The organism is Cognatiluteimonas telluris (assembly GCF_011320095.1).
Taxonomy (GTDB): domain Bacteria; phylum Pseudomonadota; class Gammaproteobacteria; order Xanthomonadales; family Xanthomonadaceae; genus Cognatiluteimonas; species Cognatiluteimonas telluris.
Window position 1 is genome coordinate 1 of the sequence record NZ_JAANOY010000007.1, and the last position, 57,456, is coordinate 57,456.

The 57,456-nt window shown below is 67.9% G+C and carries 47 protein-coding genes; 33 read left to right on the top strand and 14 right to left on the bottom strand.

Annotation, left to right across the window (positions count from 1 at the left end):
- Window positions 1-552: 552 nt before the first annotated feature.
- The 15 genes from mraZ to lpxC all read left to right on the top strand — a co-directional run bounded on the left by mraZ (window position 553) and on the right by lpxC (window position 17,658).
- Window positions 553-999 (top strand): division/cell wall cluster transcriptional repressor MraZ, encoded by a 447-nt coding sequence (gene mraZ / locus G7B67_RS05960; protein ID WP_166209429.1) that lies wholly within the window; start codon window positions 553-555, stop codon window positions 997-999.
- Window positions 996-1,952 carry a 16S rRNA (cytosine(1402)-N(4))-methyltransferase RsmH gene (gene rsmH / locus G7B67_RS05965; RefSeq protein ID WP_166209432.1) on the top strand — a complete coding sequence of 319 codons (957 nt, stop codon included), beginning with the start codon at window positions 996-998 and terminating at the stop codon, window positions 1,950-1,952. Before mraZ ends, rsmH begins: the two co-directional genes overlap by 4 nt.
- Complete coding sequence (gene ftsL, locus G7B67_RS05970; RefSeq protein ID WP_166209435.1) at window positions 1,949-2,215, top strand: cell division protein FtsL; 267 nt, start codon at window positions 1,949-1,951, stop codon at window positions 2,213-2,215. Before rsmH ends, ftsL begins: the two co-directional genes overlap by 4 nt.
- The gene (locus tag G7B67_RS05975; protein WP_425482412.1) at window positions 2,212-4,095 is read left to right on the top strand and encodes a peptidoglycan D,D-transpeptidase FtsI family protein; all 1,884 of its coding nucleotides are present in this window, start codon (window positions 2,212-2,214) and stop codon (window positions 4,093-4,095) included. Before ftsL ends, G7B67_RS05975 begins: the two co-directional genes overlap by 4 nt.
- Window positions 4,092-5,585, top strand: a complete 1,494-nt coding sequence (locus tag G7B67_RS05980) for a UDP-N-acetylmuramoyl-L-alanyl-D-glutamate--2,6-diaminopimelate ligase (RefSeq protein ID WP_166209438.1) — start codon at window positions 4,092-4,094, stop codon at window positions 5,583-5,585. Before G7B67_RS05975 ends, G7B67_RS05980 begins: the two co-directional genes overlap by 4 nt.
- Complete coding sequence (locus tag G7B67_RS05985; protein WP_166209441.1) at window positions 5,582-6,973, top strand: UDP-N-acetylmuramoyl-tripeptide--D-alanyl-D-alanine ligase; 1,392 nt, start codon at window positions 5,582-5,584, stop codon at window positions 6,971-6,973. The genes G7B67_RS05980 and G7B67_RS05985 overlap by 4 nt, the downstream gene beginning before the upstream one ends.
- Window positions 6,963-8,048 carry a phospho-N-acetylmuramoyl-pentapeptide-transferase gene (gene mraY / locus G7B67_RS05990; protein ID WP_166209444.1) on the top strand — a complete coding sequence of 362 codons (1,086 nt, stop codon included), beginning with the start codon at window positions 6,963-6,965 and terminating at the stop codon, window positions 8,046-8,048. Before G7B67_RS05985 ends, mraY begins: the two co-directional genes overlap by 11 nt.
- A complete protein-coding gene (ftsW, locus tag G7B67_RS05995) occupies window positions 8,048-9,346 on the top strand; it encodes a putative lipid II flippase FtsW (protein WP_166209447.1) in 1,299 nt (432 codons plus the stop codon). Before mraY ends, ftsW begins: the two co-directional genes overlap by 1 nt.
- A complete protein-coding gene (gene murG, locus G7B67_RS06000) occupies window positions 9,343-10,485 on the top strand; it encodes an undecaprenyldiphospho-muramoylpentapeptide beta-N-acetylglucosaminyltransferase (RefSeq protein WP_425482413.1) in 1,143 nt (380 codons plus the stop codon). The genes ftsW and murG overlap by 4 nt, the downstream gene beginning before the upstream one ends.
- A complete protein-coding gene (gene murC / locus G7B67_RS06005; RefSeq protein ID WP_166209450.1) occupies window positions 10,482-11,948 on the top strand; it encodes a UDP-N-acetylmuramate--L-alanine ligase in 1,467 nt (488 codons plus the stop codon). The genes murG and murC overlap by 4 nt, the downstream gene beginning before the upstream one ends.
- Complete coding sequence (locus G7B67_RS06010; RefSeq protein WP_425482414.1) at window positions 11,945-12,916, top strand: D-alanine--D-alanine ligase; 972 nt, start codon at window positions 11,945-11,947, stop codon at window positions 12,914-12,916. Before murC ends, G7B67_RS06010 begins: the two co-directional genes overlap by 4 nt.
- Window positions 12,913-13,752, top strand: a complete 840-nt coding sequence (locus G7B67_RS06015; RefSeq protein ID WP_166209453.1) for a cell division protein FtsQ/DivIB — start codon at window positions 12,913-12,915, stop codon at window positions 13,750-13,752. The genes G7B67_RS06010 and G7B67_RS06015 overlap by 4 nt, the downstream gene beginning before the upstream one ends.
- Window positions 13,749-14,984 carry a cell division protein FtsA gene (gene ftsA, locus G7B67_RS06020; protein ID WP_166209456.1) on the top strand — a complete coding sequence of 412 codons (1,236 nt, stop codon included), beginning with the start codon at window positions 13,749-13,751 and terminating at the stop codon, window positions 14,982-14,984. Before G7B67_RS06015 ends, ftsA begins: the two co-directional genes overlap by 4 nt.
- A gap of 204 nt (window positions 14,985-15,188) precedes the next feature.
- Window positions 15,189-16,427: a cell division protein FtsZ gene (ftsZ, locus tag G7B67_RS06025; protein ID WP_166209459.1), complete on the top strand. Its 1,239-nt coding sequence runs from the start codon at window positions 15,189-15,191 to the stop codon at window positions 16,425-16,427.
- 322 nt (window positions 16,428-16,749) lie between these two features.
- Entirely contained in the window at window positions 16,750-17,658 is a 909-nt protein-coding gene (lpxC, locus tag G7B67_RS06030) for a UDP-3-O-acyl-N-acetylglucosamine deacetylase (protein WP_166209462.1), read from the top strand.
- A gap of 213 nt (window positions 17,659-17,871) precedes the next feature.
- On the opposite strand, the gene G7B67_RS06035 is transcribed toward lpxC, so the two are convergent.
- Entirely contained in the window at window positions 17,872-18,339 is a 468-nt protein-coding gene (locus tag G7B67_RS06035; protein WP_166209465.1) for a DciA family protein, read from the bottom strand.
- 3 nt (window positions 18,340-18,342) lie between these two features.
- Here G7B67_RS06035 and G7B67_RS06040 point away from each other — a divergent pair, with 3 nt between their 5' ends.
- The 4 genes from G7B67_RS06040 to G7B67_RS06055 all read left to right on the top strand — a co-directional run bounded on the left by G7B67_RS06040 (window position 18,343) and on the right by G7B67_RS06055 (window position 24,599).
- Window positions 18,343-19,281 carry a M23 family metallopeptidase gene (locus G7B67_RS06040; RefSeq protein WP_166209468.1) on the top strand — a complete coding sequence of 313 codons (939 nt, stop codon included), beginning with the start codon at window positions 18,343-18,345 and terminating at the stop codon, window positions 19,279-19,281.
- A 239-nt stretch (window positions 19,282-19,520) separates the two neighbouring features.
- On the top strand, window positions 19,521-22,259 hold the full coding sequence (secA, locus tag G7B67_RS06045) for a preprotein translocase subunit SecA (RefSeq protein ID WP_166209471.1): 2,739 nt from the start codon (window positions 19,521-19,523) through the stop codon (window positions 22,257-22,259).
- A gap of 224 nt (window positions 22,260-22,483) precedes the next feature.
- Window positions 22,484-23,467 (top strand): Nudix family hydrolase, encoded by a 984-nt coding sequence (locus G7B67_RS06050; protein ID WP_166209474.1) that lies wholly within the window; start codon window positions 22,484-22,486, stop codon window positions 23,465-23,467.
- 532 nt (window positions 23,468-23,999) lie between these two features.
- Window positions 24,000-24,599 carry a hypothetical protein gene (locus tag G7B67_RS06055; RefSeq protein ID WP_166209477.1) on the top strand — a complete coding sequence of 200 codons (600 nt, stop codon included), beginning with the start codon at window positions 24,000-24,002 and terminating at the stop codon, window positions 24,597-24,599.
- 775 nt (window positions 24,600-25,374) lie between these two features.
- Here the strand turns inward: G7B67_RS06055 and coaE are convergent.
- From coaE to pilB, 4 genes are all read right to left on the bottom strand, one after another.
- Window positions 25,375-25,998 (bottom strand): dephospho-CoA kinase, encoded by a 624-nt coding sequence (gene coaE / locus G7B67_RS06060; RefSeq protein WP_166209480.1) that lies wholly within the window; start codon window positions 25,996-25,998, stop codon window positions 25,375-25,377.
- 60 nt (window positions 25,999-26,058) lie between these two features.
- Complete coding sequence (locus tag G7B67_RS06065; protein ID WP_166209483.1) at window positions 26,059-26,922, bottom strand: prepilin peptidase; 864 nt, start codon at window positions 26,920-26,922, stop codon at window positions 26,059-26,061.
- Window positions 26,923-27,089: 167 nt separating this feature from the next.
- Window positions 27,090-28,340: a type II secretion system F family protein gene (locus tag G7B67_RS06070; protein WP_166209485.1), complete on the bottom strand. Its 1,251-nt coding sequence runs from the start codon at window positions 28,338-28,340 to the stop codon at window positions 27,090-27,092.
- Window positions 28,341-28,344: 4 nt separating this feature from the next.
- Window positions 28,345-30,063 carry a type IV-A pilus assembly ATPase PilB gene (pilB, locus tag G7B67_RS06075; RefSeq protein ID WP_166209488.1) on the bottom strand — a complete coding sequence of 573 codons (1,719 nt, stop codon included), beginning with the start codon at window positions 30,061-30,063 and terminating at the stop codon, window positions 28,345-28,347.
- 155 nt (window positions 30,064-30,218) lie between these two features.
- Here pilB and G7B67_RS06080 point away from each other — a divergent pair, with 155 nt between their 5' ends.
- From G7B67_RS06080 to G7B67_RS06110, 7 genes are read left to right on the top strand one after another with little or no spacing between them, the layout of a single operon-like run.
- Window positions 30,219-31,073, top strand: a complete 855-nt coding sequence (locus G7B67_RS06080) for a glycosyltransferase family 2 protein (RefSeq protein ID WP_166209491.1) — start codon at window positions 30,219-30,221, stop codon at window positions 31,071-31,073.
- A gap of 6 nt (window positions 31,074-31,079) precedes the next feature.
- Complete coding sequence (locus G7B67_RS06085) at window positions 31,080-32,252, top strand: aminotransferase class I/II-fold pyridoxal phosphate-dependent enzyme (protein ID WP_166209494.1); 1,173 nt, start codon at window positions 31,080-31,082, stop codon at window positions 32,250-32,252.
- Window positions 32,253-32,279: 27 nt separating this feature from the next.
- Window positions 32,280-33,326, top strand: coding sequence for a Gfo/Idh/MocA family protein (locus G7B67_RS06090; protein WP_166209497.1), 1,047 nt, complete (start codon window positions 32,280-32,282; stop codon window positions 33,324-33,326).
- A gap of 9 nt (window positions 33,327-33,335) precedes the next feature.
- Window positions 33,336-34,505 (top strand): ATP-grasp domain-containing protein, encoded by a 1,170-nt coding sequence (locus tag G7B67_RS06095; RefSeq protein WP_166209499.1) that lies wholly within the window; start codon window positions 33,336-33,338, stop codon window positions 34,503-34,505.
- Window positions 34,506-34,550: 45 nt separating this feature from the next.
- Window positions 34,551-36,116, top strand: a complete 1,566-nt coding sequence (locus tag G7B67_RS06100; protein WP_166209502.1) for a lipopolysaccharide biosynthesis protein — start codon at window positions 34,551-34,553, stop codon at window positions 36,114-36,116.
- The gene (locus G7B67_RS06105) at window positions 36,113-37,132 is read left to right on the top strand and encodes a glycosyltransferase (protein WP_166209505.1); all 1,020 of its coding nucleotides are present in this window, start codon (window positions 36,113-36,115) and stop codon (window positions 37,130-37,132) included. The genes G7B67_RS06100 and G7B67_RS06105 overlap by 4 nt, the downstream gene beginning before the upstream one ends.
- Window positions 37,133-37,150: 18 nt before the next feature.
- Window positions 37,151-37,918 carry a class I SAM-dependent methyltransferase gene (locus tag G7B67_RS06110; RefSeq protein ID WP_166209508.1) on the top strand — a complete coding sequence of 256 codons (768 nt, stop codon included), beginning with the start codon at window positions 37,151-37,153 and terminating at the stop codon, window positions 37,916-37,918.
- 13 nt (window positions 37,919-37,931) lie between these two features.
- Here G7B67_RS06110 and G7B67_RS06115 read toward each other — a convergent pair whose 3' ends face one another.
- From G7B67_RS06115 to G7B67_RS06140, 6 genes are all read right to left on the bottom strand, one after another.
- Window positions 37,932-38,954 (bottom strand): glycosyltransferase family 2 protein, encoded by a 1,023-nt coding sequence (locus G7B67_RS06115; protein WP_166209511.1) that lies wholly within the window; start codon window positions 38,952-38,954, stop codon window positions 37,932-37,934.
- Window positions 38,951-39,865, bottom strand: a complete 915-nt coding sequence (locus tag G7B67_RS06120; protein WP_166209514.1) for an NAD-dependent epimerase/dehydratase family protein — start codon at window positions 39,863-39,865, stop codon at window positions 38,951-38,953. Before G7B67_RS06120 ends, G7B67_RS06115 begins: the two co-directional genes overlap by 4 nt.
- Window positions 39,862-40,983: a glycosyltransferase family 4 protein gene (locus tag G7B67_RS06125; protein ID WP_243412269.1), complete on the bottom strand. Its 1,122-nt coding sequence runs from the start codon at window positions 40,981-40,983 to the stop codon at window positions 39,862-39,864. The genes G7B67_RS06120 and G7B67_RS06125 overlap by 4 nt, the downstream gene beginning before the upstream one ends.
- Window positions 40,980-42,878 carry a hypothetical protein gene (locus G7B67_RS06130; protein ID WP_207780878.1) on the bottom strand — a complete coding sequence of 633 codons (1,899 nt, stop codon included), beginning with the start codon at window positions 42,876-42,878 and terminating at the stop codon, window positions 40,980-40,982. Before G7B67_RS06130 ends, G7B67_RS06125 begins: the two co-directional genes overlap by 4 nt.
- Window positions 42,879-42,889: 11 nt before the next feature.
- Complete coding sequence (locus tag G7B67_RS13295) at window positions 42,890-44,965, bottom strand: tetratricopeptide repeat protein (RefSeq protein ID WP_207780879.1); 2,076 nt, start codon at window positions 44,963-44,965, stop codon at window positions 42,890-42,892.
- 61 nt (window positions 44,966-45,026) lie between these two features.
- A complete protein-coding gene (locus tag G7B67_RS06140) occupies window positions 45,027-45,464 on the bottom strand; it encodes a pilin (RefSeq protein ID WP_166209520.1) in 438 nt (145 codons plus the stop codon).
- 283 nt (window positions 45,465-45,747) lie between these two features.
- Between G7B67_RS06140 and G7B67_RS06145 the strand changes: the two genes are divergently transcribed.
- The gene (locus tag G7B67_RS06145) at window positions 45,748-46,521 is read left to right on the top strand and encodes a polysaccharide deacetylase family protein (protein ID WP_166209523.1); all 774 of its coding nucleotides are present in this window, start codon (window positions 45,748-45,750) and stop codon (window positions 46,519-46,521) included.
- A 24-nt stretch (window positions 46,522-46,545) separates the two neighbouring features.
- On the opposite strand, the gene G7B67_RS06150 is transcribed toward G7B67_RS06145, so the two are convergent.
- Both G7B67_RS06150 and G7B67_RS06155 read right to left on the bottom strand, forming a co-directional pair.
- Entirely contained in the window at window positions 46,546-47,958 is a 1,413-nt protein-coding gene (locus G7B67_RS06150; protein WP_425482415.1) for a sigma-54-dependent transcriptional regulator, read from the bottom strand.
- Between the two features lie 53 nt (window positions 47,959-48,011).
- On the bottom strand, window positions 48,012-49,628 hold the full coding sequence (locus tag G7B67_RS06155; protein WP_243412270.1) for a sensor histidine kinase: 1,617 nt from the start codon (window positions 49,626-49,628) through the stop codon (window positions 48,012-48,014).
- Window positions 49,629-49,790: 162 nt separating this feature from the next.
- On the opposite strand from G7B67_RS06155, the gene sucC reads away from it, so the two are divergent.
- The 4 genes from sucC (at window position 49,791) to G7B67_RS06175 (ending at window position 54,395) form a co-directional block, all read left to right on the top strand.
- Window positions 49,791-50,957 (top strand): ADP-forming succinate--CoA ligase subunit beta, encoded by a 1,167-nt coding sequence (sucC, locus tag G7B67_RS06160; protein ID WP_166209529.1) that lies wholly within the window; start codon window positions 49,791-49,793, stop codon window positions 50,955-50,957.
- Window positions 50,958-51,102: 145 nt separating this feature from the next.
- Complete coding sequence (gene sucD, locus G7B67_RS06165) at window positions 51,103-51,978, top strand: succinate--CoA ligase subunit alpha (RefSeq protein ID WP_166209532.1); 876 nt, start codon at window positions 51,103-51,105, stop codon at window positions 51,976-51,978.
- Between the two features lie 362 nt (window positions 51,979-52,340).
- Window positions 52,341-52,727 carry an endonuclease domain-containing protein gene (locus G7B67_RS06170; RefSeq protein WP_166209535.1) on the top strand — a complete coding sequence of 129 codons (387 nt, stop codon included), beginning with the start codon at window positions 52,341-52,343 and terminating at the stop codon, window positions 52,725-52,727.
- 12 nt (window positions 52,728-52,739) lie between these two features.
- Window positions 52,740-54,395, top strand: a complete 1,656-nt coding sequence (locus tag G7B67_RS06175) for an NAD+ synthase (RefSeq protein WP_166209537.1) — start codon at window positions 52,740-52,742, stop codon at window positions 54,393-54,395.
- Window positions 54,396-54,641: 246 nt separating this feature from the next.
- Here G7B67_RS06175 and G7B67_RS06180 read toward each other — a convergent pair whose 3' ends face one another.
- Window positions 54,642-55,505: an outer membrane protein assembly factor BamD gene (locus G7B67_RS06180; protein WP_166209540.1), complete on the bottom strand. Its 864-nt coding sequence runs from the start codon at window positions 55,503-55,505 to the stop codon at window positions 54,642-54,644.
- Window positions 55,506-55,605: 100 nt separating this feature from the next.
- On the opposite strand from G7B67_RS06180, the gene rluD reads away from it, so the two are divergent.
- Entirely contained in the window at window positions 55,606-56,592 is a 987-nt protein-coding gene (gene rluD, locus G7B67_RS06185) for a 23S rRNA pseudouridine(1911/1915/1917) synthase RluD (protein WP_166209543.1), read from the top strand.
- A gap of 59 nt (window positions 56,593-56,651) precedes the next feature.
- The gene (pgeF, locus tag G7B67_RS06190; RefSeq protein WP_166209633.1) at window positions 56,652-57,410 is read left to right on the top strand and encodes a peptidoglycan editing factor PgeF; all 759 of its coding nucleotides are present in this window, start codon (window positions 56,652-56,654) and stop codon (window positions 57,408-57,410) included.
- Window positions 57,411-57,456: the final 46 nt, after the last annotated feature.

Below are 57,456 nucleotides of genomic sequence, written 5' to 3' on the forward strand. Positions count from 1 at the left end.
AGCGAATGGAGGACGATGCGCCTAGAGGAATGACTGTCCACGACAGAACCCGGCTTATCGGCCGGCTCCGCCCCTTCTTCGCGCAGCGAAGAAGGGGCGCCCACGCGAGCCGACTTGTGGCTGCGCCAAAAGTCCGCCCGCGCGGGTCCCCGCTGTGCCACCAGATCCCCGCCCCTGTCGGGGCGCCCCCTTGACTCAAGGGGGCTGACGCCGGCGCCCCCCGGCGGTCGACTCCTTCGCGCGGCTCGTGCCCTGGGTTGTGCACTGCAGCAGCGCCCGGCGGGGTGGCGTGAGCGCTATGTGAAGCGGGTGAGTCGCGCTTTCCGGGAAGGCGAATCTTAAAATTTGAGACGAAACAGCGGCTTGTGGATAAAGCTTGAACAATTCTCTCAAGTTGCCCGCAAGTCCTTGACAGCATTGGTGAAATTGGTCGGGAAACTTGTTGACAACCCTGTGGGCCACTCCTAAGGTGGCGACTTGTGGGGAAACCGGGAATTTCGTGGTTTTCCATGGTCGCACAGCCCGCGCAGACGGGCGCCAACGGGTAGGGCCATGTTCCAGGGCGAGACCGCCATCACCATCGACGACAAGGGCCGGCTGGCGATTCCCACCAGCTACCGGGATCTTGTCGCGCGCGAATGCGGCAACCGGCTGGTCATCACGTACAACCCGTTCGAGCCCGGATCGCTCTACCTCTATCCGCAGCCGGTCTGGGAAAAGGTCCGCGACCAGGTCAATGCCCTGCCCCGTACCCGCAGTGTCAGCCGCAACCTGCAGCTGAAGCTGGTCGGTGCGGCCACGTTCGTCGAGCCCGACGGCAGTGGCCGGATCGGCATCCCGGCCAGCCACCGCAATGCGGTCGGCATCGACAAGAAAGCCGTGCTGCTGGGCATGGGCGACAAGTTCGAGCTTTGGAGCGAGCAGGCGCACCACGCCCAGATCCGGCAGACGTTGACGGATGCCGACCTGGGCGAGGGCCTGCTCGACCTGCAGCTATGACGGGCGGTGGCGCGGATCCCCGATCCGCCCACCTTCCGGTGCTCTTCGCGCAGGTCATGGAAGGACTGCGCGTGCGTCCGGATGGAACCTACCTGGATGGCACCTTCGGGCGCGGTGGGCATGCGCGCGGGGTGCTCGACAAGCTCGGTCCCGGAGGCCGGCTGCTGCTGATGGACAAGGACCCCGAGGCGATCGACGTGGCCGGACGCGAGTTCGCCGGCGACGCGCGCGTGGCGATCCGGCGCGGCAGCTTCGCCGACCTCGCGCAGTGGGATGCGACCGCCAGCGGCCTGGACGGCGTGCTGTTCGACCTGGGCGTGTCCTCGCCGCAGCTCGACGTCGCCGCGCGCGGCTTCAGCTTCGGCAAGGACGGCCCGCTGGACATGCGCATGGACCCGGACAGCGGCGAGAGCGCGGCGCAGTGGCTGGCGCAGGCGAGCGAGATCCAGATCGCCGACGTGCTGTGGACCTACGGCGAGGAGAAGATGTCGCGCCGGATCGCGCGCGTGCTGGTCGCCCGCCGCGCGGAAACGCCGATTACCCGCACCGCGCAGCTGGCCGAGCTCATCGCTTCGGCGGTGCCGCGCCGCGACCAGAAGATCCATCCGGCCACCCGCAGCTTCCAGGCGATCCGCATCTTCATCAACCGCGAACTGGCCGATCTCGAACGCGGCCTGGACGCCGCCTTCGATCGCCTGAACGTGCACGGGCGGCTGGCGGTGATCAGCTTCCATTCGCTGGAAGACCGCATCGTCAAGCGCTTCATCGCCACGCGCGCGAAGCCGCCGGCAGGCAACCGGCGGCTGCCGGTGGAGCAGGCGTTCACGCCGACGCTGCTGGCGATCGGCGACGCGCAGAAAGCCGATTCGGCGGAGCTGGCGGCCAACCCGCGCGCGCGCAGCGCGGTGCTGCGGGTGGCGGAAAAACTTCCGGCCGCCGGAGCGCCGGCATGAGCGCGCGCATCCTGCTGGCCGTGCTGGTGCTCGCCAACGTGGTCAGCGCGATCGGCGTGGTGTTCGCACGCCACGAGCACCGCCAGCTGTTCATCCGGCTCACCGCGCTGGAGAAGGCGCGCGACGAGCTCAACATCGAATTCGGCCGCCTGCAGCTGGAGCAGGCGACCTGGGCCGAGAGCAACCGCATCGACCAGATCGCGCGCGAGCGGCTGGGGATGAAGTTCCCGGAAGCGGGTGACATCGTGGTGGTGCGCCCGTGATCGGCCGCAGCACCAAGCCCGGCAAGCAGCGTGGACGCGCGCAGTTCGACCTGCGCAAGCGGCTGTGGGTGGTGTCCGGGACGCTGCTGGCGTGCTCGCTGGCGCTGGTCGGGCGCGCGGTCGACCTGCAGATCGTCGACAACGCCTTCTATCGCGAGCAGGGCAACGAGCGCTTCCTGCGCGAGATCGCGATCCCGACCTCGCGCGGGATGATCACCGACCGCAACGGTGAACCGCTGGCGGTGTCCTCGCCGGTGGAATCGGTGTGGGGCAATCCGCAGGAACTGCTGAAGGTCCCCGATCGCCTGCCGGAGCTGGCCGGCCTGCTCGACGTGCCGCTGGAGCAGCTGACGCTCCGCCTGGGCCAGAAGAGCGACAAGGAATTCATGTACCTCAAGCGCCGGATCAATCCGGATGAGGCACAGGCCATCCTCGGGCATCACATCCCCGGCGTGTTTTCGCAACGCGAATTCCGCCGCTTCTACCCGCAGGGCGAAGCGCTGGCGCACGTGCTGGGCTTCACCAACATCGACGATCGCGGCCAGGAAGGCGTCGAGCTCGCCTTCGACGACTGGCTGCGTGGCACCCCGGGCGCGAAGAAGGTCATCCGCGACCGCCGTGGCCGGATCGTCGAGAACGTCGACCTGGTGCGTGCGGCGCAGCCGGGCAAGGACCTCACGCTCAGCATCGACCGTCGCATCCAGTACCTGACCTACCGCGAACTCAAGCGCACGCTGCTGGAGACCGGCGCCAGCAGTGCATCGGCGGTGGTGCTCGACATCAACACCGGCGAAGTGCTGGCGATGGCCAACCTGCCGTCGTTCAACCCCAATGCGGTCGACGGCAGCCTGCGCGACGCGCACCGAAACCGCGCGGTCACCGACGTGGTCGAGCCCGGCTCGACGATGAAGCCGATCACCGTCGCCGCCGCGCTCACCGCCGGCGTGGTCACGCCCGACACGCTGATCGACACCAACCCCGGCTGGATGCCCAACGGCCGCTATCGCACCACCGACACCCACAACCATGGTGTGCTGACGGTGACGGGCGTGATCACCAAGAGTTCCAATGTCGGCGCGGCCAAGATCGCGGCGCGGTTGCAGGACCAGCAGTTCTACGACTTCATCCGCGGCTTCGGCTATGGCAGTGCACCGCACAGCGGGTTCCCGGGCGAGTCGGCGGGCGTGCTGCCGTCGCCGTCGCGCTGGAGCGGCACCAGCAAGCAGACGATCTCCTACGGCTACGGCCTGTCGGCGACGCCGCTGCAGATTGCCGAAGCCTACGCGGCGATGGCCAACGGCGGACGGCTGATCGCGCCGACCTTCGTCAAGGGCCAGCGCAACGAAGCGCAGCAGGCGCTGGAGCCCAAGATCGCGCATGAAGTGATGAAGATGATGCAGACGGTGACCGAGCCCGGCGGCACCGCGACCACCGCGGCGATCCTGGGCTACCACGTCGCCGGCAAGACCGGCACCGCGCGCAAGGCCAGCGGCGGCAGTTATTCGCGCCGCTACATCTCGATCTTCGCCGGCGTGGTACCGGTGGACAACCCGCGCTTCTCGATGGTGGTGGTGGTCAACGAACCCGATCCCAGCCGTCGCGGTTACTACGGCGGATCGGTGTCCGGGCCGGTGTTCCACAACGTCATGGAAGGCGCGCTGCGGCTGATGGACGTGCCGCCGGACGACATCGACACCTGGCTCGCGGTGCAGGCGCAAAAGCGCGCAGCAGGCGCGGCGGGTGCGGCAGGCGGGGACGCCGTGCCCACGCCTGCCGGGCCCGTGACACAGGGTGGCGATCCCATCCCCGCCGCGCCGACGGCTTCGCGCATCCCGGGTTCCGACGCGCGCGTCCCGGCCGCCGCGGGAGGGCAGCGATGACCCGCGCGATGCTGCTGGCCGAACTGCTGCCCGATGTCGCCGGCGTCCCGGCGGATCTGGCGATCACCGGCCTGGTGCAGGACAGCCGCGCCGTGCGTGCGGGTGATGCGTTCGTCGCGATCGGGCCGGTCGCCAACGACATGGCTTCGCACGGGCTGCGTTTCGCGACGCAGGCGCGCCAGGCCGGCGCCGCGATCGTATTGTTCGAGCCGCCCGCACCGGCGGAATGGCCGGCGCCGGCCGATGCGCTGCCGGTGCCCGGGTTGCAGGCGCGCATCGGCGCGATCGCCGATCGTTTCCACGGCAGTCCATCGCAGGCGATGACCGTCGTCGGCGTCACCGGCACCAACGGCAAGACCTCGACGGTGCAGTTGCTGTCGCAGGCCTGGGCCTTGCGCGGCGTCACCGGCGGCAGCATCGGCACGCTCGGCGCCGGCCTGTACGGCCAGGTCGTGCCGACCGGCTTCACCACCCCGCTGGTGTTGCAGTTGCACGAACTGCTGGCGCGGATGCATGAAGCCGGCGCGACCGCGGTCGCGATGGAAGTCAGCTCGCACGCGCTCGACCAGGGACGCGTGGATGGCGTGCATTTCGACGTCGCCGTGTTCACCAACCTCACCCGCGACCATCTGGATTATCACGGCGACATGGATGCCTACGGCCAGGCCAAGGCGCGGCTGTTCCAGTGGCCGGGACTGCGCGCGGCGGTGCTCAACCTCGACGACGGCTTCGGCCGCGAACTGCGCGCCTCGCTTCCGGCCGGCACCCGCGGCATCGGCGTCAGCTCGCGCGGCGCGCAGGCCGACGTGCGCGCGGAAAACATCGCCCTCGATGCCGGCGGGATCGCGTTCGACCTGGTGATCGGCGACGTGCGCTCGGACGTGCGCTCACCGCTGCTTGGGCGCTTCAACGTCGACAACCTGCTGGCGGTCGCGGGCGCGCTGCATGCGCTCGGCGACGCGCCGGACACGATTGCCGGGACGCTTGAGCAGCTGCAGCCGGTGGCCGGGCGCATGACCCGCATCGGCGGGCAGGGTGGCATGCCGCTGGTGGTGGTGGACTACGCACACACGCCCGATGCGCTGGAGCAGGCGTTGGCCTCGCTGCGCGAACACGCGCACGGCCGGCTGGTGTGCGTGTTCGGCTGCGGGGGCGAGCGCGATCGCGGCAAGCGCCCGCAGATGGCCGCGATCGCCGAACGTAGCGCCGATGCGGTCATCGTCACCGACGACAATCCGCGCGACGAGGAAGGCGATGCGATCGTCGCCGACATCCTCGCCGGTTTCGCCAGGCCGGCGGTGGTCACCGTCGAGCGCGATCGCGCGGCGGCGATCGGACGTGCCATCGGCGAGGCCGGCGCCGGCGACATCGTGCTGGTCGCTGGCAAGGGCCACGAGCCCTACCAGGAAATCGCCGGCGTGCGCCATCCCTTCGACGACGTGCAGGTCGCCACGCGCGCCCTGGCGCAGGCACGGGAGGCGCGCGCATGAAGCCGGTGCCGCTGAGCCGCGTCGCGCAATGGACCGGGGGCCGCCTCGACGGACCCGACGTGCTGATCGACGCGATCGCCACCGACACCCGCACGCTGGATGCCAGCGACGGTCGCGCGGCGCTGTTCATCGCGCTCAAGGGCGAGCGCTTCGACGGTCACGCGCACGTGCGCGACGCGATCGATGCCGGCGCGCGCGCCGCGCTGGTCGCGCATCCGGTGGACGCCGCGATCCCCCAGGTCGTGGTCGCCGATACCGAGCGCGCGCTGGCCGCGTTCGCCGCGGCGATGCAGCACGCGCGCAACGGCAAGGTGGTTGCTATCACCGGCAGCAACGGCAAGACCAGCGTCAAGACGCTGCTGCTGTCGATCCTGCAGCGCGCCGCGGCCGAGGCCGGCGGCGTGGCCTACGCCAATCCCGGCAACCGCAACAACGAGATCGGCTTGCCGCTGGCGGTGCTGGATGCGCCGGAAGATGCGCTGTATTCGATCTACGAGATGGGCGCCGGCAAGCCGGGCGACATCGCCTATCTCACCGCGATCGCGCGTCCCGATGTCGCGCTGGTGAACAACATCGCACCGGCGCACCTGGAGCGCATGGGCAGCCTGCTCGGCGTGGCAGACACCAAGGGCGCGATCTACGACGCCCTGCCGGCCGGCGGGGTGGCGGTGATCAACGCCGACGATGCCTTCGCGCCGTATTTCGCCGAGCGCGCGCATGGACGTCGCCTGCTTCGATTCGGCCTCGACGCCAGCGCCGACATCACCGCGCGCGACGTCGTCGCCACCGACGGCGGCACCCGCTTCGTGCTGGCGACACCGGTGGGCGAAATCGCCGTCGCGCTGGCGTTGCCCGGCCGCCACAACCTGCTCAACGCGCTCGCCGCAGCGTCGCTCGCGCGCGGCGTGGGGGCACCGTTGCCGGCGATCGCGGCCGGGCTGGATGCCGCGCGCGCAGTCGCCGGCCGCCTGGTCACCCACCGCCTTGCCAATGGCGCAACCCTGATCGACGACAGTTACAACGCCAATCCGGGTTCGTTGAACGCCGCGATCGATACCCTCGCCGGGCTGTCCGGCGAGAGCTGGCTGGTGCTGGGCGACATGCGTGAGTTGGGCGTCGACGCCGAAGCGCTGCACGCCGAAGCCGGGCGCCGTGCCAAGGCCGCGGGCATCGCGCGGCTGTACACGCTTGGCCCGCTGAGCGCCGCCGCGGCCAAGGCCTTCGGCGACGGCGCGCGACACTTCGAAAACCACGCCGCGCTCGCCGATGCGCTGTGTCCGGAACTCGCCGACAACGTGCGCGTGCTGGTCAAGGGCTCGCGCGGCAGCGCGATGGACAGGATCGTGCGCGCCCTGCTGCCGCACGCGGAGGACACCCATGCTTCTTGAGCTCACCCGCTGGCTCGAGCAGCTGCAGGCGCACTTCGGCCTGTTCGCCTACCTCACCTTCCGCGGCATCCTCAGCGCATTGACCGCATTGGCGCTGTCGCTGTGGTGGGGGCCGGCGACGATCCGCCGGCTGGCCCTGTTCAAGGGCGGCCAGCCGATCCGCAGCGACGGCCCGCAGACGCATTTCTCCAAGGCCGGCACGCCGACCATGGGCGGCGCGCTGATCCTGATCACGGTGCTGGCGTCGGTGCTGCTGTGGGGCGACCTGCGCAACAAGTACGTGTGGCTGGTGTTGGCGGTGATGGTGGCCTTCGGCGCGATCGGCTGGTACGACGACTGGCTGAAGATCGTCAAGCGCGATCCCAACGGCATGAAGTCGCGCTGGAAATACCTGCTGCAGTCGCTGCTGGGACTCGCGGTCGGCTTGTTCCTGTACTACACCGCGGACGTGCCGGCCGCGACCACGTTCTACATCCCGTTCTTCAAGGCGGTCGCGCTGCCACTGGTGAGCGTGAGCTTCGTCGCCATCGCCTACCTGTGGGTCGTGGGGTTCTCCAACGCGGTCAACCTCACCGATGGCCTCGACGGCCTGGCGATCATGCCGACGGTGCTGGTCGCCTGCGCGCTGGGCGTGTTCGCCTACGCATCGGGCAACGCGGTGTTCTCGGCCTACCTGCAGATCCCGCAGGTGCCGGGCGCCGGCGAACTGGTGATCATCTGCGCCGCGATTGCCGGCGCGGGGCTGGGCTTTTTGTGGTTCAACACCTACCCGGCGATGGTGTTCATGGGCGACATCGGCGCGCTCGCGCTGGGCGCGGTGCTGGGCACGATCGCGGTGATCGTGCGCCAGGAACTAGTGCTGGTGATCATGGGCGGCGTGTTCGTGGTCGAAACGCTGTCGGTGATGATCCAGGTCGGCTCGTTCAAGCTCACCGGCAAGCGCGTATTCCGGATGGCGCCGATCCACCACCACTTCGAGCTCAAGGGCTGGCCGGAGCCGCGGGTGATCGTGCGCTTCTGGATCATCTCGGTGGTGCTGGTGCTCGTGGGCCTCGCCACGTTGAAGGTGCGCTGATGCACGACGCGCCCTACGTCCGCCAGGCGACCCGGCTCGACGCGATCCCCGGGCGCTTCGACCCGTGGCTGCTCGGGGCATCCGTCGCGCTCGCCGCGCTGGGCGTGGTGATGGTCGCGTCGAGCTCGATCGCGATGAATTCCGATCCGTTCTACTACCTCACCCGCCACGTCGTGTTCCTCGTTGGCGGCATCGCGCTCGCGGGCTGGGCGATGCGGACCGAGTTGAAGACGGTCGAGAAGCACAACCAGTGGCTGCTGCTGGCCTGCTTCGTGCTGCTGGCGCTGGTGTTCGTGCCCGTGCTTGGCAGCAGCGTCAACGGCGCGCGGCGCTGGATCAACCTCGGCGTGGCGCGCTTCCAGACGGTGGAAGCGGTGAAGGTGCTGTACATCGTGTGGCTGTCCAGCTACCTCGTGCGTTTCCGCGACGAGGTCAATGCGACCTGGCCGGCGATGCTCAAGCCGCTCGGCGTCGCCGGCGGGTTGGTGCTGTTGCTGCTGCTGCAGCCGGACTTCGGTTCCTCGACGCTGCTGCTGGCGATCACCGCCGGCATGCTCGTGCTCGGCGGCGTCAACCTGCCGCGGATGTCGGCGCCGGTGGTGGTGGGCCTGCCGCTGTTCGCCTTCATCGCGATCCTGGAGCCTTACCGGCTGCGCCGGATCACCTCGTTCATGGATCCGTGGAAGGACCAGCTCGGCTCGGGCTACCAGCTGTCCAATGCGCTGATGGCGGTCGGCCGCGGCGAATGGTTCGGCGTCGGCCTCGGCGCCTCGGTGCAGAAGCTCAACTACCTGCCCGAAGCGCATACGGATTTCATTTTCTCGGTCATCGCCGAGGAGCTCGGCTTCGTCGGCGTGTGCCTGGTGATCGGCTTGTATGCGCTGCTGGTCGGGCGCGCGTTCTGGCTGGGCTACCGCTGCGTGGAGATGCGCCGCTACTTCGCCGGCTATTGCGCGTTCGGCATCGCGTTGTCGGTCGCGCTGCAGAGCTTCGTCTCGATCGGCGTCAACCTCGGGCTGCTGCCGACCAAGGGCCTGACGCTGCCGCTGATTTCTTCCGGCGGCTCGAGCGTGCTGATGACCTGCGTGGCGCTGGGCCTGCTGCTGCGCGTGTCCTACGAGCTCGATCGCGCCGAACGCCAGGTCGCCAAGCTGCGCGGAGATGCCGTCCAGCCGACCCGTGGCACCGTGCCTTCAACCACCCAGCCACCGGTGCAAGCACCGGCGCGTACGGGGCCGCGCCCGCGCCGGGTGGAACCGGTGCCGGGCATCGCCGCCGCGCTGAGGAAGGGCGCATGAATGCCGTGAACGCCAACGTGACGACGGCGGCCGATACGCCGCACACGAATGCACCGGTGATGATCCTGGCCGGGGGCACCGGCGGGCACATCTTCCCGGGCCTCGCCGTCGCGTCGGTGCTGCAGGCGCGCGGCGTGCCGGTGGTCTGGCTGGGCGCGGACGGTGGCATGGAAACCCGGCTGGTGCCGGCGCGTGGGATCGCGATCGATACCATCCCGGTCCGCGGCCTGCGCGGCAAGGGACTGTCCACGCTGATGGTCGCGCCGCTGCGCGTCTACGCCGCCACCCGCGCTGCGACCCGCGTGCTGCGCACGCGCCGGCCACGCGCGGTGGTGAGTTTCGGTGGTTATGCCGCAGGGCCCGGCGGCATCGCGGCGCGACTGCAACGCACGCCGCTGATCGTGCACGAGCAGAACCGCGCGCCGGGCATGACCAACCGCGTGCTGGCGCGCTTCGCACGACGGGTGCTGACCGGCTTCCCGCAGACCTTCAAGCGCGTGCGCGAGGAAGTCGTCGGCAATCCGGTGCGCCCCGAAATCGCCTCGCTGCCGCCGCCCGATGAGCGCCTGCCGCTGCGCAATGGCGCGCTGCGCGTGCTCGTTCTGGGCGGCAGCCAGGGTGCGCGCGCGCTCAACAGCGCCGTGCCGCGCGCGCTCGCGGGTTTCGGCGGCGCGGTCGACGTGCGCCACCAGTGCGGCGAGAAGCTGCGCGACGAGGCCACGCGCGCCTATGCCGACGCCAGGGTCGTCGCCTCGGTCGAGCCCTTCATCGCCGACATGGCCGCCGCCTACGCCTGGGCCGACCTCGTCGTCTGCCGCGCCGGCGCGTTGACGCTCGCCGAAGTCTGCGCCGCGGGCATCGGCAGCCTGCTGGTGCCGTTCCCGCAGGCGGTCGACGACCACCAGACTCGCAATGCCGAATACCTGGTCGAACGCGGTGCGGCGCGCCTGCTGCCGCAGGGCGATTCGCTCGCCGACGAGTTGCGCATCGCGTTGACCGAGCTCGCCGCCGATCCCGCCAGGCGCTTGGCGATGGCGCAGGCGGCACGCGCGCTGGCCAGGCCCGATGCGGCTGAACGCGTCGCCGACATCGTGCTCGCGGCCAGCGCCAGCACGGCACCGGCGAGGACCGCCGCATGAGCCTGCGCCGCCTGCTCGCCACCCGCGACCTGCCGCAGGCCGAAGTCGCGCGCGCCGGCGCCGACGGTACCCCGGCGCGGGTGCATTTCGTCGGCATCGGCGGCGTCGGCATGAGCGGCATCGCCGAAGTCCTGTGCACGCTGGGCTACCAGGTGTCGGGATCGGACAACGCCGACAATGCGACGACGCGGCGGCTGGCGACGCTGGGCGCCACGATCCAGCGCGGCCACGCCGCCGAACACGTGGTCGGCGCCGACTGCGTGGTGGTGTCCAGCGCCATCAAGCGCGACAACGCCGAACTGGTCGAAGCGCGCACGCGGCGGATCCCGATCGTGCCGCGCGCGGAAATGCTCGCCGAGCTGATGCGCTTCCGCCGCGGCATTGCCGTGGCCGGCACCCATGGCAAGACCACCACGACGTCACTGCTGGCCAGCGTGCTGGGCGAGGGCGACCTGGATCCGACCTTCGTCATCGGCGGCAAGCTGCTCGCGGCCGGCGCCAACGCGCGCCTGGGTGGGGGTGACTGGCTGGTGGCCGAAGCCGACGAAAGCGACGGCAGCTTCCTGCGGCTCAACCCGCTGGTGGCGATCGTGACCAACATCGACGCCGACCACCTGGAGAATTACGGCGGCGACTTCGCGCGCGTGCAGGCGGCGTTCGCCGAGTTCCTGCACCGGCTGCCGTTCTACGGCCTGGCGGTGCTGTGCATCGACGATGCCGAGGTCGCGGCGCTGGCGCGCGATACCTCGCGCCACGTCATGACCTACGGGTTCGATGCCGCCGCCGACGTGCGCGCCGAGGACGTACGCCAGCAGGGCGCGTGCATGCACTTCATGCTCTGCCTGCCCGACGATACCCGCACCCCCATCGAACTGGCCCTCCCCGGGCGGCACAACGTGCAGAACGCGCTCGCCGCGGCGGCGGTGGGCTGGCAGCTCGGCGTCGAACCGGCGGCCATCGCGGCGGCGCTGCAGAAGTTCGCCGGCATCGGCCGCCGCTTCAACCTGCTGGCGCAACTGCGCACGGACAAGGGCGCGACGGTACAGCTGGTGGACGACTACGGCCACCATCCGAAGGAACTCGAAGCGGTATTCGCCGCGGCGCGCGGTGGCTGGCCGGACAAGCGGCTGGTGGTGGCCTTCCAGCCGCACCGCTACAGCCGCACGCGCGACCTGTTCGACGACTTTGCCGGCGTGCTGTCCAGCGTCGACGCGCTGGTGCTGACCGAGGTCTACCCGGCTGGCGAGGCGCCGATCGTCGGTGCCGATGCCAAGTCGCTGGCGCGCGCCATCCGCAGCCGTGGCCGCGTCGATCCGGTGCTGGTCAACGCGCCCTCCGACCTGGCGACGGTGTTGCCCGACGTGCTGCGCGACGGCGACCTGCTGCTGCTGATGGGCGCCGGCGATATCGGTCACGCCGCGCAGCAGCTGGCCGCCCATGGATTTTCAGGAGAATCGAAGTGACATCGCAACACGCCGCGCTCCCCGCCCTGAAGGTCACCGATCCGGCCGCGTTCGGCCGCGTCGCGGTGCTCATGGGCGGTACCAGTTCCGAGCGCGAGGTGTCGCTGGATTCCGGCCGCAACGTGCTGGAGGCACTGCGCGCGCGCGGCGTCGCCGCCGATGCGGTCGACGGCATTCCCACGCTGCTGCGCGAACTGCAGGACGGCCACTTCGCGCGCGTGTTCAACATCCTGCACGGCAACAACGGCGGCGGCGAGGACGGCATCCTGCAGGGGTTGCTGGAAGCCTTGCGCGTGCCCTACACCGGCTCCAACGTGCTCGGCTCGGCGTTGAGCATGGACAAGATCCGCAGCAAGCAAGTGTGGCTGTCGCTCGGCCTGCCGACGCCGCGCTATGCGCGGATCGAGAAGGGCGGAGACGTGCATGCCGCGGCGCGCGGAATCGGGCTGCCGGTGATCGTCAAGCCGTCCTGCGAAGGCTCCAGCGTCGGTGTCTCGCGCGTGCTCACCGACGCCGACCTCGACGACGCCGTCGCACTCGCCGCCAAGTATCCCGGGGAGCTGCTGATGGAGCAGATGATCCAGGGCGACGAACTGACCGTCGGCATCCTCGGCGATGTTGCGCTGCCGTCGATCCGGATCGTGCCCAAGGGCCAGTGGTACGACTACCACGCCAAGTACATCGCCGAGGACACCCAGTACCTGTGCCCGGGCCTGGACGGCGAGGCGGAAGCCGAGATCCGCCGCATCGCGCTGGACGCCTTCCGCGCGGTCGGCTGCAGCGGCTGGGGCCGGGTCGATGTCATGCGCGACAACAGCGCGCGCGATCGCAACAGCGGCGGGTTCTTCCTGCTCGAGGTCAACACCGCGCCCGGCATGACCAGCCATTCGCTGGTGCCCAAGGCCGCGCGCGAGATGGGCGTGGATTTCGGCGAGCTGTGCTGGCGGATCCTGGAGATGACGGTATGAGCGCCGCCCTGCGCATCCTGGCCTGGACGCTGGCGCTGCTGCTGGTGACGTTGCCGGTGGTCGCGCTCGTCAACGGCTGGGTGGGCGCCGAGCACTGGCCGCTGCGCACCCTGCGGGTGGAAGGCCACCTGCAGCGGGTGGATCCGCAGCGCCTGCGCGCCACGGTGCTGCCGTATGCCGCCGAAGGCTTCTTCGCCGTGCAGCTGGCCGACGCGCAGGCCGCGGTGTCGCGGCTGCCGTGGGTGGAGCACGCCGAAGTACGCAAGCGCTGGCCTGACGTGCTCGAAGTGCGCATCGTCGAGCACCGCCCGTTCGCGCACTGGGGCCGCGACCGGCTGCTGTCCGAGCATGGCCGGCTGTTCCCGGCCAATGGCGCGGCGCCCGACCACCTGCCGCGGCTCGATGGACCGGATGCCCGGGTGGCCGACGTGGTCGCCTTGTTCAACCAGTCGCGCGCGATGTTCGCGCCCAGCGGCGTCGACGTGCGTGCGCTCACGCTCGATCCGCGCGGCAGCTGGTCGCTGGTGCTGTCCAGCGGCACCGACGTGGTCGTCGGCAGCAGCGAGGCGCGCCTGCGCCTGGCCCGCTTCGCGCGGTTGATGCCGCAACTGCTGTCGCAGAAGCAGCTGCCGCTGGCGCGCGCGGACCTGCGCTACACCAATGGATTCGCATTGACCTGGGCGCAGAAGGCGGACGGGGCGAACGACGGCCCTGGATTCGTCGACGACGCATCGCGCCGGCGTCCAGTCATCGCGGCCGCAATGCAACGCCGCGATCCATCGTCGCTTGCGCCCGTCCCGCTTTCCCCTTTCCGATCCACGGCTGTCCAATCATGAACCGCAAAGGCGACAAGGCCCTCATCGTCGGCCTCGACATCGGCACCTCCAAGGTCGTGGCACTGGTCGGCGAATTCTCCCCGGGCAACCCGATCGAAGTGATCGGGATCGGTTCCCACGAATCGCGCGGGCTCAAGCGCGGCGTGGTGGTCGACATCGAATCCACCGTGCAGTCGATCCAGCGCGCGGTCGAGGAAGCCGAGCTGATGGCCGGCTGCGAGATCCGCTCGGTGTACGCGTCGATCTCCGGCAACCACGTGCAGTGCCGCAATTCGCCGGGCATCGTCCCGATCCGCGACGGCGAGGTGACGTGGTCGGACCTGGACCGCGTGCTCGAAGCGGCGAAGGCGGTGGCCATCCCCGCCGACCAGAAGATCCTGCATGCGATCCCGCGCGAGTACGTGCTCGACGATTCGCAGGAAGGCATCCGCAATCCGGTCGGCATGACCGGCGTGCGGCTGGAGGTGCACGCGCACCTGGTCGTGTGCGCGCAGTCGGCCGCGGCCAACATCAGCAAGTGCGTGCAGCGCTGCGGGCTGCAGGTCGACGACCTGATCCTGTCGTCGCTGGCCTCGGCCACCGCGGTGCTGACCGCCGACGAGCGCGAGCTCGGCGTGGTGCTGGTCGACCTCGGCGCCGGCACCACCGACCTGGCGGTGTTCCTGCAGGGCGCGATCGCGCACAGCGCGTCGCTGCCGATCGCCGGCGACAAGGTGACCGAGGACATCGCGCACATGCTGCGCACGCCCACGCCGGAGGCCGAGCAGATCAAGGTCCGCTACGCCTGCGCGCTGGCGCAGCTGGCCAAGGCCGAGGAAAGCATCCAGGTCCCCAGCGTGGGCGAGCGGCCGCCCCGGCGCATGCCGCGCCAGTCGCTGGCGCAGGCGGTGCAGGCGCGCTACGAGGAGATCTTCGAGATGGTGCAGGCCGAACTGCGCCGCAGCGGCTTCGAGCAGCACGTGCGCGCGGGCATGGTCCTGACCGGCGGCGCGTCAAAGATGGAAGGCGTGGTCGAGCTCGCGGAAGAGATGCTGCAGATGCCGGTGCGCGTGGGCATCCCGCAGCACGTGACGGGCCTTGGCGAGGTGGTCGGCAACCCGGTGCATGCCACCGGCGTCGGCCTGCTGCTGATGGGAAGCCAGATCGAACATCCGCGGCGGCCGGTGATCCCGACCGGGCGCGCGGGGAGTTTTCTCAACAAGTTGAAGAACTGGTACCGCGGCGAATTCTGACGCGGCCGGAGCACGGTGGCGGGTGGTGGCGGCGAAGGCGAAGGCGAAGGCGAAGGCGAAGGCGGCGGGCAGGGCAGGCAGGACTTTTGCGGTAGGCAACAGGCAATTCACATAAACGTCGGAGTCGTGGTGGGTGGCGAACGAAGCGGGCTTCGGATCACCCCATCCAACGCGAATCACGGCACTTACAACGAGGACGTGGTCATGGCGCATTTCGAACTGGTGGAAAAGATGGCCCCGAATGCGGTCATCAAGGTAGTGGGCGTGGGCGGCGGTGGCGGCAACGCGGTCGCGCACATGGTCAACGGCAATGTGGACGGGGTGGAGTTCATCACCGCCAACACCGACGCGCAGGCGATCAAGAACTGCGGCGCGAAACTGCAGCTGCAGCTGGGCAGCAACGTCACCAAAGGCCTGGGCGCAGGCGCGAATCCGGAAGTCGGCCGCCAGGCGGCGCTGGAGGATCGCGAGCGGATCATGGACGCGCTCGGTGGCGCCGACATGGTGTTCATCACCGCCGGCATGGGCGGCGGCACCGGCACCGGTGCGGCGCCGGTGGTGGCGCAGCTGGCCAAGGAGATGGGCATCCTCACGGTCGCGGTCGTGACCAAGCCGTTCCCGTTCGAAGGCCGCCGGCGCATGCAGGTCGCGCTCAAGGGCATCGATGAGCTGAGCCAGCACTGCGACTCGCTGATCACGATCCCCAACGAAAAGCTCATCACCGTGCTCGGCCGCAACGCGACCATGATCCAGGCCTTCCGTGCCGCCAACGACGTGCTGCTCGGCGCCGTGCAGGGCATCGCCGACCTGATCGTGCGTCCGGGCCTGATCAACGTCGACTTCGCCGACGTGCGCACCGTGATGTCGGAGATGGGCCTGGCGATGATGGGCACCGGCCATGCGCGTGGCGACGATCGTGCGTCGGCCGCGGCCGAGTCGGCGATCCAGAACCCGCTGCTGGACGACGTCAACCTGTCCGGCGCCAACGGCATCCTGGTCAACATCACCGCCGGTCCCGATTTCACCATGGCCGAGTTCGACGAGGTCGGGCGCACCATCGAGAACTTCGCCAGCGAGGATGCCACCGTCGTCATCGGCACCGTGCTCGATCCGGACATGCAGGACGAAGTGCGGGTCACGGTCGTGGCGACCGGGCTCAACCGTGCGGTCTCGCGGCAGCCGGTGCGCGACCGCGCCGACTTCGGCATGGACGTGCCGAGCCGCAAGCCGCAGGTGCAGCTGATCCACAGCCAGGGCCGTCGCGACGGCACCACCGGGATGCTGCTCGACGAGTCCGACGCCTATGCGCCGAACCCGGGCCAGGGCATCGGTGCCAGCCTGCGCCGCGGCGCCAGCGAGGCGGCGGCGCCGGCGGTGGCCGACTTCGGCAGCGACAGCAGCTACCTGGACATCCCGGCGTTCCTGCGCCGGCAGGCCGACTGAGGCCGGCCCGCAGGTCGCACCACGTCCCCTCCGCCAGGCCTGCGCCGGCCTGGCGGGCTCCTCTTGGCCGGTCGGCTGTGACAGCCGGCCGGCGGTTTTGCCACGCCGCAGGATGTCCGGTCGAAGGCGCCCGGGATCGGATGGGCTCGCGGCTGAAGCCGCTCCTGGGCTGAGCCCACGGAGGGCCCCGGCCAGGCCAGGCGTTCGGTCCGGTGGCGATTCAGCCTTGCGTGCTAACCTTGGCGACCTTCGACGGCCGCTGGCCGTCGCCCGCGACCGGCCGCCGCCTTGACGCCGCCCGCCGCGCCAGACTCGAGCCTGCATGCTCAAGCAACGCACCCTCAAGAATGTGATCCGCGCCACCGGCGTCGGGCTGCACAGCGGCGAGAAGGTCTATCTCACGCTGCGCCCGGCTGCAGTGGACACCGGCATCGTGTTCCGCCGCGTCGACCTCGACCCCGTGGTCGAGATCCCGGCCGATGCCAACCTCGTCACCGAGACGATGCTGTGCACCGGGCTGTCGCGCGACGGCGGCAAGGTGATGACGATCGAACACCTGATGTCGGCCTTCGCCGGCCTGGGCATCGACAACGCCTACGTGGATCTCTCGGCGCCGGAAGTGCCGATCATGGATGGCTCGGCCGGTCCGTTCGTGTTCCTGCTGCAGTCGGCGGGGATCGTCGAGCAGGCGGCCGCCAAGCGCTTCATCCGCATCACCCGGCCGCTGGAAGTGCGCGATGGCGACAAGCTGGCCCGGTTCACGCCCTACGACGGCTTCCGGCTCGGCTTCACCATCCAGTTCGAGCACCCGATGATCCCGGCGACGCAGTCGCGGGCGGAGGTGGAGTTCTCCACCGCGGCCTACGTCAAGGAAGTCAGCCGCGCGCGCACCTTCGGTTTCATGCGCGACCTGGAGTTCATGCGCGAGCGCAACCTCGGGCTGGGCGGCTCAATGGACAACGCGATCGTGCTGGACGAGTTTCGGGTGCTCAACGACGACGGCCTGCGCTATGGCGACGAGTTCGTCCGCCACAAGATCCTGGATGCGGTCGGCGACCTGTACCTGGCGGGGCACGCGATCCTGGGGGCGTTCGAGGGCTTCAAGTCCGGCCACGCGCTGAACAACAAGCTGGTGCGGGCGCTGCTGGCCGAGCGCTCGGCGTGGGAGGAAGTGAGCTTCCCCGAAGTCGACGTCGCACCCATCGGCTATGGGCCTGCGCTGGCCGTCTAGGGCCCGGATTCGCCCAACCGCCGCCGAAAGCGCACTTCCGGGCGGGTCCCGACCTTGTTTCGCTGCCGGTCGCGATGCGGGCCTGCGCACCCTTCCCGGAGCGCAAGTCTCCTGATGGGTTAGCGATTGCTTAACCCTTCATCGGTCCATCGCGGCTAGGATGCCCCCTCCCCGGCGCCCGGCCCGTCCGCAAGGACCCGCGGCACGGGGGATTCAGGCGTCGCTTTCCGATTCGCCCGGCCCTGGTCCAGGGGTGGGCGGGTGGAGCGACGCCAAGGCAGCGTCCAGCGCCCCACGCGCGGCTGCCGACATCGGCAAGGCGGCACGCGGCGGCGCGGCGTCCGGAGCGGGCGAGCGCGTGGCCGTGCGGATGAGCACCTCGCTGACATCCAGCCCGACGGATCGGGCGGCGTCGAGCAGGTCGGCGGTGGCCAGGCGCAGGCGCGCATGCCACACCGGCGCATCGACGAGGAACACCAGCTGTCCTCCATTCACGTTAGCCAGCCGCGCGTGCGCGGCCAGTGAAGGGGGCAGGTGGGGCCGCAATCGCTGTTCCAGCGCGTCGAGCCACAGGGCGCGGCGGATCGGATCGGCGTTATTGCCGGTCAACAGCGCTTCGAGCGCGACGCGCGGCCTCCTGGGCGATCCGGGTGGCGCGTTCGACGAATGGGAACCCGACATCGCATGACCTTCGACAACAGTGTTTCGAACCTGATCCACCATACCCGCGCCCGCTTCGCCCGTCTCGGGGCGCAGCTGGCCCAGCGCTCGTGGCAGCGTCCACGCCTGGCACAGGGTGCCTGGTTGGGGGCGGGGTTCGTCCTCGGCGCCGGCCTGTGCACCGGCGCGGGGTATGCGGAGGTGGCGCACCTGCACCGGCAGGCGGCCAGCCAGCAGGCGCAGCTCGACGCCACCCGCGCGCAGGCGCAGCGCGAGGTCAACGCATTGGCCGCGCGGCTGGGCGAACTGCAGGCCGAGGCCAACCGCCTCAACGCGCTGGGCGAGCGGCTGACCCGCACCGGGCAGCTGGCCGATGGCGAATTCGACTTCGACAAACCGGTCGGCATCGGCGGTGTCGGCCCGGTCCACGACCTGCCGGCGAGCGAGCTGCGCCAGGGCCTGGACCAGCTGGCGAAGCAGTTCCACGCCTCCGGCGAGCAGTTGTCGGTGCTCGACTCGCTGCTGTTCAACCGCAGGCTCGATGCCGAATCGCTGCCGTCGCGGATGCCGATCGCGCACAGCTACATCACCTCCGGCTTCGGCGGTCGCGCCGATCCGTTCGGCGGCGGCGCCGCCTTCCACAAGGGCATCGATTTCCACGCCAACATGGGCGACCCGGTGCTGGCCGTGGCCGACGGCGTGGTCAGTTACGCCGGCGTGCGCTCGGGCTACGGCAACGTGGTGGAGATCGACCACGGCAACGGCTACGTGACCCGCTACGCGCACAACTCGCGGCTGCTGGTGCAGGTCGGCGACCTGGTGCGCAGCGGCCAGCAGGTGGCGAAGGCCGGATCGACCGGCCGCTCCACCGGCGCCCACGTGCATTTCGAAGTCTGGGTCAACGGCGCGGTGGTCAATCCGCGCAAGTTCCTCGGCCAGGCGGCTCCGGTCACCCGGGGCTGAGCAGGCGGGGTTGGCATGCGGGCTTGATCCGCCGCACGGCGGCCCCATTCATCCCAGCGGTGACCTGGCGTGCCCGCCCGGCCATCGCAGGGCGAGCCATCGGCAGGGCGCGCTACAATGCGCGTTGCCAACAAAAAGGGCGCCCGGCGCCCTTTTTTATTGCCGGTCGCTTGCGCGCGGCGCCTTGGAGCCGGACCTGCTGACGGCCCGGCATCCCCCTTTCCCACTTTGGTACGTCAATGTTCAATCGCCTGCTCACCAGTGTCTTCGGCAGCCGCAACGAGCGCCTGCTGCGCCAGCTCAACGGGATCGTCAAGAAGATCAACGCGCTCGAGCCGCAGATGCAGGCGCTCAGCGACGACGCGCTGAAAGCCAAGACCCCGGAATTCCAGCAGCGCATCGCCAAGGGCGAGTCGCTGGACAAGATCCTGCCCGAGGCGTTCGCGGTCTGCCGCGAGGCCAGCCAGCGCGTGCTGGGCATGCGCCACTACGACGTCCAGCTGATTGGCGGCATGGTGCTGCACATGGGCAAGATCGCCGAGATGCGCACCGGCGAGGGCAAGACCCTGGTCGCGACCCTGCCGACCTACCTGAACGCGCTCGAGGGCAAGGGCGTGCACGTGGTCACCGTCAACGACTACCTCGCCAAGCGCGACGCGGCGTGGATGGGCAAGCTCTACGGCTGGCTCGGGCTCACCGTCGGCGTGGTGTATCCGAACATGCCGCATTCGGAGAAGCACGCCGCCTACGCCGCCGACATCACCTACGCCACCAACAACGAGATCGGCTTCGACTACCTGCGCGACAACATGGCGCTGTCCAAGGGCGATCGCTTCCAGCGCGGCCTGAATTACGCGATCGTCGACGAGGTCGACTCGATCCTGATCGACGAGGCGCGCACGCCGCTGATCATCTCCGGCCCGGCCGACGAATCGCCGGAGCTCTACATCAAGGTCAACCGGATCGTCCCGCACTTGGCCAGGCAGAAGGAAGAGGAAGGCGAGGGCGACTACTGGGTCGACGAGAAGGGCAAGCAGGTGCACCTGTCCGAAGCCGGGCAGGAGCATGCGGAGGCGCTGCTGCGCCAGGCGGGCATCATCGAGGGCGAGGACAGCCTGTACGCTTCGCACAACATCCACGTCGTGCACCACCTCAACGCCGGCCTGCGCGCGCACGGGATCTACCAGCGCGATGTGGACTACATCGTGCGCGATGGCGAAGTCATCATCGTCGACGAGTTCACCGGCCGCACCCTGGCCGGCCGCCGCTGGTCCGACGGCCTGCACCAGGCGGTCGAGGCCAAGGAAGGCGTGACGGTGCAGCGCGAGAACCAGACGCTGGCCAGCATCACCTTCCAGAACCTGTTCCGCATGTACAACAAGCTGTCCGGCATGACCGGCACCGCGGACACCGAGGCTTACGAGTTCGAGTCGATCTACGGCCTGGAAGTGGTGGTCATCCCGACCAACCGGCCGATGGTGCGCAAGGACCATTCCGACCAGGTGTTCCTCAACCGCAACGGCAAGTACCGCGCGGTGGTGAACGAGATCAAGGACGCGCACGCGCGCCAGCAGCCGGTGCTGGTCGGCACCACCTCGATCGAAGTGTCGGAGATGCTCAGCGACCAGCTGCGCGCCGCCGGCGTCCCGCACGAAGTGCTCAACGCCAAGCAGCATGAGCGTGAAGCGACCATCGTCGCCCAGGCCGGTCGCCCGGGCGCGGTGACCATCGCCACCAACATGGCCGGCCGCGGCACCGACATCGTGCTGGGTGGTTCGCTGGAAGCCGAGCTCGCGGCGCTGGAAGCCGAGACCGGCGCACCGGTCGACGACGCGACGAAGGCGCGCATGAAGGCCGACTGGCAGCAGCGCCATGACGCGGTCAAGGCCGCCGGCGGCCTGCACATCGTCGGCACCGAACGCCACGAATCGCGCCGCATCGACAACCAGCTGCGCGGCCGCTCCGGCCGCCAGGGCGACCCGGGCTCCTCGCGCTTCTACCTGTCGCTCGAAGACAACCTGATGCGGATCTTCGCCGCCGACTGGGTGCAGCGCGTGATGACCCGGATGGGGCTGCAGGAGGACGACATCATCGAGTCGACCCTCGTCACCAAGCAGATCGCCAATGCCCAGCGCAAGGTCGAAGCGCACAACTTCGACATCCGCAAGAACCTGCTCGACTTCGACGACGTCAACAACGACCAGCGCAAGGTGATCTACCAGCAGCGCGACGAGCTGCTGGAAGCCGAGTCGGTGCACGAGAACATCGAAGGCATCCGCGAGGACGTGGTCGCCGACATCGTCGCCCGCTACGTGCCGATGAACTCGATCGACGAACAGTGGGACCTGCCGGGCCTGGACGCGGCGCTGGCGGCCGATTTCGGCTTCCAGCCGGCGATCGCCGAGACCGTCAAGGGCAAGGCCGAGATCGACGCCGAGCAGATCGCCGAACAGGTTCAGCAGGAAGTCACGCGGCTGTTCACCGAGAAGGAAGCGCAGGTCGGAAGCGAGACGATGCGCATGCTCGAGAAGCACATCATGCTCAACGTGCTCGACGACAACTGGAAGCAGCACCTGGCGCGGATGGACTACCTGCGCCAGGGCATCCACCTGCGCGGCTACGCGCAGAAGCAGCCCAAGCAGGAATACAAGAAGGAAGCGTTCGACCTGTTCGGCGAGATGCTCGACAAGGTCAAGCGCGAGGTCGTGACGCTGCTGGCGCGCGTGCGCATCCGCAACGAGGCCGAAGTCGCCGCGATGGAGGCCGAGGAGCGCCGCCAGGCGCAGGCGATCGCCGGGCAGATGCAGTTCCAGCACGCCGACATCGGCGGCCTGGGCGCCGACGAGGAAGCGGCGCAGGCGCAGGCCGCCGCGATGGCGACGTCGCTGGCCGCCGGCATGCCCAAGGTCGGGCGCAACGAGCCCTGCCCCTGCGGCAGCGGCAAGAAGTTCAAGCATTGCCATGGGCAGCTGGCCTAGTCGAACCGCGCCCCGCGACATGCGGCCCCCTCTCCCGCTAGCGGGAGAGGGCTGGGGTGAGGGCAGCACGCGAAACAGTGCCCTCATCCGCCCTTCGGCACCGCGCAGCACCGCATCCCGGCCTTCGCGCCGGCGCTCAGGCGTTCACCGTCGCGCGAGCCCTTGGCTCACCAGCGTTCCTCTTCACACCGGCAATGGGAGAAGGATGCTGACCTGGAGACCGGATGTCTGATCGGATCGTAGAAGTCATCGCCGGTGTCCTGCAGGACGCGCGCGGGCGGATCCTGCTGGCGCGCCGCACCGAAGGCCGCGACCTGGCCGGCCTGTGGGAATTCCCTGGCGGCAAGCGCGAGCCGGGCGAGACGCCCGAGGCGGCGCTGGCGCGTGAACTGTACGAGGAGCTGGGGATCGACGCCGAGATCGGCGAGCCGCTGATCCGGGTCCCGCATCGCTATCCCCACAAGCGGTTGCTGCTGGACGTGCGCCGGGTGGCCTCCTGGCGCGGCACGCCCAAGGGCGTGGAGAGCCAGGCACTGGCATGGGTGCCACGCGGCAAGCTGGCCAGCTATGCGATGCCGTCGGCCGATCGGCCGGTGGTGGCGGCGCTGCTGCAGCCCGATCGCCTGCTGGTGACGCCAGCGCCCGACGACGACGCTGCGTGGCTGGCGGCGCTGCAGCGCGCGCTGGATGCCGGCATCCGCCGCGTGCAGTTGCGGGCGGCGACGGGGATCGATCCCGGCCGCTGGCGCGCCCTGGTTGCCCAGGCGACGGTGCAGTGTCGTTCGGCGGACGCCGAGGTGCTGGTCAATGGTGACATCGACCTCGCCCGGGACCTGGGCATCGGCCTGCATCTGCCCCAGTCGCAGCTCATGGCGCTGGACGCGCGGCCGCTGCCGGCGGCGTCCACGCTCGCTGCGTCCTGCCATGACGCCGCTTCGCTGCAGCGCGCCGAGCGCCTGGGCTGCGACTTCGCCGTGCTGGGTCCGGTCGCGGCCACCGCAAGCCATCCCGGCGCGCCGGGCATCGGCTGGGCGGCCTTCGCGGCCTTGCGCGAGCGGGCCGGGTTGCCGATCTATGCCATCGGCGGGCTTGGCGAGGCCGACATCGATGCGGCCCGCGGCCACGGCGCGCAGGGCATTGCCGCCATCCGCGCACTGTGGCCGCCTGCAGGGGTTGTAGCCTTTCCCACGGGAACAAAACTCGACTAGTGTGCGCCCCATGCCCGCTTGGATTGCGGGATCGCGAACGCCAGGGGACGGCATTTGAAGAAGATCACCTCGTTGATGGCGGCTGCCCGCTGGTTTGTTCTCGCCGTTCTGTGGATGTCTCGCGGAGTAGCTTCACCCTTCGCTGGCCCCGCCAAAGACTTTCAAGCCCGTCTAGGGTGATTGGGGCAGCTACACCTCAGCGTAAGCGCTGCCCGCCACCCGCGCGGCGGTATAGAGCAGCGGTGAACATTCCAAAGGGGCTCAAATGAAAAGGCTAGCCATCTACGGCCTTGTTGTCGCGGCAGCCGCATGTCTGCTCTTCGGCCTACAGCGCCTGCGAACGCCGGAATCGGAAATAGCAGTCGGGTCATCGGCCCCTTCTCTCGCGAAACCCAGCCAGCCCATACCGTCACGGCCTGTTCTAAACGGTAAATCCAAAAGCAGGTTCGAGACAGCGCCCGACCTATATGCGCTGCTTCAACAACTAAATGACGAGGCGAGTGCCGGCAATGTTGACGCTGGTTGGCTCGCCATGAAAATTCGCCTGTATTGCGGGGAGTTTGCCAAGGATCCGCCATCCTACATGGAAGCTACAAAAGGAATGATGGCGATAGTTCCGAAGCCGCGTGCACAGGTCTATCAACAGGCACGATCGCGGATTGCAAACAAGTGCAGTCGCTTCGAAAAAGATGACGCACTGAGCCGACATCAGGTCGACGAATTGACCGCGAAGCTAGCCGCGGCAGGTAGCGTCGCCGCACAAGCTTCAGAGCTCGCTTCCCATCCAGACAAGTTCAGCCCAGAACAGGCGAACGACCTCGTGAAAACCATAAAGCTTGGTGGCGACTCGGAATCGCTACTTGCTTTGGGCGATGCGGTCGTGACATCTGCGCCAGCACGCGAGGCTGCTTTTGGATCGCAAGCCACTGTGGAGGAAGCCCAAATCGCTCTGCAGCTTGTCGCGTGCTCCAGAGGACTGGACTGCAGTCCTAGCGGTGCACTTATGACGATGTACTGCGCGAATGGCGGGGTGTGTGGATCCTTTTTTAACTTCAGGGATCTGGTGCGACGGGGGTTGCTGACTGAGGCTGGAAGTCAGCAAGTAGATACATTGGCACAGACGTTTCATTAACCAAATGAGTGGTGGCAGTGACAAGGCGAAATAAATAAAAAACTTTGTTTGTAGTGCTTATTACCGTTGCGCTTATCGCTGTGGCAGCAGGTATAACGATCGATGCAAGAACTTTCCCTTACAACCAAGTCAACTCTGACCATGACATCAACGACGGCAGTGATTTTGACTCGCGCAATTCCGCTGGCACCGGGCTGGCTGGGGCATATCGGGCCGTTCATGGCGGTTTGCCGGTCGGAACCAAATTTACGGTGATCTATGGCGATGGGGGCGGCGAAACTGCAACGGTGGTCAGCACGACAAGCACGCTGGGGGCTGTGCCCGATCCCAACAGTCAATTCGCTCCCTGTGATCTGGGCCCGTGCCCGGGGGTTGGGCCTGCGCTGAACCAGCACTAAGTTTTACGTCGAATAAAAAAATGAGGCCAAGGTGCGCCTTGGCCTCATTTATCACCTCCCCGACCGCAATGTAATTCCTGCTGCGCTGTTTTGCTGTGCGCGCGCGCGGTGAACCGATTGTGCGCCAGCCATTACCCGTGATAACCCATCATCACTCCGACGCCGCGCACCTTAACTGTCGTGGGAAAGCCGGTGGCCATGTAAACGTCGCGTGCGAGCTTCCAGGCAGCAGAGAGCGCCCGAGGCATATCTGCTTCCAACTGTCGAACCTGCTCGGGGCAATCGACCTTCCAGCCCCGGCACGTGGGCGACACGCTGATAATTGTCCTGTCCCTGAAGGCGCGTGCCCGCCTCCGGCGCGGCGTGGAAGCCCAGGCTTACCGGGAGGCATCCGCCAGGCAACGGTATTGCGCATCCAGCGCCGCCACCTGCGGCGGGAGGCGGGCGACCGCATCGGTATTGACCAGGATGTCGTCCGCGATCGCCAGCCGCTGCCGGCGATCGGCCTGCGCGGCGAGCATGCCTTCGGCCAGCGCATCATCGATCGCATCGCGTTCGAGCAGGCGCGCCCGTTGCAGTTCGCGGGGGACGTCCACCACCAGGATCCGGTCCAGCCACGGATAGGCCGCGCGGCCGCCGCCTTCGGCCAGGAGCGGGATGGCGACCAGCACATAAGCCCCGGACGCCTGCCGCACGCGCTCGTGCAGCAGCTCGCGGATGCGTGGGTGCAGGATCGACTGCAATCGCGATCGTGCGGCCGCATCGGCGAACACCTGCCGTCGCATCGCCGCCCGGTCCAGCCCGCCAGTCGGATCGAGCACCCCGGGTCCGAAGGCGTCCACGATGGCCGCCAGCCCCGTTGCGCCCGGTGCCACCGCATCGCGCGCGGCGACGTCGGCATCGATCACCTCGACGCCCAGTGCAGCGAACAAACCGGCGACGGTGGACTTGCCGGAGGCGACACCGCCGGTCAATCCAACTGCATAGATGTCGTCGGCCATGGGGCGATTATGCGTTCCCGGCGGCGAGGCCGGATCGGGCAAGCCACGCATCGACCGCGGTCAGCGCAGCCCGGCCAGGTGCAGGTAGGCGCCCGTGAGCTGCGCGCCCCAGAAGAAGACGATCCACCCGGCGACCGCAAGATAGGGACCGAACGGGATCGGCGTTGCCCGGTCCTGTCCCTTCGCCGCCAGCCAGACCGAACCGACGATGGCGCCCACGACCGACGACAGCAGGATCGTCGGCAGGATCCCCTGCAGGCCCACCCACGCGCCGAGCGCGGCGAGCAACTTGAAGTCGCCGTGGCCCATGCCTTCCTTGCCGGTGAGCTGCTTGAACAGCCACCAGACCGACCACAGCGACAGGTAGCCGACGATCACACCGACCACCGCGCGCTTGGAGGGCAGGTACAGCCCGTCGATGCTTGCGATCAACCCGAGCCAGAGCAGCGGTAGCGTCAGCTGGTCGGGGAGCAGTTGCGTCTTCAGGTCGATCCCGGCCAGTGCCACCAGGAAGCAGCTGAACAGGATGGCGCCGAAGCCCTGCCAGCCGAAGCCGAAGCGCCAGACGCAGGCAACGAACACCAGCGAGGTCAGCAGTTCGACCAGCGGGTACTGGATCGAGATCGGTGCATGGCAGCTGCGGCAACGCCCGCGCAGGGCCGCCCAGCTCAGGACCGGGATGTTCTCGAACCACGACAACTGGTGCTTGCAATGCGGGCAGTGCGAACGCTCCACCACGATGCCCGGTGGCGGCGGATCGTAGAGTTCGGGCTCGCCCAGCATCTCGCGGCTGTCGCGCTTCCACTCCCATTCAAGCCGGCGCGGGAGCCGCAGGATCACCACGTTGAGGAAGCTGCCGATCAGGAGTCCGAATCCGGCCGCGACCGGGTAACCGAGGCCGGGATTCTGGTCCAGGAATGACATTCAAACTCCTTGTCGAACGGCCTGCCGGAGCGACCAGCAACCGTGGATCAGTGGATCGGATCCGCCCCGGATCTCATGCATGCACCCTGCATTGGCCGGCGCATCGGCAAGGGGCATTGCCCGCTGCCGATGGCCGCGCAGGACACCAGCCTGCGCGCGAATGCGCGTCAGACCACCGCGGCAAGCTTGAAGATCGGCAGGTACATCGCGACCACCATGCTGCCGACGACCACGCCCAGGATGATGACGATCAGGGGCTCGAGCAGGCTGGCCAGCGCGTCGACCGCGTTGTTCACCTCTTCCTCGTAGAAGTCGGCCACCTTGAACAGCATCGTGTCCAGGGCGCCAGCCTCTTCGCCGATCGCCGTCATCTGCACCACCATGTGCGGGAACAGGTTGACCTGCTTCATCGCGACGTTGACCTGGTAGCCGACCGCGACGTCGTCGCGGATGCGCTTGACCGCCTGCTCGTAGACCGTGTTGCCGGTGGCGCCGGCGACCGAGTCCAGCGCCTCGACCAGCGGCACGCCGGCCTTGAACGTCACCGCGAGCGTGCGCGCGAAGCGCGCAACGGAGGCGTCGTGCAGCACCTTCCCGATCACCGGGACCTTGAGCATCATCCGGTCCAGGAAGTGGGAGAACGCGAGCGAGCGCTTCTTGGCAGCCACGAAGGCGACGCCGGCGCCGACGACCCACAGCAGGATCAGCCACCACCAGCCCACCATGAACCGGCTCAGGTTGATGACGATCTGGGTGAACGCGGGCAGTTCGGCGCCGAAATTCTTGAACACTTCCTCGAACTGCGGTACCACGAACACCAGCAGGATCGAGCTCACCAGCAAGGCCGCGGCAACCACCATGGCCGGATAGAACAGGGCCTTCTTGATCTTGCCCTTCAGGCTTTCGGTGTTCTCCTTGTAGGTGGCGATCGTCTCCAGGACGGTATCCAGCACGCCCGCGGATTCACCGGCCTTGACCAGGTTGCGATAGAGCTCGTCGAACTGGACCGGGTGCTTGCCCAGGGCCTCGGAGAAGGACGAACCGCTTTCGATGTCGGTCTTCAGGGCCCCGACCATGGTGGCCATCTTGGGGTTCTTGTGGCCGCTGGAAATGATCTCCAGTGCTCCGACGATCGGCACGCCGGAGCGCAGCATCGTGGCGATCTGGCGGCTGAAAACCGCAATGTCCTTGCCTTTGATGCGGCTGCCGCTGGAGCCGAAGAGCGGCTTCTTCTTGAGCTTGACGGCGCTGGGAGTGATCCCCTGCCGGCGCAGTTCGGCCCGGACGAAGCTCTCGGTCTTGGCCGGCTGCTCGCCCTTCATCTTGACGCCGCGCTTGTCCTTGCCTTCCCACTGGAAGATCTGCAGCTCGTCGCCGCGGCGGGCAGTCTGCTTGGCGACGGTACGGGTCACGGCCATGGGCTTAATCCTTGGTCACACGGTTGATTTCGGCAAGGCTGGTCAGGCCATTGCGCACCTTGAGCAGTGCCGACTCGCGCAGGTCACGCACGCCGGAGCGTTGCGCGGCCTCGGTGATCTGCTGCACGTTGCCGCCAGCCAGCACGATCGACTGGATCTCCTCGGTCATCGGCATCACCTGGTACAGGCCGGTGCGGCCCTTGTAGCCCTCGGTGCAGTCCTGGCAGCCGACGGCTTCGTACAGCGTGATCCCGGCCTTGACCTCCTCCTCGGTGAAGCCCTCCGCCAGCAGCGCGTGTTCGGGCAGCTGTTGCGGGCGCTTGCAGTCGTGCAGGCGGCGCGCCAGGCGCTGTGCGATCACCAGCGACACCGAGGACGTGATGTTGAACGGCGCCACGCCCATGTTCATCAGGCGCGAGATGGTCTGCGGCGCGTCGTTGGTGTGCAGCGTGGACAGCACCATGTGGCCGGTCTGGGCCGCCTTGATCGCGATCTCGGCGGTTTCCAGGTCGCGGATCTCGCCGACCATGATCACGTCCGGATCCTGTCGCAGGAAGCTGCGCAGCGCCGCGGCGAAGGTCATCCCGCGCTTGACGTTCATCTGCACCTGGTTGATGCCCGGCACGCGGATTTCGACCGGGTCCTCGACCGTGGAGATGTTGCGCGAGTCGTCGTTGAGGATGTTCAGCGCGGTGTACAGCGACACCGTCTTGCCCGAACCGGTCGGGCCGGTCACCAGCACCATGCCGTAGGGCTTCTGCACCGCGTCGAGGAAGAGCTTCTTCTGGTCCTCCTCGTAGCCGAGCTTGTCGATGCCCAGCTTGGCCGCGCTGGCGTCGAGGATACGCAGCACGATCTTCTCGCCGAACAGCGTCGGCAGGGTGCTGACGCGGAAGTCGATCTGCTTGGTCTTGCTCAGGTTGAGCTTGATGCGCCCGTCCTGCGGGATGCGCTTCTCGGCGATGTCCAGCTGGGCCATGACCTTCAGGCGGGCGGCCAGGCGGGTGGCGAGCTTCACCGGTACCTTGGCCACCTGCTTGAGCAGGCCGTCGATCCGCAGGCGGACGCGGAAGTCGGTTTCGTAAGGTTCGAAGTGCACGTCGGAGGCGCCGCGGCGGATGGCGTCGACAAGCACCTTGTTGATGAACTTGACGACCGGGGTGTCGTCGCCCTTGGCGTCGATGCCGCTCTCGGTCTCCTCTTCGCCACTGCTGACTTCAAGGTTGTCCAGGCCGTCGCTGTCGCCGACGACATCGGCCAGCGCGTCCGCGGTTTCCAGCCAGGTGTCGATGGTCTTGCGGATCCGGTCCTCGTCGACCAGGATCGCCTCGACCGTCAGGTTGGTGTGGAACTTGATCTCGTCCAGCGCGCGGGTGTTGGTCGGGTCGGCGATGCCCACGAACAACCGGCCGCCACGCTTGAACAGCGGCAGCGCACTGTGCTTCCGCACCAGGTCCTCGCTGACCAGCTTGATCCCCGACTGCGCCGGGTCGAGCGAGGTGACGTCGAAGATCGGCATGCCGAACTCGACCGAATTGGCCGCCGCCAGGTCGACCGGCGCGATCAGCTTCTTTTCCAGCAGGTAGCCGGCCAGGGGGCGCTTGGCCTGGGTCGCGGCCTCCATCGCCTCGCGCGCGGCCGATTCCTCCAGCGCCCCGTCCATGACCAGGCGCCGGGCAATCCCAGTGATGCCGACCAGATTGGCGGTCGCCGCGGTAGCCATGTTCACCCTCTCGGTATTCCCCAGCCGGACTTTACCCCAAACCCCTGTCGCGTCCAGCGGCGGCTGCCTGTTTCCGGGCACGCGTCGCGTTGTTCAAACCGACCTGACGCGTGCATCCCCGTTCACGTTACCCTTGCCCCCGAATGGAGCGACCCATGCGCATCTCGGTGATCCTGCCGGCCAAGAACGAAGGCGCGGGCCTGCAGCGGACGCTGCCGGACCTGCGCAGCCGGTTCCCCGACGCCGAAGTGATCGTCGTCGACGACGGATCGACCGACGACACCCCGCGGGTGGCCGCCAGCCATGGCGCCCGGGTCCTGTCCTGCCCGTATTCGATGGGCAACGGCGCGGCGGTCAAGCGCGGCGCGCGCGCCGCCAGTGGAGACGTCCTGGTGTTCATGGATGCCGACGGCCAGCATTCGGCCGAACACGTCCAATGGCTGCTGGACAAGCTGGGCGAGGGCTTCGACATGGCGGTCGGCGCCCGCAATGCCGCCGGCCAGGCGAGCCTGGGGCGTGGCGCGGCCAATGCCTTCTATAACCAGCTCGCCAGCTGGATGACCGGGCATCGCGTCGCCGACCTCACGTCCGGCTTCCGCGCCGTGCGCCGGGAGCGGTTCTGCGAATTCCTGCACCTGCTGCCCAATGGCTTCAGCTATCCCACGACCAGCACCATGGCGTTCTTCCGCAGCGCCTATCCGGTCGCCTACGTCTCGATCCCGGTGGCCAGGCGCGTGGGCACCACGAGCCACATCCGACCCTTGCGCGATGGGCTCCGGTTCCTGCTGATCATCTTCAAGATCGCGACGTTGTATTCGCCGCTGAAGCTGTTCGCGCCGGTCGGCGCCGGCTTCTTCCTGCTCGGTGCGGGTTACTACGCGTGGACGTTCGCCACCGAACACAGGTTCACCAACATGAGCGCGCTGCTGCTGAGCGGGGCGGTGGTGGTGTTCCTGATCGGGCTGGTGTCCGAGCAGATCACGGCCCTGACGTATCGGCGCATGGATTGAATGCGAATGAAGCTGATCCGATCTACAACGGACCTGGCCATCAACGGAGCACCGCCTGCCTTCGAAGAGCCATTGCATGTCGGTCGCCCGATCGTCGGCGATCGCGCGGCGTTCCTGGATCAGGTGGGGCGGATTCTCGACAACCAGTGGTTGACCAACAACGGCCAGTTTGTGCAGGAGTTCGAACGGAGGATCGCGGAGTACCTGGGCGTCCGGCATTGCGTCGCAATGTGCAACGGGACGATCGCGCTGGAAATCGCAATCCGTGCCCTGGGGTTGACCGGCGAAGTGATCGTGCCGTCCTGGACCTTCATTGCAACGGCGCATGCACTGTACTGGCAGGGCATCACGCCCGTATTCGCCGATATCGACCCGGCGACGCACAACCTGGACCCGGATTCGGTGCGTCGGATGATCACGCCGCGAACGACAGGCATCATCGGTGTGCACCTGTGGGGCCGGGCGGCCCCCGTGGAGAGGCTGCAGGCCGTCGCCGATGAGCACGGTCTGAAACTGTTGTTCGACGCGGCGCATGCGTTCGGCAGTACGTACCGGGGGGGGCGCATCGGCAGCTTTGGCGCCTGCGAAGTCCTCAGCTTCCATGCGACCAAGGCGTTCAACACCATGGAAGGTGGTGCTGTCGTCACCAACGACGACGAGCTGGCGGAGACCGCGCGCTTGATGCGCAACTTCGGATTCAAGGCATACGACTACGTCATCCATCCCGGGACCAACGGGAAGATGATCGAGGTCTGTGCGGCAATGGGGCTGGCGAACCTGGATCGGTTCGAGGAGACCGTCGCAATGAACCGGCGCAACCACGACACCTACAGGCGGTCACTCGCCGGCGTGTCGGGCATTTCCCTGTTGGACTACGACCCCACCGACCACAACAGTCATCATTACGTTGTCGTGGAGGTAGGCAGCGGTTCGGCGTTGCGCGACCGTATCCTCGCCGCGCTGCATGCAGAGAATGTCCTGGCGCGGAAGTATTTCTGGCCCGGGTGCCACCGGATGCAGCCCTATCGCGACCTGTTCCCGCACGCCGGGATGATGCTGGGTCACACAGAGAAGGTCGCTGAGCAGGTCCTTGTCCTGCCGAACGGCAACCTGCCTACGGAGGCCATCGAGACGATTTCCGACGTGGTCAGGCAGATGGCCACCTGCGCATGGTCCTGACCGAAAGCGACTTGCCCTGATCAGCAAATGAAGACTCTGCGCATCGTGGTGGTCGGTCCCGGGCTGATCGGCAAACAGCATATTCGCCTCATCGGGGCCCGGCCGGATTGCGCGTTGTTGGCGATCGTCGCCCCTGATCACGAGGCCAATCACTCGGTTGCGCGCGACCATGGCGTGCCGCTGTTCACCGACATGGACGAATGCGGGACGCTCGGCCACATCGATGGTGTGATCGTTTCCTCGCCCAACCAGTTCCACGCGCAACAGGCGACGTGGTGCATCGAAGCTGGCGTCCCCGTGCTGGTCGAGAAGCCCATCACCGCATCGGTGGACGAGGGCGAGGCGTTGGTTGCCCTCGCGGAGCGCCACCGGGCCAAGGTGCTGGTGGGCCATCATCGCGCGCATAGTCCCCTGCTTGCACGCGCACGCGACGTCATCGCCAGTGGCCGGTTGGGTCGACTGGTTTCGGTGATGGGGAGCGCACAGTTCCACAAGCCATCGGCCTATTTCGCAGCGGGACCATGGCGTACCCAGCCTGGCGGTGGCCCGATCCTGATCAACCTCATCCATGAAATCGGAAACCTGCGCAGCCTGTGTGGAGAGATCACCGCGGTGCAGGCGTTCTCGTCGTCGGCCCTGCGCGGACACGCCGTCGAGGATACGGTCGCCATCAACTTGCGGTTCGCCAACGGCGTGCTGGGCAATTTCATGCTGTCGGATACCGCGGCGTGCGCCAGGAGCTGGGAACAGACGTCCCGCGAGAATCCCGTGTATCCGACCTATCCCGACGAAGACTGTTACGTCGTCGCAGGCACGCAGGGTTATCTGTCGGTCCCGACCTTCCGGCTGAAATACCATCCCGAAGGCATCGAGCCGTCCTGGTGGGAGCCGTTCGTCGAAGAGACCTTGGACGTGAACCGGCAGGATCCGCTAGCCTGCCAACTCGAACACTTTGTGCAGGTCATGCGCGGCATCGCCGAACCATTGGTGTCGGAATCGGACGGCTTGCGCAACCTCAAGATCACGGAGGCCATCGCGCGGTCCGCCGACGAGGGCCGGATCATCGAGACCTGAGGGCTGACGATGGCGAAAGTACTGCTGGTGGACACGAATTTTTCATCGGCGCCGATCTACCGCGTGCTGGTGGCCGATGGGCATGAAGTGCATGTCGTCGGTGGCAATCCATTGGATTGCCTAGCCAAGTCTGCAGCCCGCTACTGGCAACTGGACTATTCCGACACGGGAGCGTTGTCCACGCTCGTGGACGAGGAGGCCTTTGAGTTTCTCGTACCGGGTTGCACGGATCGCTCCTATGCATCGTGCATGGAAGCCGGGCGGGGGCGATTCCCAGGATTCGACGACGCCGACGCCGCGTCGTTCATCAGCCACAAGGCGCGCTTCAGGAGCCTGGCTGCCGAGCTGGGTTTGCCGGTGCCAATGACGCATGCCGCAGAGGCAATCGCGCATTCGCAACCGGTCATCGTCAAACCTGTAGATGCGTTCAGCGGTAAAGGCATCACGGTCTTGCGCGATGCCAACATGTCGTCCGTCGCGGCGGCGATCGAGCATGCGAGAGCGGTTTCCGCCAGCGGGGAATGCCTGGTGGAAGACTATGTGGAAGGGCAACTCTACAGCCACTCCGCCTTCCTTGCCGGGCAGCGCGTGGTGCACGATTTCCTGGTGCAGGAGGATGGAACGGCCAACCAGTTCGTGGTCGACACTAGCCGTGTGCTGGACAGCGCGCGGTTTCAGCCGCTGCTGGAAGATCTCCGAAGGTGGATCGAAACACTGGCGCGACACCTGCAACTGGTGGATGGGTTGTTGCATACGCAATTCATCCACGATGGGCGACAGACCTGGCTGATTGAGTTGACGAGGAGGTGCCCCGGAGATCTTTACAGCCAGCTCATCGAGCTTTCCACTGGGTGTCCGTACGCCCGGTGCTTCGCATTGCCGTTCCTGGCACAGGTGCCCGAGCCGCGCGCCGAACGCGGCCTGCGCCCGATCATGCGGCATACGATCACGGTCAAGCAGGAACAAGGCCTCGACCACGTGCATTTCCTGCGTAATTTGAACATCGAGCGCTACGTTCCCTTGAGTCTGGTTGGCGACCCCTTGCTGCCCAGTCCGCTAAGCCGTGTTGGCATCCTCTTTTGCAGCGAACGGGACCAGCGGGCTCTGGACGATCTGTATCGCGTTACCCTGCGTCGAGGTCTGGTTGCCGTCTCGGATGGAACGCGCTCGCACGATTGAAGCAAGGCGCGCCCGTCGCGGACGACGCCGTGGTTCGCGTCCGCGGTGTGCCTGTGTTGTGGATGCGTCGGCACGTGCCGACTTTGGAAAACCTGCAGACAGCGTCCGGCCGCTTCTAACCGGGCGGAAGAAGGGACCGATCGCTTTGAACGCAGAACGGACGATCGGATGAAAGGTCGGGCACTGATGGCGACGATGTGGAGCGCAGGCGATGCACTGTCACGCCAGGGACTCCAGTTCCTCACCACGCTCGTCCTGGCACGCCTTCTGACGCCGGCCGATTTCGGCATCGTGGCCATGCTGGCCGTGTTCGTCGGCGTGGCTGGCGTCCTGGCGGACGGCGGATTTTCCGCGGCGCTGATCCAGCGGCAGGACGTCGACCACGACGACGAATCCACCGTGTTCTGGTGCAACCTCGCGATCGGTTTGCTGCTTGCATTGCTGCTGGCAGGCGCCGGACCATGTCTGGCCGGCTTCTACCAGGAGCCAAGGCTGCGGGCCATCACGGTCGCGATGGCACCGATGGTGTTGGCTAGTGCGGCGGGCGCGATCCATTTCGCACTCCTCATCAAGCGACTGGAGTTTCGAACGCTGGCGATCGCCGGGGGCATCGCTGCCTGTCTTTCAGCGATCGTATCGATCGCGATGGCGACTGCGGGCGCTGGTGTCTGGGCGCTGGTCGCGCAGGGCGTCGTGGCTGCTGCTGCAACGACCGCGTTCCTGTGGTGGTTGCATCCGTGGCGGCCGGCCTGGGTGTTCAAAATGGAGTCGATCCGCAAGCTGGCCGGCTTCGGCGGTTACCATCTCGCGTCGACGCTGATGGAGGCGGCCTATTCCCGGCTGTATTCGCTGTTGGCGGGGCGGATGTTCGGTGCCAGGCCGCTCGGCTACTACGCCAATGCGGAAAACACGCGGCAGCTGCCGGCGTCGTTTCTTGCGGCACTGGTTGCCCGCGTTGCACTTCCGTTGCTGTCGGAGGCGCAGGGAAATCCCTTGCTCGCGCGTCGCGGCCTGCAGCTTTCCATCCGGGTGATGATGCTGCTGTATGCGCCGGTAATGCTGGGAATCGCGGTGCTTGCCGAGCCCGTCGTCGAAGTCCTGTACGGACCGCAGTGGCTGCCCGCGGCGCCGCTGCTGAGGATCCTTGCGGTGGCGGGCCTTCTTTATCCCATCCACATGATCAACCTGCACGCGCTGATGGCCCAGGGCCACGCGCGGTTGATGTTCCGGCTCGAAGTCATCAAGAAGGCGAGCGGCGTGGCGCTTTTGTTGATCGGCGCCAGGTACGGTTTGGCGGGGCTGGCATGGAGCCAGGTCGCGCACTCCGGGATCGCGCTCTTCGTCAACGCGTATTATACGCGTCGATGGCTTGGCTACGGCGTGTTCGCGCAGTTGCGCGATGCAGGGCCGCCGATCCTCGCAGCGGTCGCTGCTTGTGCAGTCGTGTGGCCTTTCGTGCACGCATTGTCGTGGCCGGCCCCCGCACGGCTGGCCGCGTTGCTCATGCTTGGCGCACTCAGCTATCTCATGCTGATCGTGATCGGCAAGACCGACGCCTGGCTGGAACTCAAGGCCCTGGTTGCGCAGTCGCGTTCGGAGCCGTCCGCATGAATGCGCGTGGCACCACGATTGAGGTCGAAACCGTCGAAATAAGCGATCCGTCCTGCCTGCGCGTCGCCCCGGTCGTCTCCGTGTTGATGCTGGTCTATAACCACGGCGAATACCTTGCGCAGGCGATCGAGAGCGTTCTTGCGCAGCAGGCCGTATGTCCAGTGGAGCTGCTGATCGGCGAGGATTGCTCGGCCGACAATTCGCGCGACATTGCCATCGACTACCAGCGCAGGCATCCGGAGTCGATCCGCGTCATCACCGCCGGCCGGAACGTCGGTGCGCACTGGAACTACACGCGCCTGCTAAACGCAGCTCGCGGCGAGTTCATCGCCCACCTCGACGGGGACGATTACTGGTTGCCGGGCAAGCTGGCAAGACAGGTGGCGTTGTTGCGGGATCAGCCACATGCCGTCGCGACGTACTGCAACGCGCTGGTGTCCTACCCCGACGGGGCAACGGTCGCGCGTTTCAACGACATAGGCGATGAGCGGATCGAGCTGGCGAAGTTGTTGCGACGGGGGAATTTCCTTTGCATGAGCACGATGATGTTCCGGTCGACGCAGGCGCCGACGCTCCGTGGCATCGGTCGCGAATTCCTTGACTATCAGGTGCACCTGACGCACGCGCAGAACGGCGATCTGTTGCACATCGGCGAACCGCTGGCGGTTTACCGGATGCAATCTTCCGGCTCCATGGTTGCGAAGGACAACGCCCGCGTGCGCGAGATGTACTGGCAGGCCATTCAGAGCATTCCGCGCGAGCGGGTAAGCGATGACGATTTTGCGAACGGCTTGGCGGACTTCCTGCGTCGGGTCTTCTTCCGAGCGGTGCGCACGGGGAACTGGCGCCTGGTAAGGGAGTGGACCGTTCGGGTGCTCGCCGCATCGCCTTACGGGACGTTTCGAACCGGCACGCTTCTCGCGAAGTCGATCGCGCGTATCGCGGGCAAGGAGGCGATCGGGCGTCTTTCACCTCTCTGGGACAGGCACGCCATGCGCGTCCTTTATCGATGCTAGCGGCACGATGGGCAAACAATGAATCCATTGAAGCTTGTTCCTTATGCGCTAGCTGGATGGTTGCCCGGCGGCAGGCACCATTGCACGTTGTGCGGGTATCGGGTCTGGCGTTTCATGCCTTATCGATCGTCCTCGCGCGAAGCAGGGCTGATGCAGGTGCTCGATATGGTCGGCAGCGACACGGAGAATTTCGAATGTCCCCGTTGCGGTGCGCACGATCGCGAGCGACACCTGTTGTTGTATCTGCGGGCTTCGGGAGTACTGGCGGAGCTCGGCGGCAAGGCGATCCTCCATTTCGCACCCGAAAAGCGGCTATCGCGGTATGTCTGCGCCATGGGTCTCGGGCGATACGTCCCCTGCGACCTGTTTCCACAGGACCCGCAGGTACTGCGCGTCGACATGCTCGACATGCCGTTCGCGGATGGCACCTTCGATGTCGTGATCGCCAACCATGTGCTCGAGCACGTGGACGACGATGCGCGCGGCCTGGCGGAAATCCACCGCGTGCTTAAGCGGGGCGGCATCGCCATTCTCCAGACGCCTTACAGCGGCAGGCTCCACCGCACCTGGCAGGATCCCGGGATCGACACGCCGGCAGCGCGCCTGCAGGCCTATGGACAGGAAGACCATGTACGCCTGTTCGGGCGCGATCTATTCGACCGCATCGTCGCCGCGGGTTTCGCATCGGACGTGCGACGACATGCGGATCTGCTCGCCGATGTGGACCCGGTCGTTGCAGGCGTCAATGCCGAAGAACCTTTCTTCCTGTTCCGCAAACGTGCCTGAAAAATCGAACCCGTCAGCGGATCTCCGGCATGCCGTGACGCCACAACAGCGAAAGTTTTCGCGGCATCCATGTGAAACAGCGCCACCAGGATCTTGGCGTCGCGCTGCGTTGGGACTGGATCTCCCGTCGGCGTGCTGACCACGCGGCGCGCGTGTCGACGATGCCGGGCAGTATCGGCGAATAAACCTCCAGCCAGAGGCGCGGATCCCGCCGCAGGAGCGCCACGATCGCTCCTTCCGAGTAAAGCAGGAACAGGTGCACCGCGAACAGCGGCCACATGATCCATCCTGGCGTGCAGACGAGCATGACCAGCGTCTTGTTGCGCTCGCTCAGGCGCCGGCGCCGGTAGGTGCTCTGCAGCCTGCCGGCGTTGACGCGGTTGCCGCCGAAACTCGCGCCCTGCCGGTGGTGGTAGCCACTCTCGCCGACGACCCGCACCGGCACCCGGCGCAGCCGTGCCAGGCAGCACAGGTACAGGTCCTCGCCGATCGAATCCATCCACGCCGGAAAGCCGCCGAGGGACTGCCACAGGTCCCGCGGGATCCACAGGCAGGCGCCGATCACGTAGGCCACGTCGCCGCGCGCGGCATCCAGGTTGGGTACCGGGTTGTAGAACGGATCGAGCAGGCATCCGCGGTCGACCAGTGCGCCCGATTCCCAGTCGTACTGCGGCAGGGTCAGGATCCCGTGGCCACCCTCGCGTCGAGCCTGCGACAACAGCGCCCCCAGGGCGCCATCGTCGAGCGCGGCATCGTTGTTGAGCAGCAGCAGGTACTGGCCGATGGCGACGTCCGCCATCCGGTTGTTCGCGACACAGAATCCGACGTTGTCGGTCGAAGCGATCACGCGCACGCCGGGGTAGTGCGACTGGAGGAACTGCACGGACGCGTCGGGCGACGCGTCGTCGTGAACGATGATCTCGACATCGCCATCCAGCGCCTGCGCGAGGACCGACTCGATGCAGTCGCGCAGCAGCGCCTGGCCGTTGTAATTGGCGATGCAGACCGAGACGAGCGGGGATGCGCCCTGGCTCATGCCTGCCGCTGGTGCCAGTCCCAGGTGCGTTCCAGCCCGTCTTCCAACGCCACCGTCGGCGACCACTGCAGCCAGGTCCGCGCGCGGCTGTTGTCCAGGGCGATGGTGCGGATGTCGATGCTGCGCGCGGGCTGGAACACCCGCTGCAGCGGTCGTCGCGTGACGGCGTCGATGCGGTCGAGCAGATCGTTGAGCTCGATCGCCGCGCCGGAGGCCAGGTTGCAGGCGTGCGCGCCGGGCGGCAATGGCGCGACAAGCGCGCTGGCCACCGCGGCCACCAGGTCGTCGATGTACAGGAAGTCGCGGATGCTGTGGCCGTCGCCCAAAACGGACAGCGGCGCCCCGGACAGCGCATGGTCGAAGGCGGTGGCGATGATGCCGAATCCCCGCCTGGGCGCCTGCCCGGGGCCGTAAACGTTCGATGGCCGGAGGATGGCGGCACCGCCGCCGTACTGGTCGGCCCAGGCGCGGATGAAATATTCGGCGGCTATCTTCCCCGCGGCGTGGTACGAACGCGGGCGCAGGGCGTCATCCTCGCGCGCCGGCCCGGAGCGGTCGCCATACAGCGTGCCTCCCGAGGAAAGGAACAGCAGGCGCCTGGAGGGCGCGTCCTGCAGGGCTTCGACCAGCGCGAGCGTGGTGCGCAGGTTGCCATCGAGTTGCGGTTGCGCGGCGCTGCTGCCTGGCGTGCTGGAGGAGGCGGCGTGCACGACCACGCCGCAGGCGGGCAACCAGCGCGCGAACTGCCCCGGATCGTCCCAGGGCGCAACGACATTGCGGATGCGCGCATGCCCGAATGCGACCGGCGATCGCGTCGCGGCGATGACGTCGCGGCCGTCGTTGGCGAGTTTGGCGGCCAGGTGGCGGCCGATGAATCCGCCGGCACCCAGCACGAGAACCGCATCGCTCATCCCATCGCCTGCTCGAGCAGTTGGTGGTAGAGGGTAACGTAACGCCCGGCGCAATCGTCCCAGGTGCCGATGTCCTGGCGCATGCGCATGCGGCCACGCTGGCCGAGCGCGCGGTTGGTCGATTCATCGGCCAGCAGTTCGATCGCCGCGAGCGTCTGCTGCGGCGATGCGCACAGGATTCCGCCATCGCCCGTGCCCAGCAGGTCGTCGTGGGCGGGCAGTCGCGATGCCACGATCGGCAGCCCCGAGGCCAGCGCCTCCAGCATGACCTGGGGCCGGCCTTCCGCATGCCGGCTCAGCGTGATGAGGCCCTGCGCGCGCGGGAACCAGTCTTCGCGCAGTTCATCCGGCGATGCCGGCCCGTGCCAATGCACCCAGGCGGGCAGCTCGACCTGCTCCTGCATGGGCCCGAACAGATGCAGCTCCGCATCGCCGTGGGCGAAGGCGGGTGCGGTCCATTCGAACAGCGGACCAAGCTTGTCGCGGGTCAGCCGCGACACGCAAAGCCACTTCGCGCGGCCTTCGACCGCGGGCATCCGCTCCACTGCGTACCAGCGCGGGTCGATTCCGAAGGCAACGCCGCGCACGAGGGCGACGTCGCCGAACCGGGCCTGCAGCTCCGGCACCATCCAGCCGGCATTCGGGCAGATGGCCACGCGGCGGTGGCGGAAGGCGCGGCGCAGTCCCAGCGCCACCCCGGGTAGGCGCAGCAGCTGCATGTCGCTTCCCAGGACGGTCACCAGCGCGGGCTTCCGGCCTGACGGCAACGCAAGCGCGTTCTGCAGCCAGTTGATGTGGAACAGGTCGGCGTCGCTGCGCCGGAACGCCCGGCGTTGGCGCCAGAGCAGGCCCATGGCGTCGCGGACGCCTCGCATCCGGTGCCGGCGTAGCAGGTGTGCGATTCCCCCGGCATCCATCAGCCTGCCCAGGAATGCATCGTCACCGGGTGTCGTCGCCCGCTCCACCCGGCCGGACAGCGGTCCGGGCGGACACCATGCACGAAGCTGCAACGTTTCCTGCCGCGCCAGCGCCTCGGCGATGCGACGGATGAACACGCCCTTCCAGTCGGACGCGTTGTCCGGATACGAAGTGGCGGTGAACAGGATGCGCAGGGTCATTGCCTGGCGCTGCGTTGCAGGCGGCTTTCAAGCCCACGCGCGACGCGCTCGTTGGTGCCGAGCGGTGCACCGGTGGACCGCAGTTGCGCGATCTCCCGGCGGGCCTGGTCGTCACGTCCAAGCGCAATGAGCAGCCTGATCCGGTTGCTGCGGTACTGCGCTTCGCGCGGGCGCAGGGCAATGGCATCGGCCCATAGTTCCAGCGCCGCGTCCGGCCGCCGAAGCACGTTCAACACGTAATCGGCGTGGATGTTGAGCACCTCCGCATTGGGGCCGTGGCTGGACGCGGCATCGAACATCGCCAGCATCGCAGCGATGGAGAAATCGCATTGCCGATCGCGCGCGCATTGCTCCAGGCTGGCGATCGCCGAGGTTTCCTGCACGCCGACGGGATCGCGGCGCAGCCGCCCGGTCAGGTCCCGCCACCAGTCGTCGCGCTGCGGCAGGCCCGCCCGCGCCGCCAGCAGCAACAGCGCGGCGTGCGGGAGGATGCCGCTGCGCGGGAGCGCACGGTCGCGTTCCAGTTCGCGGATGGCCAGGGGCACCATCGGAGAATCCGCCCGGTATCGGGTCGCGATCACCAGCAGCCTGCCGTACTCGTACGCCGAACGCGGCGAGTGCGGGTGCTTGGCGGCCTCGGAGGATGCGAAGCGCAGCGGGCTGCTCCATTCGTTCGCCCGCAGCAGGGTTGTCGTTCCCAGGAACAACAGCCAGGCCACCGTCAGCAGGACGCCGATCCGCCGCGCGCTGTCGCCACGCGGCAGCAGCAACAGCAGGTCGGCAACCGCGAGGCACACCCCCAGCGAGGCGAAGTAGTTGCGGTGCTCGAAGACCAGCTCCAGCGGCACCACGGTCGCCGTCAGCAACTGCGCGCCGAGGAACCAGGCGAGGCCCAGCGAGAGCATCGGCCGTCGACGGCGCAGCGCCACCGCCATCGCGGCCAGCAGCGCGAGCGCGACCAGCGCCAGTGCGGTTGCCGGGGGCTGCCACAGTCCGCGCGAAACCACGATGTCGTCGTGGTACAGGCCCAGCGTGCGCAGCGACGGGAACACGCTCCACTGCAGGTAGTCCATGACCACCCGCGCTTCGGTCAACAGGCGCGTGGCGAGGGTGAAGTCGCGTTGGGCGAAGGCGGCGGGCGCCAGCACGTTGGGCAGCAGCCATGCCATTCCCGCCAGCGCGGGCAGCACCAGGACCAGCGCGAACAGCAACAGCAGGCGCCGGTCACGCCGTCCGGACGCATCCCGCCCGCCGAGCAGGCAGGCCTCCGCGCAGGCGGCGTAAAGCGGCAGCAGCGCGGCCGACTCCTTGCACAGCAGGCCCAGCGCGGTGCCGGCGACCACGCCGCTGACGATCCGCCATCCGCCCCCCGGCTCGCCAGCCAGTTGCCGCTGGCGCCCGAGCAGGTAAAGCCACAAGCCGCCGAAGACGAAGACGTGGCTGAGGCTTTCCATGCGCTGCACGACGAACAGCACCGCCATCAGGTTGATCGGGTGCAGCGCCCATGCCGCCGCCGCGAATCGCGCGGTCCATTCGCGCCGTCGCCGATCGCCGCCTGGATCGGCCAACGCGAACAGCGTGCCCAGCAATCCCAGCACCAGGCAGGCATTGAGCGCGTGGATCGCGATGTTGGTGAGCTTCATCGGCACCGGATCGGCGCCGGTCAGCGCGTGGTTCAGTGCGAAGGTGGCCATCGCGAGCGGGCGGTGGCCCAGGCCTGCGTTCGACGAGAACACCGCTGCCGTCCAGGCGTCGCGGTCCCAGCCGGTGACGTGCAATGCGGTGTTGTTGACGACGTTGGGGTAATCGTCGAACACGAACCCGCCGCCGCGCCCGGGCCAGTACGCCAGCGCGACGAGCGCGACCAGCAGCAGCGCCGGCCATGCCCTGCGCATCGGCGCGCAGATCACGGTGCCTTGCCTCCCGCCGCCAGATCGTCGTGCATCTTGTGCCGCAACTCCGAGAATTCATGCGGCCAGTAGCCCTGCCGGTCCAGGACCCACTGGTGCAGCGTGGGCATGTTGAAGCCGTGCGGACGTTGGCGGCGGTGCTGGATCCGGTCGTAGTGGTCGAGCAGCGCCAGGCCCTGGGCAGGATACCCGGCCGCCGCGAGCCACGCGGATTGCTGCGCGGCCGAAGCAGGCGTCGGCCAGGCATCCAGGGCCTGGCGGAACTGCCGCAGCGCAGCCGCCCCATCGCCTCGCGACAGTGCCACCCGGCCCAGGATCGCGTGGAGCTGTTGCGAGCGCCCGGGCGCCGCGGCCAGCCGCGGGTTCGCCAGCGCCGCGCGGGTCCATCGTTCGACCGTGGCGGGCGTCACGCCCGGGCAGCCATGGACCTGCGTCGCATCCAGTACCTGGCCCAGCCACCTGGCCATGAGCTGGTCGCCCTCGGTGGCATTGCGCAGGGCGGCGTCGACGGCGGAGATCGTTGCCGGCGTCGGCCCCTGCGCCTGGCAGGTCGCATTGAGGTAATTCAATGCAAGTTGCAGGTCGTAAGGCTTGCGTTGCCAGGGAGCGGAGAGGATGGCGATTGCCAGGTCGGGGCGAGCGGCATGGATGTCGAACAACGCCTGGGTCGCGATCGCGCGCGAAGAATCCGGCGTCGTCGCGGCCCACAGTCCGGCCATGCGCGGCTGGTCGGCCCACAGCGTGGTGCGCTGCCAGGTCGTGGCGGCGAGCAGCCCGAGGATGGCCAGGGCGACGCTGGCGCGCAGCGCGACCGGGACGCGCCAGCGCACGATCGCGCGCGCCAGTGGCCATCCCAGCAACATCGCCGGCAGGTAGTTGCGATGCTCGAAGTAAAGCTCCAGCGGGATCGTGGTGGATTCCAGCAGGTGGCCGGCGAAGAAGAACAACACCGCGGCCGCCAGTGCCGGCGCGCGCCGGCGCAGCGCGAACCCCGCCCCGACCAGGGCGATGATCGCCAGCATCGCCGGCAGCGTCGTCCATGGCCTGAGCAGGCCCGTGCTCCACGGGTAACCGTCGTTGTAGACGCCGGTGGAAAGTACGTGCGGCACGATCAGCACGCGCAGGTAGTCCAGCAGCACGCGCGGCTCGGTCAGCACGCGCTCGCCGATCGTCCAGGGGCGCATCGCCAGCGGTTGCGACCATTGCCCAAGCCTGGACAGCACGTAGCCGAAGAGCGCCAGTGCGGGCAGGACCAGCAACAGCCAGCGCAGGCGCCTGGCCAGCGGCGAGCCGGTGCGCTCGCGGTACACGGTCGCCTCCAGCGTCAGGGCCAGCAGCGGCAACAGCGCGCCATTAGCCTTGCAGAGCACCGCCAGGATCGTCCCCAGGACGATGCCACCGAGCATCCACGCGGTTCCCGCACGAGGCGCCTGCGCGACCAGCGAGCGGCCCCGGCTCCAGGCCAGCAATCCGAGCAGGACGAACGTGGTGGCAAGCACCGCCTCGCGCTGCACGACGTAGAGGGTGGTGGAGACGAACAGCGGATGCAGCGACCACGCCCCCGCGGCGAGAAGGGCCGCCAGATCGACCCGCCAACGCGTCGCAATCGCCGGCGATCCGGTCGGTTGGCCCTTGGCCGCCGGGATGGCGGCACCGGCGCCATTGCCGGGTGCGCGCAGCGCGGTGGCCCCACCGGCAGCCGCGCCATCGGCCGAGGCCAGGCGCCGGCCCAGCTGGCGCAGCAGCGCGTAAAGCACGGTCGCATTGGCCAGGTGCAACAGCACGTTGGTGCGCAGGAACGGGCGTGGATCGGCCGGCCAGTCCCGCGCATCGACCAGGAAACTCAGCAGGGCGAGGGGTCGCCCGGTCGGATCGGCACTGCCGGAGGTGATGTAGCGCCAGAAAGTCGCCCAGTCGTCGACGCGGCCACTCGCGCCGAGGGCGTCGAGGTTGGGGAAGTCGTCGAACAGGAAGCCCCCCGACAGGCCGGGCAGGTAGACCCACCAGGCGATGGCGAGCAGTCCGAGCAGCCCGAGCAGGGGCCAGCGGAAGCGAAGCGCATTGGGTGTCATTTGGCCACTCAAAAAAGAAAGGGCCGCGTTGCGGCCCCTTCCAGTCCAAGGTAGCTGGCGATCAGTCGCAGCTGCTCGGGACCCACTTCTGCGGGAGGGTGTTCTTCTTGCAGCGCCACTCGATGCTGCCCTCGTGGGTGATGGCCGAGAAGACCAGGATCGACGCAGCGGTGATCTTGGTGTTGGCCTTCGGGCCGCCATAGTAGGCGTAGATCTTGCCGTCGACGACGCCGACGTCGATCTTCGACACGTAGCTGCCCGAGATCGAGGTGTTGGTCGCCAGGCCCGCCGAGGCGTTGGTGTCCGGCCAGTGGCCGTTGTTCTGGTAGAACTCGGCCATCGCCGTCTTGACGCCGTCGGACAGCGCCGAACCTTCCGAGACCTGCGAGCGGATCACGTAGTCCTGGTACTGGCTGATGGCGATCGCCGCGAGGATCGCGATGATGGCCACCACGATCATCAGTTCGATCAGGGTGAAGCCTTTCTGGAGCTTTTTCATGGTGTATCCCCTAGGAGTGATTTGAACTTCACGTGCCGACGCGGCCGGCCTTCCGGATCCGTCGGTTGCCGTGCTTGATGGCACGTGCAGGAAATCATACGCACGTCGCGTGCCAATGCGGACAGGAAGGGATTCAGGATTGCCCGGTTTTCCAAAGTGGGCGGCCGGTTCCAGATACCGCAATTGAAGTGACGCGCCGCCTGCCAGGAATAGTCACAAAGTGACGATTTTAGTCAATTCAACCCCGGGACTCCGGCCAGCCGGTGGCTGCTACTGTCTGCGCATGAAGCCCGCCACCGCCCTTGCCTGCCTGATGGTGCTGGCCGGCTGTCATTCCCGCAGCGATCCAGGCCCCTTCCGCCTGGGAGCGGCCACGATCGAGCCCGTCCAGTCGAATCCATGGCGGGCGCTGCTCTATCGCAAGCCGGTGTTGTTGACCTTCGACGATGGTCCCCAGGACCTGGTGGCCGACCGGAGGATCCTGGCGGCACTCTCACGCCACCACGCGCGCGCGCTGTGGCTGGTCACGTGCAAGCGGCTGGACCCGGCGATGGATCCGCAGGCGTCGGAACATCGCGTCGCGCTGGAGGAAATCGTCGCCAGGGGACATCTGATCGGCAACCACGGTTACTCGCATCTGGACCTGCGCCGGCTGGAGCCAGGCGCGATGGCGCACGAAATCGTCGGGTGCTCGGACCTCATCGCGCAGCTCACCGGCCGCAGGCCGCGGTACTTCCGCCCGCCATTCGGCGCGCATTCGCCGGCGGTTGACCGGATGGTCGAAGCCGACGGCATGCAGCTGCTGCTATGGAGCGGAAACTCGTACGACAGCCTGCTGGCGGACTTCAAGCGGCATCCGCGCGCCTATGTCGATTACGTCCGCCTGCATCCGGGCATGGATGCCGCCTTGACCGCAACACCGGGCGACGTCCTGCTGTTCCACGACTATCCCAACACCGCGCTCGCCATCGATGGCTTCATGACGCGGCTGGAACGGCGGGACTTCCAGTTCGTGCTGCCCGACCATGGCGACGCCGCCGGCAACCAGGCGCGCTAGGCACCTGCGAAGGCGGGCGGGCCATCACTCGATCCCGAGCTTCTTGAGCTTGTAGCGCAGCGCACGGAAGGTGATCCCCAGCGCCGAGGCGGCGCGGGTCTTGTTGTAGCGGTTCTCGACCAGCGCCTGCTGGATCTGGGCGCGTTCGATTTCCTCGATGTACGACGGCAGCGCGCTGGTGGCGCTCTCGCGGGGATTCATCGTGCGTGGGTCGCGCGCGGCGAACGGCGTCGCGGGACGCTCGGCCTCGGCGGCACCAGTGGGCAGGCGCAGGTCGGCGACTTCGATCAGGTCGCCGTCGGCGAGTGCGAGCGCGCGTTCGAGGATGTTCTCCAGCTCGCGCACGTTGCCGGGGAAACGGTAGCCACGCAACGCGGCCAGCGCAGGCTCGCTCAGCGCCGGCGGATTGCGCTGCTGGGCGCTGGCCAGCCGCGCCAGGATGGTCTGGGCCAGGATCGGCAGGTCGTCGCCGCGCTCGCGCAGCGGCGGCACGCGCAACTCGATCACGTTGATCCGGTAATACAGGTCGTGGCGGAAACGGCCTTCGGCCACCTGCGCGGCGAGATCCTTGTGGGTGGCAGACAGGATGCGGACGTCGACCGGGATTTCGGCCGGCGCGCCGACCGGACGGATGGATTTTTCCTGGATCGCGCGCAGCAGCTTGACCTGCATCGGCAGCGGCAGCTCGGCGATCTCGTCCAGGAACAGCGTGCCGCCGTCGGCGGCCTGGAACAGCCCGGCCTTGTCGACCGTCGCGCCGGTGAAGCTGCCCTTCTTGTGGCCGAAGAACTCGCTTTCCATCAGTTCGGTGGGGATCGCGCCGCAGTTGACCGGCACGAACGGCCCGGCCGCGCGGCCGCCTTCGGCATGGATGGTTCTGGCGACCAGCTCCTTGCCGACGCCGGACTCGCCGGAGATCGAAATCGGCGCCTGGCTGCGGGCGACCTTGGCGATCGTTTCGCGCAGCGACTGCATGGCCGGGGAGTCGCCGCTCAGCCGGCCCAGGCCGGCATCGGCGCGGATCTTGCCCAGGCCATCGCGGCGGCGCTGGTTCAGGTCCAGGGCATGCTTGACCAGGTCGCGCACGACCGCCAGGTCCACCGGCTTGCTGACGAAGTCGAAGGCGCCGGCCTTGAGCGCCTCGACCGCGGCGTCGACGTTGCCGAAGGCGGTGATCATGGCCACCGGGGTGTCCGGGTGGTGGGCGGCGATCTCGGCGATGACGTCCAGGCCGGTGCCGTCGGGCAGGCGCATGTCGGTCAGGCACAGGTCGTAATGGCCCTGCGACAGCTGGGCCCGGGCCATCGCCACGGTCGCGGCGGTGTCGGTGCGCAGCCCCATCCGGCCCAGGGTCAGGACCAGCAGTTCTCGGATGTCGTGCTCGTCGTCGACGATCAGCACGCTGGGGGAAATGCCGCGAGGGTCGGTCATCCCCATACCTTAACGTGTGGGCGGGGCTGGCTCCAAGCCAAAAGTGACAAAATTTGTCATCAAGGCCGCAGCAGCGCGTGCGGTGCCGGCAGGATCACCCGGAAACAGCTTCCGCCGCCCGGCACCGGGACGTATTCCAGTGTGGCCTCATTGGCCATGCACAGCTCCCTGGCGATATACAGGCCCAGGCCGGTGCCATGCTCGGAGGTGGTGAAGAACGGGCGGAACAGGCGTGACGCCGCCCCTTCGGGGATGCCCGGCCCGCGGTCGACCACGTCCACCGTGGGACGGCCTTCGAGCACATGGACGTTCAGGGTGACCCGTGCCGGCTCGCCGGGCATGCGGCCGTAATTGAGTGCGTTCTGCAACAGCACGGTCAGCACCTGCTGCAGATGGCGCGGATCGGCCAGAGTGGCGATCGACGGTGTCGAGTGGATGACGCGGATCGACCCCGATTCGGGAGCCAGCATCAGCTTGAAATCATTGGTCACGCGCTGCACCCAATCGACCAGTTCCACGTGCTCGGCATTCGCGCGATCGCGGCGCGCGATGCCCAGGACGCTTTCGACGATGCCATTGGTGCGCTGGCACTGCTGGTGGATGATTTCCAGCATGCGGCGATCGCTTTCGGACAGGTCGGTCGATTCCTCCAGCAACTGCGTCGCGTAACTGATCGCCGCCAGGGGATTGCGGATCTCGTGGGCGAGGCTGGCGGAAAACCGGCCCAGCGTGGCGAGGGTCATCGATTCGGCGCGCCGCGACACCATCGACGTGTCGTCCAGGAACACCAGCGTCGCATCGCTGTTGGCCAGCAGCCTGGCGAAACGCGGCAGCACTTCGGCCTGGTCGGGGCCCAGGCGCAGCGGGATGTCATCGTGCAGGCCATCCTGCTGCCATTTGCGCAGGCGCCGCGCGAGGTCCGGGGCGGCGAGCAGCAGGTTGCGTTCGCCATCGCCGAACTCGCCCAGCAGCAGCAGGGCCGCTTCGTTGGCCAGGCGCAGGTGGCCTTCGCCGTCGACCACCACCACGCCGGTGCGCATGCGGCGGATGATCAGTTCGTTGATCTCGGCCAGGTCGTTGACCTCGGCCCCGCGCCGGTCCGCCAGCGCCTGGCTGGTGCGCATCTGCCGGCCCAGCAGGTAGGTGAACATCGCGATGGACAGGAACGTCACCGCGAACATCAGCCGTTCGGCCAGCGGGTGCGTGGCATCGCCGTCGACCACCGTGGCCCAGGCCAATTCACCGATGAGGGCACCCGCGGCGAAGATCGCGCCGCCCAGGCCGTAGCGCAGCGGCAGCAGCAGCGCCGCCGCGCCGATGTTGAACACCAGCATCAGCGCGATGCCGGTCGAGGCCAATGGCAAGGCGTGCATCGCCAGGGTGGCGGCGACGATGTCGATCGCGGTGCCGAGCATCACCTGCGCGCGCAGTGCGCGCCGGCGCTGCGCCCACAGCAGCAGCAGCACGCCGGCGATGAGATACAGGACGGTGATGCCCTCGGCCAGCGGCGCGTCCTTCGGCAACCCGACCAGCACCCCGACCGGGCTGAAAAGCATCAGTGCCAGCAGGGCGGATTCGAGCACCCGGTACAGGCTGAAGAAATACAGCTCGCGCCGCAGGGCATCGTCCGCGGACAGGGGTTCGGCGTGGCTCGCGGTGACGGGGGCTGTCGGCAAGCGTGCGTCGCAATCGGGGACCCGGCGAGTATAGGGGGCGTTTTGCCCCGGACCGGCGCATGGGCGACAATGGCGGTTCTCCGCGCCCCGGCCGCCCAGCGGCCCGGCTTCGACCGATGGCTTCCAGCCGGCGCGGACGACTCCTCCCCTCGCTGGTGACGAATGAACTTCCACGAATATCAGGCCAAGCAGCTGTTTGCCGACTACGGCATCGCGGTTCCCCCGGGGCGTGTCGCCCGTACGCCGGACGAAGCGGTCGAGGCGGCCAAGGCCATCGGCGGCGACGCCTGGATGGTCAAGGCGCAGATCCATGCCGGTGGCCGCGGCAAGGCCGGTGGCGTCAAGTACTGCAAGACCACCGCCGAGGTGAAGCAGGCCGCCGCCGGCATGCTCGGCACCAAGATGGAAACCTACCAGTCCGCCGGTGTCGCCCTGCCGGTCGACTGCGTGCTGGTCGCGCAGGCCACCGACATCGCCAAGGAGCTGTACCTGTCGGTGCTGGTCGACCGCTCCAGCAAGTCGCTGACCTTCATCGCGTCTGCCGAAGGCGGTGTGGAAATCGAGCAGGTGGCGCACGAGAATCCGGACGCGATCAAGACGCTCAACGTGAACTTCGTGCAGGGCCTGCAGCCCTACCAGTGCCGTGAGCTCGGGTTCGCGCTGGGTTTGAATGCGAAACAGGTCGGCCAGCTGACGAAGATCATGCTGGGGCTGTTCCGCCTGTTCAACGAGAAGGACCTGGCGCTGGTCGAGCTCAACCCGCTGGCGATCCTCACCGACGGCAACCTCGCGGTGCTCGACGGCAAGATCAATTCCGACGACAACGCGACCTTCCGGCATGCGGACCTTGCCGCGATGCGCGACATCCGCCAGGAGGATCCGACGGAAGTCCTCGCCAGCCAGCACGACCTCAACTACGTGACCATGGACGGCAACATCGGCTGCATGGTCAACGGTGCCGGGCTTGCGATGGCGACGATGGACGTGATCGCGCTGGAAGGCGGCTCGCCTGCGAACTTCCTCGACGTCGGCGGCGGCGCCACCAAGGCGCGCGTGACCGAAGCCTTCAAGCTGATCCTGTCCAGCGACAAGGTGCGCGCGATCTTCGTCAACATCTTCGGCGGCATCGTCCGCTGCGACATGATCGCCGAGGGCATCATCGCCGCGGTCAAGGAAGTGGACGTCAAGGTCCCGGTGATCGTGCGCCTGGAAGGCACCAACGTCGACGAGGGCAAGGCGCTGCTCAAGTCCAGCGGCCTTGCGATCACGCCGGCCGACAACATCAACGACGGCGCCAAAAAGGCAGTTGCGGCGGCGAAGGCGGCCTGATCTTTTCATTTGATTCCCTTCTCCCGCGCGCGGGAGAAGGTGCCCGCAGGGCGGATGACGGCGCTTTTCAAAAGCGGCCCTCACCCCAACCCTCTCCCGCAAGCGGGAGAGGGGCTGAAGCAAAAACACCAAGGATCCGAATTACATGAGCGTTCTGGTCAACAAGAACACCAAGGTCATCGTGCAGGGTTTCACCGGCACGCAGGGCAGCTTCCACGCCGAGCAGATGCTCGACTACGGCACCAAGGTCGTCGGCGGCGTGACGCCGGGCAAGGGCGGTACCGAGCACCTCGGCCTGCCGGTGTTCAACACCGTCGCCGATGCGGTCGCCGAGACCGGCGCCAATGCGTCCGTCATCTACGTGCCGCCGCCGTTCGCGGCCGACGCGATCCTGGAAGCGGCCGACGCCGGCATCCAGGTCATCGTCTGCATCACCGAAGGCATCCCGGTGCTGGACATGCTGCGGGTCAAGAACGCGCTCAAGGGCTACGAGAACGTCACCCTGATCGGCCCCAACTGCCCCGGCGTGATCACGCCCGGCGAGTGCAAGATCGGCATCATGCCCGGCCACATCCACATGCCGGGCAAGGTCGCGATCGTGTCGCGCTCGGGCACGCTGACCTATGAAGCGGTCAAGCAGACGACCGACGCGGGCCTGGGCCAGTCGACCGTCATCGGCATCGGCGGCGACCCGATCAACGGCATGAACTTCATCGACTGCCTGCGCCTGTTCCAGGACGATCCGCAGACCGAAGGCATCATCATGGTCGGCGAGATCGGCGGCAATGCCGAGGAAGACGCGGCCGAATTCATTGCCCAGCACGTCACCAAGCCGGTGGTCGGCTTCATCGCCGGCGCCAGCGCGCCCGCGGGCAAGCGCATGGGCCACGCCGGTGCGATCGCCTCGGGCGGGCAGGGCACGGCCGCGGGCAAGTTCGCCGCGATGGAAAAGGCCGGCATCACCACGGTGAAGTCGCCGGGCGACCTGGGCGCGGCGATCGCGAAGCGGCTGGCGAAGTAAGGCGGCATGCGAGGCGGGAGAAGCCACCTTCGGGTGGCTTCTTGGGTTTTGGCGGAGCCCTCACCCCCAACCCCTCTCCCGCGGACGGCAGGGGGCGCGCTCCTCGCTTGCGGCCCCCACCCCAACCCCTTTCCGGCGGGCGGGAGAGGGGCGTGGTTCTCCCTTGCGGCCCCCACCCCAACCCCTCTCCCGCGGACGGCAGGGGGCTGCTTGGGCACCGTCAGAACGGCCGCTCGACGTGCCCTGATTCAAGCCCTTCTCCCGCTTGCGGGAGAAGGTGCCCGCAGGGCGGATGAGGGCGCGCTTGATTACGCAGGGCACCGACTGCCAGCCTGCTTGAACCATCAAGATGGAGCGCACGGATGCGCACGGGCCAGAAAACGGGATTTGCACGCCAATTGCGACGTCGACAAACCGACGCCGAACGCAAGCTCTGGCATCAGCTGCGCAACGGGGCACTGATGGGGTGCAAATTTCGACGCCAGCATCCCGTCGGCCCGTATATCGTCGATTTCATCTGCGTGGAAGCCAGCTTGGTCATCGAGCTCGATGGCAGCCAACACCAGGGTTGCGGCGCCGATGCGGCGCGGACCTCCTTCCTGGAGCGCGAGGGCTACCGCGTGCTGCGATTCTGGAACAATGATGCCCTGATGCAGACTGATTCGGTCCTGGCGATCGTGTACGACGTCCTCTTCGCTACCACCGGTCCTCACCCCAACCCCTCTCCTGCGCGCGGGAGTGGGGCTTAACTGGCTCGCACCATGCCAAATTCGCTGCGCATTGCCCTGGCCCAGTTCGATTTCCCCGTCGGCGCGGTCGAGGCCAATGCCGACCGCATCATCGCCATGGCACTGCAGGCGCGCGACGAATTCGGGGCGCGGGTGGTGCTGTTTCCCGAACTCGCACTGTGCGGCTACCTGCCCGAGGACCTGCTGCTGCGTCCGGCGTTCCTGGCGCAGTGCGAGGCGGCGTTGCGGCGGGTGGCGGCGAGCGTCGAAGGCATCGTCGCCGTGGTCGGCTGGCCGCAGTCGGCGGGCGCGGTGGTCTACAACGCCGCCAGCGTGCTGCGCGACGGCGCGATCGCAACCACCTACCGCAAGCGCGAATTGCCCAACTACGCGGTGTTCGACGAGCGTCGTTACTTCGATGTCGATCCAGACGGCGGCCCGTGCTGGTTCGATGTCGACGATGTCCGCGTCGGCCTGCTCATCTGCGAGGACCTGTGGTTCCCCGAGCCGCTCGCGCAGACGGTCGCCGGCGGCGCGCAGCTGGTGCTGGTGCCCAACGCTTCGCCGTTCGAGCGCGACAAGCACGCGCAACGCGACGCCTTGATCGCCCAGCGCGTGGGCGAAACCGCGGTCGAAGGCCGTGGCGTCGGGCTGGCCTACCTCAATGTCGTCGGCGGGCAGGATTCGCTGGTGTTCGACGGCGCCTCGGTGCTCGCCGATGGCGACGGCGTCGTGCATCCGGCCGCGGTCGCGTTCAGCGATCAATGGCTGGTGGCCGACTTCGACCCCGCCGCGCGGGCATTCACCGCGGTGCAGTGGACGAGCGAGGCCGACGAAAGTCGCGATGCGCTCGCCTGGCGCGCGGTGGTGCGCGGCACCCGCGACTACTGCCGCAAGAACGGTTTCGAGAAGGCGTGGCTGGGGCTGTCCGGTGGCATCGACTCGGCCCTGGTGCTGGCGATCGCGGTCGATGCGCTGGGCGCGGACAACGTCACCGCGGTGCGCATGCCGTCGCGCTACACCGCCGAGCTGTCCAACGACCTGGCGGCCGAGCAATGCCGAGTGCAGGGCGTGCGGCTGTTGTCGTTGCCGATCGAAAAACCGTTCCAGGGCTACCTGGACGCGCTCGCGTCCACGTTCGAAGGCATGGCGGCCGACACCACCGAGGAAAACCTGCAGTCGCGCACCCGCGGCGCGCTGCTGATGGCGCTGTCCAACAAGTTCGGGGGGCTGCTGCTGACCACCGGCAACAAGAGCGAATACGCCGTCGGCTACGCCACGATCTACGGCGACATGTGCGGCGGCTATGCGCCGCTGAAGGACCTGTACAAGACCGAGGTGTTCGCGCTGGCGCGCTGGCGCAACACGGTCGGCGAGGCGGGTTGGGTGCTGCCGCCGGCGGTCATCGACAGGCCACCCTCCGCCGAACTGCGCGGGAACCAGCGCGACGAGGATTCGCTGCCGCCTTACGACGTGCTCGACGCGATCCTGCTGCGGCATGTCGACCAGGAGCAGTCGCGCGAGGAGATCGTCGCGGCCGGGTTCGATCCGGACACCGTCGACAGGGTCCTGCACCTCGTCCGGATCAGCGAATGGAAACGCCACCAGGCGGCCCCCGGGCCCAAGGTCTCGCGGCGCGCGTTCGGGCGCGAGCGGCGTTATCCGATCAGCAGCGGCTGGCGCGGCTAGCGCGCACAGATCGCAAGCGGGATTCCCTGGCGCGCGGCGGCGCGCTGGACAGGCCAGGCAACCGGGTCACTGCCCGGCGCGGTGCGGATCAGCGCATGGAAACGCCACCAGGCGGCGCCCGGACCCAAGGTCTCGCGGCGCGCCTCCGGCCGCGAGCAGCGAGATCGGATCAGCAGCGGCTGGAAACAAGACCCTCCGGACGAAAAAAGCCGCCCGCGGGCGGCTTTCCACGACCAGCCGCGAATCTCAATGGTTGGGCTGGGTCTTTTCGGTCGCGAACGGATTGAGCGTGCGCAGCTTGGACGGATAGTTTGGCCAGTCGCCCTGCAGCCACGGATGGCTGGGATCGTTCAGCTGCAACACGCGCTTGGCGTCGGCCGCCAGCGTGGTGTTGCCCATGCGCGTGTACGCCTCCGCCAGGACCGCCACGGCGTCGTTCTGGGAGGCCGTCTGCGGATAGGTTTCCAGCAGGTACTTGGCCCGGCCGACGGCAGCGACGTAGGCGCCGCGACGCAGGTAATAGAGGGCGGTGTCCAGCTCATGGCGCGCGAAGACATCGCGCAGCGCCGCCATCCGCGTCCGCGCGTCGGCGGCGTAGCGGCTGTTCGGGTAGTGCTCGACGACGGTCTTGAAGTCGTTGTAGGCCTGCAGTGGCGTGGCCAGGTCGCGCCGGCTCGGGTCGAGCGACCAGACCTTCTGCAGGAAGATCGTGTCGCGGTTGGAATCGACCAGGCCCCGCAGGTAATACATGTAGACCGTATTGCGATTGGTCGGGTAGGTACGGATGAAGCGATCGATGGTGGAGATCGCGTCCTCGTTCAGGCCCGCCTTGTATTGCGCGTAGGCGGTCTCCATCAGCGCCTGCTCGGTGTACGGACCGTAGGGGTACTGCGCGACCAGGCGCTTGAATACCGTGACCGCGCCGTCCCAGTTGCCGTTGGCCATCTGCTGGTGTGCCTTGGTGTACAGCTCCTCCACCGGCACGCCTTCGTTGGCGTTCTTGTCCTTCTTGAACAGGTGGCGCATTCCGGAGCAGCCGGACAGGGCGAACATCGCCAGCAGGACCGCCAGGAGCAGCATGCGGGGCGAAACACGGGAGCGAAGGGTCATGGGGCTGCGACGAAGGCGCCAGGGGCACGAAGCGCGGATAATAACAGTCCGGGGCAGCCGCCCGGGCCCGCTTCCTTAACCCTGCCGAGCCGCCGAGACCATGCCACCGCTTTCCGACGGCGCCGCCCAGACCCTGACCGCGCGCGTGCCAGACACCGCCGCCGGGCGCCGTTTCGATGCGGTGATCGCGGAACTTTTCCCCGACTTCTCGCGCTCGCGGCTGAGCACCTGGATCAAGTCCGGCGACGCCCTGCTCGACGGCCAGACGGTGCGCGGGCGCGACCCGGTGCGCGGCGGGGAAACGGTGTCGCTGACGGTCGTGCTCGACACCCAGACCCAGGCCGAGGCCGAGGACATCGCGCTGGACGTGGTGTACGAGGACGACCAGGTCATCGTCATCGACAAGCCCGCCGGCCTGGTGGTGCACCCGGGCGCCGGCAACCCGACCGGCACGCTGGTCAACGCGCTGCTGCATCGCGATCCGTCGCTGGTGACGCTGCCGCGCGCGGGGATCGTGCATCGGCTGGACAAGGACACCTCCGGGGTCATGGTCGTCGCGCGCACGCTTCCGGCGCACACCGCGCTGGTGGCGCAGCTGTCGGCGCGCGGCGTGCACCGGCAATACCTCGCGGTGGTCGTCGGTGCGCTGGTGTCCGGCGGCACCGCGCACGCGGCGATCGATCGCCATCCACGCGACCGCATCCGCATGGCGGTGCGCGACGACGGCCGCGATGCCGTCACCCATTACCGCCTGAGCGAGCGCTTCCGCGCCCACACCGCGCTCGAATGCCGGCTGGAAACCGGACGCACCCACCAGATCCGCGTGCACATGGCGCACCTGAAGCATCCGATCGTCGGCGATCCGCTGTACGGCGGCGCGTTGAAGCTGCCGCGCGGCGCGACGCCGGATTTGATCGAGGCGTTGCGTGGATTCCGGCGCCAGGCCCTGCACGCGCAGACGCTGGAGTTCATCCATCCGGCCAGCGGCGAAGCGCTGCGTTGCACCGCGCCGGTGCCGGCCGACATGCAGCGCCTGCTGCAGGTGCTGCGCGAGGACGCCCGCGCCGCGCAGGCCGCCGCACGCTGATGCCCTGGCCGAAGCCGCCGGCGCCGGGGGTGTTCTGCGCCACGCCGTACCACTCGGCGATGCGCGCGATCCGCGCCAATGTTCGCGCGAGTTTGCTGCAGGCCGACTGGCCGGCGCCGCCCGGCGTGATCGCCTTCACCACCCTGCGTGGCCCGGCGGGGGATTCGCTGGCGCCGTTCGACCGCTTCAATCTCGGCCTGCGTAGCGGCGACGACGAAGCCGCGGTGCAGGCCAATCGCGAAATGCTCGAACGCGGCCTTGAATTGCCTTCGGCGCCGCGCTGGCTGCGGCAGGTGCACGGCACCGCGGTGGCGCTCGAGCCGCAGGACGACGAGCCGCAGGCCGATGCCGCGATCACGCGTACCCCTGGCACTGTGCTGGCGGTGCTGACGGCCGATTGCCTGCCGGTGGTACTGGCCGCCGCCGATGGCCGCGAAGTGGCCGTCGCCCATGCCGGCTGGCGCGGGCTTGCCGGTGGCGTGCTCGAAGCCACCATCGCGGCGATGCGCACGCCCGCCGATGCGCTGGTCGCCTGGCTGGGTCCGGCGGCCGGGCCGCAGGCGTACGAAATCGGCGCCGAGGTCCGCGATGCCTTCGTCGGCACCGACGCCGGCGCAGCCGGCGCCTTCGTCGCGACCCGCGAGGGCCATTGGCGGGCGGACCTGTACGCGCTCGCCCGCCGCCGGCTCGCGGCCGCCGGCGTGCACCGGGTGCACGGTGGCGGCCTGTGCACGATCAGCGATCCGGCGCGGTTCTATTCGCATCGTCGCGACCAGCGGACCGGGCGCATGGCGACCCTGGCCTGGCTCGGGGCCTGAACGGCCGCACCCGCGCTCTCCAACGCTAAAATAGTGACGGGGATCC

Bases quoted from the DNA above. Each gene is read 5' to 3' on its own strand.
- mraZ (WP_166209429.1), top strand. From the start codon at position 553: ATGTTCCAGGGCGAGACCGCCATCACCATCGACGACAAGGGCCGGCTG.
- rsmH (WP_166209432.1), top strand. From the start codon at position 996: ATGACGGGCGGTGGCGCGGATCCCCGATCCGCCCACCTTCCGGTGCTC.
- ftsL (WP_166209435.1), top strand. From the start codon at position 1,949: ATGAGCGCGCGCATCCTGCTGGCCGTGCTGGTGCTCGCCAACGTGGTC.
- G7B67_RS05980 (WP_166209438.1), top strand. From the start codon at position 4,092: ATGACCCGCGCGATGCTGCTGGCCGAACTGCTGCCCGATGTCGCCGGC.
- G7B67_RS05985 (WP_166209441.1), top strand. From the start codon at position 5,582: ATGAAGCCGGTGCCGCTGAGCCGCGTCGCGCAATGGACCGGGGGCCGC.
- mraY (WP_166209444.1), top strand. From the start codon at position 6,963: ATGCTTCTTGAGCTCACCCGCTGGCTCGAGCAGCTGCAGGCGCACTTC.
- ftsW (WP_166209447.1), top strand. From the start codon at position 8,048: ATGCACGACGCGCCCTACGTCCGCCAGGCGACCCGGCTCGACGCGATC.
- murG (WP_425482413.1), top strand. From the start codon at position 9,343: ATGAATGCCGTGAACGCCAACGTGACGACGGCGGCCGATACGCCGCAC.
- murC (WP_166209450.1), top strand. From the start codon at position 10,482: ATGAGCCTGCGCCGCCTGCTCGCCACCCGCGACCTGCCGCAGGCCGAA.
- G7B67_RS06015 (WP_166209453.1), top strand. From the start codon at position 12,913: ATGAGCGCCGCCCTGCGCATCCTGGCCTGGACGCTGGCGCTGCTGCTG.
- ftsA (WP_166209456.1), top strand. From the start codon at position 13,749: ATGAACCGCAAAGGCGACAAGGCCCTCATCGTCGGCCTCGACATCGGC.
- ftsZ (WP_166209459.1), top strand. From the start codon at position 15,189: ATGGCGCATTTCGAACTGGTGGAAAAGATGGCCCCGAATGCGGTCATC.
- lpxC (WP_166209462.1), top strand. From the start codon at position 16,750: ATGCTCAAGCAACGCACCCTCAAGAATGTGATCCGCGCCACCGGCGTC.
- G7B67_RS06035 (WP_166209465.1), bottom strand. From the start codon at position 18,339: ATGTCGGGTTCCCATTCGTCGAACGCGCCACCCGGATCGCCCAGGAGG.
- G7B67_RS06040 (WP_166209468.1), top strand. From the start codon at position 18,343: ATGACCTTCGACAACAGTGTTTCGAACCTGATCCACCATACCCGCGCC.
- secA (WP_166209471.1), top strand. From the start codon at position 19,521: ATGTTCAATCGCCTGCTCACCAGTGTCTTCGGCAGCCGCAACGAGCGC.
- G7B67_RS06050 (WP_166209474.1), top strand. From the start codon at position 22,484: ATGTCTGATCGGATCGTAGAAGTCATCGCCGGTGTCCTGCAGGACGCG.
- G7B67_RS06055 (WP_166209477.1), top strand. From the start codon at position 24,000: ATGAAAATTCGCCTGTATTGCGGGGAGTTTGCCAAGGATCCGCCATCC.
- coaE (WP_166209480.1), bottom strand. From the start codon at position 25,998: ATGGCCGACGACATCTATGCAGTTGGATTGACCGGCGGTGTCGCCTCC.
- G7B67_RS06065 (WP_166209483.1), bottom strand. From the start codon at position 26,922: ATGTCATTCCTGGACCAGAATCCCGGCCTCGGTTACCCGGTCGCGGCC.
- G7B67_RS06070 (WP_166209485.1), bottom strand. From the start codon at position 28,340: ATGGCCGTGACCCGTACCGTCGCCAAGCAGACTGCCCGCCGCGGCGAC.
- pilB (WP_166209488.1), bottom strand. From the start codon at position 30,063: ATGGCTACCGCGGCGACCGCCAATCTGGTCGGCATCACTGGGATTGCC.
- G7B67_RS06080 (WP_166209491.1), top strand. From the start codon at position 30,219: ATGCGCATCTCGGTGATCCTGCCGGCCAAGAACGAAGGCGCGGGCCTG.
- G7B67_RS06085 (WP_166209494.1), top strand. From the start codon at position 31,080: ATGAAGCTGATCCGATCTACAACGGACCTGGCCATCAACGGAGCACCG.
- G7B67_RS06090 (WP_166209497.1), top strand. From the start codon at position 32,280: ATGAAGACTCTGCGCATCGTGGTGGTCGGTCCCGGGCTGATCGGCAAA.
- G7B67_RS06095 (WP_166209499.1), top strand. From the start codon at position 33,336: ATGGCGAAAGTACTGCTGGTGGACACGAATTTTTCATCGGCGCCGATC.
- G7B67_RS06105 (WP_166209505.1), top strand. From the start codon at position 36,113: ATGAATGCGCGTGGCACCACGATTGAGGTCGAAACCGTCGAAATAAGC.
- G7B67_RS06110 (WP_166209508.1), top strand. From the start codon at position 37,151: ATGAATCCATTGAAGCTTGTTCCTTATGCGCTAGCTGGATGGTTGCCC.
- G7B67_RS06115 (WP_166209511.1), bottom strand. From the start codon at position 38,954: ATGAGCCAGGGCGCATCCCCGCTCGTCTCGGTCTGCATCGCCAATTAC.
- G7B67_RS06120 (WP_166209514.1), bottom strand. From the start codon at position 39,865: ATGAGCGATGCGGTTCTCGTGCTGGGTGCCGGCGGATTCATCGGCCGC.
- G7B67_RS06125 (WP_243412269.1), bottom strand. From the start codon at position 40,983: ATGACCCTGCGCATCCTGTTCACCGCCACTTCGTATCCGGACAACGCG.
- G7B67_RS06130 (WP_207780878.1), bottom strand. From the start codon at position 42,878: ATGCGCAGGGCATGGCCGGCGCTGCTGCTGGTCGCGCTCGTCGCGCTG.
- G7B67_RS13295 (WP_207780879.1), bottom strand. From the start codon at position 44,965: ATGACACCCAATGCGCTTCGCTTCCGCTGGCCCCTGCTCGGGCTGCTC.
- G7B67_RS06140 (WP_166209520.1), bottom strand. From the start codon at position 45,464: ATGAAAAAGCTCCAGAAAGGCTTCACCCTGATCGAACTGATGATCGTG.
- G7B67_RS06145 (WP_166209523.1), top strand. From the start codon at position 45,748: ATGAAGCCCGCCACCGCCCTTGCCTGCCTGATGGTGCTGGCCGGCTGT.
- G7B67_RS06150 (WP_425482415.1), bottom strand. From the start codon at position 47,958: ATGGGGATGACCGACCCTCGCGGCATTTCCCCCAGCGTGCTGATCGTC.
- sucC (WP_166209529.1), top strand. From the start codon at position 49,791: ATGAACTTCCACGAATATCAGGCCAAGCAGCTGTTTGCCGACTACGGC.
- sucD (WP_166209532.1), top strand. From the start codon at position 51,103: ATGAGCGTTCTGGTCAACAAGAACACCAAGGTCATCGTGCAGGGTTTC.
- G7B67_RS06170 (WP_166209535.1), top strand. From the start codon at position 52,341: ATGCGCACGGGCCAGAAAACGGGATTTGCACGCCAATTGCGACGTCGA.
- G7B67_RS06175 (WP_166209537.1), top strand. From the start codon at position 52,740: ATGCCAAATTCGCTGCGCATTGCCCTGGCCCAGTTCGATTTCCCCGTC.
- G7B67_RS06180 (WP_166209540.1), bottom strand. From the start codon at position 55,505: ATGACCCTTCGCTCCCGTGTTTCGCCCCGCATGCTGCTCCTGGCGGTC.
- rluD (WP_166209543.1), top strand. From the start codon at position 55,606: ATGCCACCGCTTTCCGACGGCGCCGCCCAGACCCTGACCGCGCGCGTG.
- pgeF (WP_166209633.1), top strand. From the start codon at position 56,652: ATGCGCGCGATCCGCGCCAATGTTCGCGCGAGTTTGCTGCAGGCCGAC.